This is a genomic window from Isoptericola chiayiensis, assembly GCF_013149805.1.
GTDB classification, from domain to species: Bacteria; Actinomycetota; Actinomycetes; order Actinomycetales; family Cellulomonadaceae; genus Isoptericola; species Isoptericola chiayiensis.
The window spans coordinates 57,672-114,316 of the sequence record NZ_JABEZT010000007.1; the positions used below are offsets into that span (position 1 = coordinate 57,672).

Annotated in this window: 52 protein-coding genes (2 of these 52 cut by a window edge); 23 read left to right on the top strand and 29 right to left on the bottom strand. The window is 74.0% G+C overall.

Annotation, left to right across the window (positions count from 1 at the left end; all coding sequences use genetic code 11):
• From purN to pcrA, 5 genes are all read right to left on the bottom strand, one after another.
• Positions 1–90, bottom strand: partial view of a phosphoribosylglycinamide formyltransferase gene (gene purN, locus HDG68_RS12770; protein ID WP_172152693.1) — the 5' end (the start) only. The gene continues 552 nt to the left of window position 1, outside the view; the window shows 90 of its 642 coding nt (coding positions 1–90); its start codon is at positions 88–90; the stop codon falls past the left edge of the window.
• 43 nt (positions 91–133) lie between these two features.
• Positions 134–1,375, bottom strand: a complete 1,242-nt coding sequence (locus HDG68_RS12775; protein ID WP_172152695.1) for a cell division protein PerM — start codon at positions 1,373–1,375, stop codon at positions 134–136.
• 111 nt (positions 1,376–1,486) lie between these two features.
• Positions 1,487–2,383, bottom strand: a complete 897-nt coding sequence (gene sucD, locus HDG68_RS12780) for a succinate--CoA ligase subunit alpha (RefSeq protein WP_172152697.1) — start codon at positions 2,381–2,383, stop codon at positions 1,487–1,489.
• Positions 2,384–2,410: 27 nt separating this feature from the next.
• Positions 2,411–3,577, bottom strand: coding sequence for an ADP-forming succinate--CoA ligase subunit beta (sucC, locus tag HDG68_RS12785; RefSeq protein ID WP_172152699.1), 1,167 nt, complete (start codon positions 3,575–3,577; stop codon positions 2,411–2,413).
• Between the two features lie 160 nt (positions 3,578–3,737).
• Positions 3,738–6,428, bottom strand: a complete 2,691-nt coding sequence (gene pcrA / locus HDG68_RS12790) for a DNA helicase PcrA (protein WP_172152701.1) — start codon at positions 6,426–6,428, stop codon at positions 3,738–3,740.
• A gap of 74 nt (positions 6,429–6,502) precedes the next feature.
• On the opposite strand from pcrA, the gene HDG68_RS12795 reads away from it, so the two are divergent.
• Positions 6,503–8,173: a TIGR00341 family protein gene (locus HDG68_RS12795; protein ID WP_172152703.1), complete on the top strand. Its 1,671-nt coding sequence runs from the start codon at positions 6,503–6,505 to the stop codon at positions 8,171–8,173.
• Here HDG68_RS12795 and HDG68_RS12800 read toward each other — a convergent pair.
• The 3 genes from HDG68_RS12800 to HDG68_RS12810 form a co-directional block, all read right to left on the bottom strand.
• Positions 8,144–8,605 (bottom strand): GNAT family N-acetyltransferase, encoded by a 462-nt coding sequence (locus HDG68_RS12800; protein ID WP_172152705.1) that lies wholly within the window; start codon positions 8,603–8,605, stop codon positions 8,144–8,146. The two genes, HDG68_RS12795 and HDG68_RS12800, sit on opposite strands and share 30 nt — an antisense overlap.
• 84 nt (positions 8,606–8,689) lie before the next feature.
• Positions 8,690–9,172 carry a DUF456 family protein gene (locus HDG68_RS12805; protein ID WP_172152707.1) on the bottom strand — a complete coding sequence of 161 codons (483 nt, stop codon included), beginning with the start codon at positions 9,170–9,172 and terminating at the stop codon, positions 8,690–8,692.
• 55 nt (positions 9,173–9,227) lie between these two features.
• Positions 9,228–9,599 (bottom strand): hypothetical protein, encoded by a 372-nt coding sequence (locus tag HDG68_RS12810; RefSeq protein ID WP_172152709.1) that lies wholly within the window; start codon positions 9,597–9,599, stop codon positions 9,228–9,230.
• A 372-nt stretch (positions 9,600–9,971) separates the two neighbouring features.
• Between HDG68_RS12810 and HDG68_RS12815 the strand changes: the two genes are divergently transcribed.
• The 4 genes from HDG68_RS12815 to HDG68_RS12830 are packed head-to-tail and all read left to right on the top strand — an operon-like array spanning position 9,972 to position 14,642.
• Positions 9,972–11,699 (top strand): nitrite/sulfite reductase, encoded by a 1,728-nt coding sequence (locus HDG68_RS12815; RefSeq protein ID WP_172152711.1) that lies wholly within the window; start codon positions 9,972–9,974, stop codon positions 11,697–11,699.
• Complete coding sequence (locus HDG68_RS12820; RefSeq protein ID WP_343037567.1) at positions 11,696–12,580, top strand: phosphoadenylyl-sulfate reductase; 885 nt, start codon at positions 11,696–11,698, stop codon at positions 12,578–12,580. Before HDG68_RS12815 ends, HDG68_RS12820 begins: the two co-directional genes overlap by 4 nt.
• A 23-nt stretch (positions 12,581–12,603) precedes the next feature.
• Complete coding sequence (gene cobA / locus HDG68_RS12825; protein ID WP_172152712.1) at positions 12,604–13,875, top strand: uroporphyrinogen-III C-methyltransferase; 1,272 nt, start codon at positions 12,604–12,606, stop codon at positions 13,873–13,875.
• 56 nt (positions 13,876–13,931) lie between these two features.
• The gene (locus tag HDG68_RS12830; protein WP_172152713.1) at positions 13,932–14,642 is read left to right on the top strand and encodes a sirohydrochlorin chelatase; all 711 of its coding nucleotides are present in this window, start codon (positions 13,932–13,934) and stop codon (positions 14,640–14,642) included.
• A gap of 57 nt (positions 14,643–14,699) precedes the next feature.
• On the opposite strand, the gene HDG68_RS12835 is transcribed toward HDG68_RS12830, so the two are convergent.
• On the bottom strand, positions 14,700–15,314 hold the full coding sequence (locus tag HDG68_RS12835) for a LuxR C-terminal-related transcriptional regulator (protein ID WP_246253918.1): 615 nt from the start codon (positions 15,312–15,314) through the stop codon (positions 14,700–14,702).
• Positions 15,315–15,385: 71 nt separating this feature from the next.
• Complete coding sequence (locus tag HDG68_RS12840) at positions 15,386–16,675, bottom strand: PspC domain-containing protein (protein WP_172152714.1); 1,290 nt, start codon at positions 16,673–16,675, stop codon at positions 15,386–15,388.
• A 125-nt stretch (positions 16,676–16,800) separates the two neighbouring features.
• On the opposite strand from HDG68_RS12840, the gene HDG68_RS12845 reads away from it, so the two are divergent.
• Positions 16,801–18,273 (top strand): PspC domain-containing protein, encoded by a 1,473-nt coding sequence (locus HDG68_RS12845; RefSeq protein WP_172152715.1) that lies wholly within the window; start codon positions 16,801–16,803, stop codon positions 18,271–18,273.
• Positions 18,270–18,725 carry a hypothetical protein gene (locus tag HDG68_RS12850; protein ID WP_172152716.1) on the top strand — a complete coding sequence of 152 codons (456 nt, stop codon included), beginning with the start codon at positions 18,270–18,272 and terminating at the stop codon, positions 18,723–18,725. Before HDG68_RS12845 ends, HDG68_RS12850 begins: the two co-directional genes overlap by 4 nt.
• Positions 18,726–18,799: 74 nt before the next feature.
• Here HDG68_RS12850 and HDG68_RS17590 read toward each other — a convergent pair whose 3' ends face one another.
• From HDG68_RS17590 to thiE, 6 genes are all read right to left on the bottom strand, one after another.
• Positions 18,800–19,516, bottom strand: coding sequence for a hypothetical protein (locus HDG68_RS17590; protein ID WP_343037568.1), 717 nt, complete (start codon positions 19,514–19,516; stop codon positions 18,800–18,802).
• Positions 19,517–19,607: 91 nt separating this feature from the next.
• On the bottom strand, positions 19,608–20,306 hold the full coding sequence (locus HDG68_RS12860) for a trimeric intracellular cation channel family protein (protein ID WP_246253928.1): 699 nt from the start codon (positions 20,304–20,306) through the stop codon (positions 19,608–19,610).
• Between the two features lie 31 nt (positions 20,307–20,337).
• On the bottom strand, positions 20,338–21,927 hold the full coding sequence (gene guaA, locus HDG68_RS12865; protein WP_172152718.1) for a glutamine-hydrolyzing GMP synthase: 1,590 nt from the start codon (positions 21,925–21,927) through the stop codon (positions 20,338–20,340).
• Positions 21,928–21,977: 50 nt separating this feature from the next.
• Positions 21,978–22,505: an OmpA family protein gene (locus HDG68_RS12870; RefSeq protein ID WP_172152719.1), complete on the bottom strand. Its 528-nt coding sequence runs from the start codon at positions 22,503–22,505 to the stop codon at positions 21,978–21,980.
• Between the two features lie 122 nt (positions 22,506–22,627).
• The gene (locus HDG68_RS12875) at positions 22,628–23,275 is read right to left on the bottom strand and encodes a hypothetical protein (RefSeq protein ID WP_172152720.1); all 648 of its coding nucleotides are present in this window, start codon (positions 23,273–23,275) and stop codon (positions 22,628–22,630) included.
• A 135-nt stretch (positions 23,276–23,410) separates the two neighbouring features.
• Positions 23,411–24,058: a thiamine phosphate synthase gene (gene thiE / locus HDG68_RS12880; RefSeq protein ID WP_172152722.1), complete on the bottom strand. Its 648-nt coding sequence runs from the start codon at positions 24,056–24,058 to the stop codon at positions 23,411–23,413.
• A 151-nt stretch (positions 24,059–24,209) separates the two neighbouring features.
• Between thiE and thiO the strand changes: the two genes are divergently transcribed.
• The 3 genes from thiO to HDG68_RS12895 are packed head-to-tail and all read left to right on the top strand — an operon-like array spanning position 24,210 to position 26,524.
• Positions 24,210–25,469 carry a glycine oxidase ThiO gene (gene thiO, locus HDG68_RS12885; RefSeq protein WP_343037569.1) on the top strand — a complete coding sequence of 420 codons (1,260 nt, stop codon included), beginning with the start codon at positions 24,210–24,212 and terminating at the stop codon, positions 25,467–25,469.
• Entirely contained in the window at positions 25,466–25,714 is a 249-nt protein-coding gene (thiS, locus tag HDG68_RS12890) for a sulfur carrier protein ThiS (protein WP_172152726.1), read from the top strand. Before thiO ends, thiS begins: the two co-directional genes overlap by 4 nt.
• A 9-nt stretch (positions 25,715–25,723) precedes the next feature.
• Positions 25,724–26,524, top strand: coding sequence for a thiazole synthase (locus HDG68_RS12895; RefSeq protein WP_172152728.1), 801 nt, complete (start codon positions 25,724–25,726; stop codon positions 26,522–26,524).
• A 10-nt stretch (positions 26,525–26,534) separates the two neighbouring features.
• On the opposite strand, the gene HDG68_RS12900 is transcribed toward HDG68_RS12895, so the two are convergent.
• Positions 26,535–27,800, bottom strand: coding sequence for a ThiF family adenylyltransferase (locus HDG68_RS12900; RefSeq protein WP_172152944.1), 1,266 nt, complete (start codon positions 27,798–27,800; stop codon positions 26,535–26,537).
• A gap of 2 nt (positions 27,801–27,802) precedes the next feature.
• A complete protein-coding gene (locus tag HDG68_RS12905; protein ID WP_172152730.1) occupies positions 27,803–28,198 on the bottom strand; it encodes a DUF3817 domain-containing protein in 396 nt (131 codons plus the stop codon).
• 66 nt (positions 28,199–28,264) lie between these two features.
• On the opposite strand from HDG68_RS12905, the gene HDG68_RS12910 reads away from it, so the two are divergent.
• The 3 genes from HDG68_RS12910 (at position 28,265) to HDG68_RS12920 (ending at position 32,939) form a co-directional block, all read left to right on the top strand.
• Positions 28,265–30,031, top strand: a complete 1,767-nt coding sequence (locus tag HDG68_RS12910; RefSeq protein WP_172152731.1) for an ABC transporter transmembrane domain-containing protein — start codon at positions 28,265–28,267, stop codon at positions 30,029–30,031.
• A complete protein-coding gene (locus HDG68_RS12915) occupies positions 30,028–31,800 on the top strand; it encodes an ABC transporter ATP-binding protein (protein WP_172152732.1) in 1,773 nt (590 codons plus the stop codon). Before HDG68_RS12910 ends, HDG68_RS12915 begins: the two co-directional genes overlap by 4 nt.
• 161 nt (positions 31,801–31,961) lie before the next feature.
• Positions 31,962–32,939: a hypothetical protein gene (locus HDG68_RS12920; RefSeq protein ID WP_172152733.1), complete on the top strand. Its 978-nt coding sequence runs from the start codon at positions 31,962–31,964 to the stop codon at positions 32,937–32,939.
• A 110-nt stretch (positions 32,940–33,049) separates the two neighbouring features.
• Here the strand turns inward: HDG68_RS12920 and HDG68_RS12925 are convergent, their stop codons facing one another.
• Entirely contained in the window at positions 33,050–33,994 is a 945-nt protein-coding gene (locus HDG68_RS12925; RefSeq protein ID WP_343037571.1) for an SURF1 family protein, read from the bottom strand.
• A 184-nt stretch (positions 33,995–34,178) separates the two neighbouring features.
• Here HDG68_RS12925 and HDG68_RS12930 point away from each other — a divergent pair, with 184 nt between their 5' ends.
• The 3 genes from HDG68_RS12930 to HDG68_RS12940 all read left to right on the top strand — a co-directional run bounded on the left by HDG68_RS12930 (position 34,179) and on the right by HDG68_RS12940 (position 40,233).
• Positions 34,179–36,662 carry a phosphoketolase family protein gene (locus HDG68_RS12930; protein WP_172152734.1) on the top strand — a complete coding sequence of 828 codons (2,484 nt, stop codon included), beginning with the start codon at positions 34,179–34,181 and terminating at the stop codon, positions 36,660–36,662.
• 113 nt (positions 36,663–36,775) lie between these two features.
• Positions 36,776–38,959: a phosphate acetyltransferase gene (gene pta / locus HDG68_RS12935; protein ID WP_172152735.1), complete on the top strand. Its 2,184-nt coding sequence runs from the start codon at positions 36,776–36,778 to the stop codon at positions 38,957–38,959.
• The gene (locus tag HDG68_RS12940) at positions 38,956–40,233 is read left to right on the top strand and encodes an acetate/propionate family kinase (protein ID WP_172152736.1); all 1,278 of its coding nucleotides are present in this window, start codon (positions 38,956–38,958) and stop codon (positions 40,231–40,233) included. Before pta ends, HDG68_RS12940 begins: the two co-directional genes overlap by 4 nt.
• 163 nt (positions 40,234–40,396) lie before the next feature.
• On the opposite strand, the gene HDG68_RS12945 is transcribed toward HDG68_RS12940, so the two are convergent.
• On the bottom strand, positions 40,397–41,779 hold the full coding sequence (locus tag HDG68_RS12945; RefSeq protein ID WP_172152737.1) for a GntP family permease: 1,383 nt from the start codon (positions 41,777–41,779) through the stop codon (positions 40,397–40,399).
• Between the two features lie 40 nt (positions 41,780–41,819).
• Complete coding sequence (locus HDG68_RS12950; protein ID WP_216648412.1) at positions 41,820–42,374, bottom strand: gluconokinase; 555 nt, start codon at positions 42,372–42,374, stop codon at positions 41,820–41,822.
• Between the two features lie 116 nt (positions 42,375–42,490).
• Here HDG68_RS12950 and HDG68_RS12955 point away from each other — a divergent pair, with 116 nt between their 5' ends.
• Together HDG68_RS12955 and HDG68_RS12960 are read left to right on the top strand one after the other, a co-directional pair.
• A complete protein-coding gene (locus HDG68_RS12955) occupies positions 42,491–43,210 on the top strand; it encodes a FadR/GntR family transcriptional regulator (RefSeq protein ID WP_172152738.1) in 720 nt (239 codons plus the stop codon).
• Entirely contained in the window at positions 43,207–44,118 is a 912-nt protein-coding gene (locus HDG68_RS12960) for a DUF4031 domain-containing protein (RefSeq protein WP_172152740.1), read from the top strand. Before HDG68_RS12955 ends, HDG68_RS12960 begins: the two co-directional genes overlap by 4 nt.
• On the opposite strand, the gene HDG68_RS12965 is transcribed toward HDG68_RS12960, so the two are convergent.
• The 3 genes from HDG68_RS12965 to HDG68_RS12975 all read right to left on the bottom strand — a co-directional run bounded on the left by HDG68_RS12965 (position 44,119) and on the right by HDG68_RS12975 (position 47,351).
• On the bottom strand, positions 44,119–45,741 hold the full coding sequence (locus HDG68_RS12965) for a succinic semialdehyde dehydrogenase (protein WP_172152742.1): 1,623 nt from the start codon (positions 45,739–45,741) through the stop codon (positions 44,119–44,121). It abuts the gene before it with no gap.
• A gap of 69 nt (positions 45,742–45,810) precedes the next feature.
• The gene (locus HDG68_RS12970; RefSeq protein ID WP_172152744.1) at positions 45,811–46,230 is read right to left on the bottom strand and encodes a GNAT family acetyltransferase; all 420 of its coding nucleotides are present in this window, start codon (positions 46,228–46,230) and stop codon (positions 45,811–45,813) included.
• Positions 46,227–47,351, bottom strand: a complete 1,125-nt coding sequence (locus tag HDG68_RS12975) for a GuaB3 family IMP dehydrogenase-related protein (protein WP_172152746.1) — start codon at positions 47,349–47,351, stop codon at positions 46,227–46,229. The genes HDG68_RS12970 and HDG68_RS12975 overlap by 4 nt, the downstream gene beginning before the upstream one ends.
• 130 nt (positions 47,352–47,481) lie before the next feature.
• On the opposite strand from HDG68_RS12975, the gene HDG68_RS12980 reads away from it, so the two are divergent.
• The gene (locus HDG68_RS12980) at positions 47,482–48,204 is read left to right on the top strand and encodes an exonuclease domain-containing protein (RefSeq protein ID WP_172152748.1); all 723 of its coding nucleotides are present in this window, start codon (positions 47,482–47,484) and stop codon (positions 48,202–48,204) included.
• 9 nt (positions 48,205–48,213) lie between these two features.
• Here the strand turns inward: HDG68_RS12980 and guaB are convergent, their stop codons facing one another.
• Together guaB and HDG68_RS12990 are read right to left on the bottom strand one after the other, a co-directional pair.
• Entirely contained in the window at positions 48,214–49,731 is a 1,518-nt protein-coding gene (gene guaB / locus HDG68_RS12985) for an IMP dehydrogenase (RefSeq protein WP_172152750.1), read from the bottom strand.
• A gap of 59 nt (positions 49,732–49,790) precedes the next feature.
• Positions 49,791–50,909 (bottom strand): MerR family transcriptional regulator, encoded by a 1,119-nt coding sequence (locus HDG68_RS12990; RefSeq protein WP_172152752.1) that lies wholly within the window; start codon positions 50,907–50,909, stop codon positions 49,791–49,793.
• A 201-nt stretch (positions 50,910–51,110) separates the two neighbouring features.
• Here HDG68_RS12990 and HDG68_RS12995 point away from each other — a divergent pair, with 201 nt between their 5' ends.
• Entirely contained in the window at positions 51,111–51,401 is a 291-nt protein-coding gene (locus HDG68_RS12995; RefSeq protein WP_172152754.1) for a WhiB family transcriptional regulator, read from the top strand.
• A gap of 131 nt (positions 51,402–51,532) precedes the next feature.
• Here the strand turns inward: HDG68_RS12995 and groES are convergent, their stop codons facing one another.
• A complete protein-coding gene (groES, locus tag HDG68_RS13000) occupies positions 51,533–51,829 on the bottom strand; it encodes a co-chaperone GroES (protein WP_172152756.1) in 297 nt (98 codons plus the stop codon).
• Between the two features lie 190 nt (positions 51,830–52,019).
• On the opposite strand from groES, the gene HDG68_RS13005 reads away from it, so the two are divergent.
• Positions 52,020–53,252 (top strand): class I SAM-dependent methyltransferase, encoded by a 1,233-nt coding sequence (locus HDG68_RS13005; RefSeq protein ID WP_172152758.1) that lies wholly within the window; start codon positions 52,020–52,022, stop codon positions 53,250–53,252.
• Positions 53,253–53,340: 88 nt separating this feature from the next.
• Positions 53,341–54,522: a glutamate--cysteine ligase gene (locus HDG68_RS13010; RefSeq protein ID WP_172152760.1), complete on the top strand. Its 1,182-nt coding sequence runs from the start codon at positions 53,341–53,343 to the stop codon at positions 54,520–54,522.
• Here the strand turns inward: HDG68_RS13010 and tsaD are convergent.
• Positions 54,519–55,562 (bottom strand): tRNA (adenosine(37)-N6)-threonylcarbamoyltransferase complex transferase subunit TsaD, encoded by a 1,044-nt coding sequence (gene tsaD, locus HDG68_RS13015; protein WP_172152762.1) that lies wholly within the window; start codon positions 55,560–55,562, stop codon positions 54,519–54,521. The genes HDG68_RS13010 and tsaD overlap by 4 nt on opposite strands.
• Before the next feature lie 86 nt (positions 55,563–55,648).
• Here tsaD and HDG68_RS13020 point away from each other — a divergent pair, with 86 nt between their 5' ends.
• Positions 55,649–56,269 (top strand): malonic semialdehyde reductase, encoded by a 621-nt coding sequence (locus HDG68_RS13020; protein WP_172152764.1) that lies wholly within the window; start codon positions 55,649–55,651, stop codon positions 56,267–56,269.
• A gap of 39 nt (positions 56,270–56,308) precedes the next feature.
• Here the strand turns inward: HDG68_RS13020 and HDG68_RS13025 are convergent, their stop codons facing one another.
• A protein-coding gene (locus HDG68_RS13025) for a rhodanese-like domain-containing protein (RefSeq protein ID WP_172152766.1) crosses the window boundary here: on the bottom strand, positions 56,309–56,645 show its 3' end. Its footprint extends 542 nt past the window's final position; only the last 337 of its 879 coding nucleotides appear in the window; the start codon falls outside the window, past its right edge — the gene reads right to left on this strand; the stop codon is at positions 56,309–56,311.

Below are 56,645 nucleotides of genomic sequence, written 5' to 3' on the forward strand. Positions count from 1 at the left end.
CGCCGCGAGGTTCGACCCGCCTCCGGAGGCGAGCACGACGAGGCGCGCGCCGCGCGCCGGATCCACGAGATGGCCGGAGGGAGTCTGCACGCACACACCCTACGTGGACCGGACGGCGCTGCGGTCCGGCCGGCTACCGCTCGCCCCACCGCCGGCGGCCGAGCGCGACGGCGAGCACCAGCGCCGCTCCCCCGCCGATCTCGGCGGCGACGAGCCCGGCGGTCACCCACGGGTCGGCCCCGACCGTGGCGAGGTGGTCCGCCCCGACGGCGCCCCCGGCCGACCACTGGAGCAGGGCCGTCGCGCCGCCGGCGGCGAGCGCCGTGCCGCCCGCGATCCACGCCAGGTCCAGGACCCGCACGAGCGCCGGTTCGAGCTGACGCCACGCGAACCATCCGGCGGCGGCACCGCACGCGACCACGAGCGCGGGGGCCCAGACGGCGTACGGCGTGCTCCAGTCCGGTCCGGGCAGCGCTCCCAGCAGCGGGAGCGCCGGGAGCGCGCCGGCCTCGGTCACCGCCGGCGAGAACACCGACTCCGTGCCGACGGCGAACCCGGGGCCGGCGAGCCAGGCCGTCGCCCAGACGACGAGGTTGGGCACCAGGACCGCCTGCGCGAGTCCGAGCACCACGGTGCCGACCCAGCCGGCCCCGAGGCCTGCGGCGACGTCGCCCGCGGCGGCGCTCCCGACGACCAGCCACACCGCGGTCAGCAGCCCGCCCAGGCCCACGAGCAGCGCCGCACCGACGACGCCGGCCCGCAGGCCGAGCCGCAGGGTGTCCGGCAGGTAGGGGTCGAGCCGGGGCGTCATGCCGGCGAGCAGCGGCCCGTCCGGCGCGGAGAACATCCCGAGGGCCAGACCGCCGCCACCGAGGAGCGCGCCGCCCGCCAGCGCGGCGGCCACCTGGAGGGCGATGTCCGACCATCCGCCGGTCGCGGCCGTTGCACCGAGGTCCAGGGCCACGGCGAGACCTGCGGTCGCGGCCGTGTAGGTGGTGGTCCCGCCGATCCAGGCGGCGAGCGTCGGCACGGCCGAGCGCTTGGCGGCGACGTGCAGGGTGAACAGCGCCAGCGCCGTGATCCCCAGGGGGACGACGGTGACCGTCGCGCCACCGGCGGACAGGGGCACGCCGTGCCCGAGCAGCCACAGGCCCGTCGCCACCGAGACGCCTGCGCTCAGACCGCCGTCGGACCCGGCCGCGTTGGGTGCGTCCAGCACTGCGGTGACCGCGAGCAGCGCGACGACCGCGTAGGACAGCCCGAACGCCTGCAACGCGGCCCACACCCCGGAGGACGCCAGGGCGAACCGTTCCCGGACCCGGCCGGGAGCGGTCGGCTCGACGACGCGGGGACTCGTCCGGGAGGAAGCACTCACGCGGTCATGGTCCCCCGCCGGACCGCCGCCGTCGGACGTGCCACGCCGGGGACGACGACGCCCGCCCCGCCGGCGGACCGGTGGGGCGGGCGTCTCGCGACGGATCGCGGATCAGGCGCTCTGCAGGATCTCCCGCATGAGCTGGGCGGTCTCGGACGGCGTCTTGCCGACCTTCACGCCCACGGCCTCGAGGGCCTCCTTCTTGGCCTGCGCGGTGCCGGACGAGCCGGACACGATGGCGCCGGCGTGGCCCATCGTCTTGCCCTCCGGGGCGGTGAAGCCCGCGACGTAGCCGACGACCGGCTTGGTCACGTGGTCCTTGATGTACGCCGCCGCACGCTCCTCGGCGTCGCCGCCGATCTCGCCGATCATGACGATCGCCTTCGTGTCGGGGTCGTTCTCGAACGCCTCGAGCGCGTCGATGTGCGTGGTGCCGATGACCGGGTCGCCGCCGATGCCGATGGCGGTGGAGAACCCGAAGTCCCGCAGCTCGTACATCATCTGGTAGGTCAGCGTGCCCGACTTGGACACCAGGCCGATGGGGCCGGAGTCGGTGATGGTGTGCGGGGTGATGCCGGCCAGCGACTCGCCCGGGGTGATGATGCCGGGGCAGTTCGGCCCGATCATCCGGGTGGACTTGCCCTCGAGGTAGGCGAACACCTCGGCGGTGTCCTGGACCGGCACGCCCTCGGTGATGACGACGAGCAGCTCGATGCCCGCGTCGATCGCCTCGATGCAGGCGTCCTTGGTGAACGCCGGCGGGACGAACACGACCGAGACGTTCGCGCCCGTCTCGGACATGGCCTCGGACACCGTGCCGAACACCGGCAGGATGACGGGGTTGCCCTCGTGGTCGGTGTGGTCGACCGTCTGGCCGGCCTTGCGCGCGTTGACGCCGCCGACGATGGTGGAGGCCGCGTCGAGCATGAGGGCGGTGTGCTTGGCACCCATCCCGCCGGTGATGCCCTGGACGATGATCTTGGAGTCGGAGTTCAGGTAGATCGACATGTCTGTGTCTCTTCGCTTTCCGGCGTCTCAGGCGTTGGCCAGCTCGGCTGCCTTGTCGGCGCCGCCGTCCATGGTCTCGGCAAGGGTCACGAGGGGGTGGTTCGCCTCCGCGAGGATCGCGCGACCCTTCTCGACGCTGTTGCCGTCCAGGCGGACGACCAGCGGCTTGGAGGCCTCGTCGCCGAGGATCTCCAGCGCGCCGACGATGCCCTTGGCGACCTCGTCGCAGGCGGTGATGCCGCCGAAGACGTTGACGAACACCGACTTGACCTGGTCGTCGTTCAGGATGACGTCGAGACCGGCGGCCATGACCTGGGCGTTGGCGCCGCCACCGATGTCGAGGAAGTTGGCGGGCTTGACGCCGCCGTGGTCCTCGCCGGCGTACGCGACGACGTCGAGCGTGGACATGACCAGGCCCGCACCGTTGCCGATAATGCCGACCTCGCCGTCGAGCTTGACGTAGTTGAGGTCGTGCTCCTTGGCCTTGGCCTCCAGCGGGTCGGTGGCCGCGGAGTCCTCGAGCTCGGCGTGCTCCGGGTGCCGGAAGTCCGCGTTGGCGTCGAGCGTGACCTTGCCGTCCAGGGCGATGATGTCGCCCTGCTCGGTCTTGACCAGCGGGTTGACCTCGACGAGGGTGGCGTCCTCCTCCGAGAACACCGTCCACAGCTTCTGGATGGCCTCGGCGACCTTGTCCTTGACGTCGGCCTCGAAGCCGGCGGCCTCGACGATCTCGGCGGCCTTGGCCGCGTCGATGCCCACGGCCGGGTCGACCGCGACCTTGGCCAGCGCCTCGGGACGCTCGACGGCGAGCTCCTCGATCTCGACACCGCCCTCGACGGAGCACATCGCCAGGTAGTTGCGGTTCGCGCGGTCCAGCAGCACCGAGAAGTAGTACTCCTCGGCGATCTGGGCGCCCGCGGCGATCATCACGCGGTGGACCGTGTGGCCCTTGATGTCCATGCCGAGGATCTCGGAGGCCTTCTGCGCGGCCTCCTCCGGCGAGTGCGCCAGCTTGACGCCTCCGGCCTTGCCGCGGCCGCCGATCTTGACCTGGGCCTTGACGACGACCGTTCCGCCGCCGAGCTTCTCTGCGCCTGCGCGAGCCTCCTCGGGCGTCGTCGCGACGACGCCCCCGAGCACGGGGACGCCGTGCTTCTCGAAGATGTCGCGAGCCTGGTATTCGAACAGGTCCACCCTGCTGCGTCCTTCCATCGGTTGTGCCCCTGGGTCGGCAGAGGCCGGCCGGAGGGATGTCTCGACGTCAAGACATCCGCGTTCCAGAGTAGTGCGCGCGCTCCGCGGCACCTACGCCCAGGGGCATTCTGCCCGCTGGACGTGACGGATTCCACAGGGGTCAGAGCTTGGTGACGGGGCTGAACCGCAGCAGCAGGCGCTTGGTGCCGTCCGCGCCGAAGTCGATCTTCGCCACCGCGTTGTGCCCGGCGCCCTCCACACCGATCACCGTGCCCATCCCGTAGGCGTCGTGGGTGACCTTGTCCCCGACCGCCAGCGACGGGATGTCGGTGTCCTGGCGCGGGGTGGCCGACCCGAAGGTCGCTCCCGTGCTTCCGCCCGACGACGGCGCCCGCGTGGCCGCACGGCCCCCGGTGCCGCGCCGCTCACCCGCGGCGCCACGGCGCTCGGCCCACGACGAGCCCCCCGAGCCGCCCCGGCCGGCCCGCGGCCCGCCGTACGCTCCCCAGGCCGACCCGCCGCGCCGCAGCGTCTGCGTCGAGGACTCGAGGCGGCGCCAGTCGAGGAGCTCGGCGGGGATCTCGTCGAGAAACCGCGACGGCGGGAACTCGTTGGCCATCCCGAACGCCGACCGGGTGCCGGCCCGCGACAGGTACAGCCGTTCGCGCGCCCGGGTGATCCCCACGTAGGCGAGCCGACGCTCCTCGGCGAGCTCGGCGTCGTCGTGCAGCGAACGCGTGTGCGGGAACGTGCCGTCCTCCATGCCGGTGAGGAACACGACGGGGAACTCGAGGCCCTTGGCGGTGTGCAGCGTCATCAGCGTGATGACGCCCGGGTCCTCGGCGGGCTCGTCCTCGTGCTCGTGCTCCGCGCCGCCGTCGGCGACGTCCTCGTCGGGGATCTGGTCGGCGTCCGCCACCAGGGACACCCGCTCCAGGAAGTCCGCCAGGTCGCCCTCGGGGTCGGCCTCGGTGAACTCGGCGGCCACGGCGTGCAGCTCGGCGAGGTTCTCGACCCGCGTGGCGTCCTGCGGGTCGTCGCTGGCGCGCAGCTCGGCGAGGTAGCCGGTGCGGTCGAGCACCGCGCCGAGGATCTCGGCCGGGGTGGCGCCGTCGTCGACCATCGCCTGCAGCTCGGACATCATCGCGGCGAAGGTGCGCAACGGCTTGAGGGTGCGCGTCGTCATGCCCGGGATCTCGTCGATCCGCTGCAGCGCGGCCCCGAAGGAGATCCGCTCGCCGTCGGCGAAACCGGCCACGAGCGACTCGGCCTTGTCGCCCAGCCCGCGCTTGGGCACGTTGAGCACCCGGCGCTGGGAGACGTCGTCGTCCGGGTTGGCCAGCGCGCGCAGGTAGGCGACGGCGTCCTTGATCTCCTTGCGCTCGTAGAAGCGGGTGCCGCCGACCACCTTGTACGGCAGCCCCACGCGGATCAGCACCTCCTCGAGCGCCCGGGACTGGGCGTTGGTGCGGTAGAAGATCGCGACGTCGCCCGGCCGGACTCCAGCCGTGTCGCCGAGACGGTCGACCTCCTCGGCGACGAACCGGGCCTCGTGGTGCTCGTCGTCGGCCACGTAGCCGACGATCTGCGCGCCGGCGCCCGCGTCGGTCCACAACCGCTTGGGCCGCCGCTCGGGGTTGCGCGCGATGACCGCGTTGGCCGCCGACAGGATGCTCTGGGTGGAGCGGTAGTTCTGCTCCAGCAGGATCGTCGTCGCGTCCGGGTAGTCCTGCTCGAACTCGACGATGTTGCGGATGGTGGCGCCGCGGAACGCATAGATGGACTGGTCGGCGTCGCCGACGACGGTCAGCTCGGCCGGGTCGAGGGCCACGTCACCCGGCGCGGATCCCTCTGGCGCCCGGACTGCGGGGCTCGCGAGCTCACTCCTCGCCGGGACGCCGACGAGCTCGCGCACCAGGACGTACTGCGCATGGTTGGTGTCCTGGTACTCGTCGACCAGCACGTGCCGGAACCGGCGGCGGTAGTGCTCGGCGACGTTCGGGAACGCCTGCAGCAGGTTGACGGTGGTCATGATGATGTCGTCGAAGTCCAGGGCGTTCGCCTGGGCGAGGCGCGCCTGGTAGCGCCGGTAGACGTCGGCCAGCACCGTGTCGAACGCCGGCACGGACGGGTCGGCGATGCCACCACCGGCCAGCGCGCGCTCCCGCCAGCCCTCCTCGGTGGCGTCCGCGCCGGAGGACTGCGCGTAGGCGTCGGGGTCGATCAGCTCGTTCTTCAGGTCGCTGATCTTGTGGGCCAGGGACCGCGCCGGGTACTTCTTGGTGTCCAGGTCCAGCTCGCGGCACACCAGCGTGATGAGGCGCTGGGAGTCCGCGGCGTCGTAGATCGAGAAGCTGGACCGCAGGCCGAGGGTCTTGGCCTCGCGCCGCAGGATGCGCACGCACGCGGAGTGGAACGTGGAGACCCACATGCGCTGGGCGGCCGGGCCGACGAGCTGCTCGACCCTCTCGCGCATCTCGGCCGCGGCCTTGTTGGTGAAGGTGATCGCCAGGATCTGGCCCGGCCGCGCCCGCCGGGTGGCGAGCAGGTGGGCGATCCGGTGGGTGAGCACCCGCGTCTTGCCCGACCCGGCGCCGGCCACGATGAGCAGCGGGGACCCCGCGTGCACGACGGCGTCCCGCTGCGGCGCGTTGAGCCCCTCCAGCAGCGCGTCCGCGGCCTCGTCCCGGCCGTCGTCGGGCGCGGCCTCCCGGCCGACCGCACGCCGCGGCACCCAGTCCGGCGCGCCGTCGTCGTCCCACCGCGGCGCCGTGGTCGGCAGGCGCGCCGTGTCGCCCGCCGGGGCGGGGTCGAGGCCGGGCAGGGACAGGCTGTCGAAGAGCGAAGTCATGGCGGACCAAGCCTAGGCGCTGGCGCCGACACCGACGGCGCGCCGGTGGTGACGTGGCCGGATATCGTCTGGCCATGAGTCGCACCGAGCCCGCCGCGGGTCCCGCAGCCCGCCCGGCGTCCGCGCGTGAGCTGCTCGCCCACCCCGCGCGGCTGGTCAACCCCTCCACGCTCGGCGGCGCCGTCGCGCTCGCGGTCGGCCTGGTGCTGGTGCTGGTGCCGGCCCTGTCGCACGGGCTCACGGAGACCGTGGTCGGTGTCGGCCTGCTGGCCTCCGGCGTCAACGACCTGTGGACCACCGCCCGACGCCGGCACGTGCGCACCTCGGGTCGCGTCACGGCGGCGGTGCGCGGCCTGGCGTCGGTCGCCCTGGCGCTGGTCTTCCTGCTCTCGGCCCGCGCGGCGCTGGCCGCGACGATCCTGCTGGGCGGCATCTACCTGCTGTTCCGCAGCCTGCTCACCCTGCTGCTCGCGGTGTTCAGCCGCGACCGGTCGCGGCGGGCGCCCCGGTTCGCGAGCGGGGGCGTCGGGCTGGCGTTCTCCGTGCTGATCCTCGCGGCGCCCGGCGCCTACGTCGACTGGATCGCCGCGGTGGTCGGTGCCGTGGCCATCTTCGGCGGCACGATCACGCTGGCCTACGGCTACCGGGTCGCCTCGGGCTCGATCCCCGCCCCGGACGGCCTGTACCCGTCGTTCACGGAGATCCTGTGGTCGTGGGTCGAGCACGTCGACGTGGGCCCGAAGCGTCGCACCCTGCTCGCCGACCAGCTCTACCTCGAGCGTCCCGAGATGGCGGCCAAGCAGGTCGCCTGGTGGACCATGCTGGTGCTCAGCGTGTGCATCGCCACCCTCGCGGTGCTGCAGGACTCCACCGCGGTGGTCATCGGCGCGATGCTCGTCGCACCCCTGATGACGCCGATCCTGGGGCTGTCGGCGGCGCTGGTCAGCGGCTGGGCGTACCGGGCGGTCCGGTCGCTGGCCCTCATCCTGGGCGGCACGGTGGTCGCCGTCGGCGTCGCGTTCGTCCTCGCCTCCTGGGTGCCGATCGTCGTGCCCTTCGACACGAACAGCCAGATCACCTCGCGCGTGGACCCCACCCTGCTGGACATGCTCATCGCGCTGGCCGCCGGTGCGGCGGGCGCGTTCGCGACGGTCGACCGCCGGGTGGCGGCCTCCCTCGGTGGCGTCGCGATCGCCGTCGCCCTCGTGCCCCCGTTGTCGGTGGTCGGGGTCGCGCTGAGCGACAACCGCCTGGAGGACGCGTTCGGGGCGCTGCTGCTGTTCGCCACCAACTTCGTCTCGATCGTGCTGGCGGCGGCGGTCGTGTTCGTCCTCGCGGGGGTCGCCGACCCCCGCAGCCTGCGCCGCGACGCCCGGCGCATCCTGTTCACCCTCACGCCGTTCGTCACGGCCGCCCTCTTCATCCTGCTGCCGCTGCTGCTGACGACGAACGGCCTGCTGACCACCTCGGCCCAGCAGCGCACCGCGCAGGACGTGGTGGACGACTGGCTGCCCGACGACTCCGCGCTGGAGCTCGGATCCGTCAGCGTGTCGGGCGACTCCGTGCGGGTCGAGCTGTCGGGCTCCCCCGACGACGTCCCCTCGACGTCCGACCTGCAGTCGGACCTGGACGACGCGCTCGGCGGCTCCTACGCCGTCGAGGTCGCGGTCACGCCCGTGCAGGTCGAGCAGGTGCCCGCGGTGTCGCCCTCGCCGTCACCGTCGCTGCGCATCGACCTCGGCTGACCGGCGCATCGGAGTGTGCGGGATGCCGTCCTCGAGGTACTCGGGGCCGTCCGGGACGAACCCGAAGCGGCCGTAGAAGTCGACGAGCGGCGACTGGGCACCGAGGACGACGTCGGCGGTCGGGTCGGCCGCCGCGGCGGCGTCGAGGGCCGCGCGCATCAGGTCGCCGGACGCGCCCGTGCCGCGCACGCGGGGGTGGCAGACCACGCGCCCGACGCGCTGGACGTCGTCGTCGTCGAGCACCCGCGCCGTGGCGGCCACCCCGTCGTCGTCGACGAGCACGACGTGCCGGGTACCGGGCTCGAGGTCGCGGTCGTCGAGGTCCGGGTAGGCGCAGTCCTGCTCGACGACGAACACGTCCTGGCGCAGGCGGCACAGGTCGAACACGGTGCGGGGGGCGAGCTCGTCGAGCCGGCGGGTCAGGATCTCCACGCCGACATCGTCACACGGCGGGCGTCTGATTCCCGCGGACGCTTCCGGTGGCTGCTTCCGGCGGACCGCCCGCCGTGCCCGACGTCAGGTCAGCCAGAGCCCGACGATCCACGTGGCGGTGGCGAGCAGCCCGCCGAGGAGCTGGATGCCGATGGTGATGGCGGTGGCCTGCAGGGCGGCGACGGTGGCCCGCCAGGCCGCCGCGCGGTCGCGGCGGCGCAGGTACTCCACGACCAGCACCGCGAGCGTGAAGAACAGGAACAGCCCCACGACAGGCACCACGAAGAAGCCCACGATGCCGGCGACGCCGCCCACGGCGAGGGTGGACCACGGCACCTCGGCCCGACGCATGTGCCGGCCGGCCACGAGCCAGTTGCCCGTCTCGGCCAGGGCGATCAGGAGCGCGGCGACGGCGAAGCACACCCAGGCGGTGGCGCCTCCGGTCGTCCAGGCCCACACCAGGATCGCGCCGAGGACCAGCGCGTTGCCCGGCAGGACCTGGACGACGATACCGACGAGCCCGACGGCGATCGCGAGGCCGACGAGCACCTCGGCCAGGACGCTCACGGGCGGCGCGCGGCCGCGGCGCGGCAGGTCGTGCGGCGGGGCGTGCGGAGGAGGTTCACCAGAAGACGGCGACGACGATGTTGACCAGCGTCAGGCCGCCGATCGTGTGCTTGAGGCCGGGGGTGACGGCGCCGGTGCCGTTGTCGCCCTTGCTGCCCTGGCGCTTGGCGACGAACGCCAGGACGCTGATGACCAGCGCGACGGCCAGCTTCACGCCGATCTTCGCCATGTCGGGGCCGCCGTCGTCCCACATCCCGCTCGCCTCGGCCACGCCGACCATGCCGATACCGCCGACCAGCGCCGACAGCGCGCCGTGGAAGACGCCGCGGTACAGGTCCGGGGAGCGCAGGGAGGCGAGGTACCCGCCGAGGACGATCGCCCAGCCGACGAAGTGCAGCACGGCGAGGACGTTGTAGAGGAACTCCATGGTCGTCAGCCTATCGAGATGACGCCGCTGTCAGAAACCGACGCCGGGGCAGCACTGCCGTCTCACCCCGTGGCATCTCGTCCCACGATGCGGACCGGGGGTTTCGCGAGGCGATCGGCCCGGGTTAGAATCACCCCCATGACCACGGCTGCGCCCCACCTCCGCACGACGACCCGTCGTGCCACGGCCGCACGCCCGATGCACATGCGCATGTGCAGCTGTCAGTGCTGCTGTCGCTGATCGCGCCCCACCTCAGCCCCCACCGCACCCCGCGGACCTGAGCACCGGCGCGCGCCGTCGGTCTCGGCCCACCCCCGCTGAGCCCCCGTCGTCGCGCGTCCCGCACCCGAGGACCCGAGGAACTCCCCCCAGATGACGACGCAGACCACCACCCCCGCGGCCCAGGACGCTCCCGCCCGTCCGGCCCGCCCCGCCCGCGCACCCAAGCCGAACGGCCAGTGGAAGATCGACGGCGACGCGCCGCTGAACCACAACGAGGTCTTCAAGCAGGAGGGCCCGCCGCTCGAGGTGCGCGAGCGCATCGAGAACGTCTACGCCCACGAGGGTTTCGACTCCATCACCGACGACGACCTGCACGGCCGTTTCCGCTGGTGGGGCCTGTACACCCAGCGCAAGCCCGGGATCGACGGCGGCCGCACCGCCACGCTCGAGCCGCACGAGCTCGAGGACCGCTACTTCATGCTCCGCGTCCGCACGGACGGCGCCGAGCTGACCCCCGCCGCGCTGCGCGTCCTCGGGGAGATCTCCGACGAGTTCGGCCGCGGCACCGCCGACATCACCGACCGCCAGAACATCCAGTACCACTGGATCGAGGTCGAGGCGATGCCCGAGATCTGGCGCCGCCTCGACACCGTGGGGCTGGAGACCACCACCGCCTGCGGCGACTCCCCCCGCGCGTTCCTCGGCAGCCCGGTCGCCGGGATCGCCTCCGACGAGATCATCGACGCCACGCCCGTCATCGACGAGATCAAGCGTCGCTACATCGGCGACCCCGCCCTGGCGAACCTGCCGCGCAAGTTCAAGACGGCCATCTCGGGCCACCCGAGCCTCGACGTCGTGCACGAGATCAACGACATCTCGCTCGTCGGGGTCGAGCACCCCGAGCTCGGCGCCGGCTTCGACCTGTGGGTCGGCGGCGGCCTGTCCACCGCCCCGCGGCTCGGCGAGCGTCTCGGCGTCTTCGTCACCGCCGAGCAGGCTCCCGACGTCTGGCACGGCGTCATCCGGATCTTCCGCGACTACGGCTACCGCCGGCTGCGCAACAAGGCCCGCCTGAAGTTCCTGCTCAAGGACTGGGGCGTCGACAAGTTCCGGGAAGTTCTCGAGTCCGAGTACCTCGGCCACACCCTGCCGGACGGCCCGCCCCCGGCACCGGCGACCCGACCGGGCGACCACGTGGGCGTCCACGAGCAGAAGGACGGCGACTTCTACGTCGGCGCGGCCCCGGTCGTCGGCAGGGTCGGCGGCGGCACCCTGACGGGGCTGGCCGAACTGATCGAGTCGGTCGGGGCCCGCTCGGCCCGGCTGACCGCCCACCAGAAGGTGGTGATCCTGGGCGTGCCCGCCGACCGCGTCGACGAGCTCGTCGACGGCCTCGAGCCCCTCGGCCTGACCGCCCGCCCGAGCCTGTTCCGCCGCAACACGATCGCGTGCACCGGCATCGAGTTCTGCAAGCTCGCCATCGTGGACACCAAGGACACCGCCGCCCGCGTCATCGGCGAGCTCGAGGAGCGCCTCGGCGAGGTGACCGAGCAGCTCGACCGCCCGATCTCGCTCAACGTCAACGGGTGCCCCAACTCGTGCGCCCGCATCCAGACGGCGGACATCGGCCTCAAGGGGCAGATCATCACGGTCGACGGCGAGCAGATGCCGGGCTTCCAGGTGCACCTGGGCGGCAGCCTGGCCGGCCGCGGGCAGGACGCCGGCGGGCTCGGCCGCACCGTGCGCGGCCTGAAGGTGCCGGCCACCGAGCTCGGCGACTACGTCGAGCGGGTCGTGCGCCGCTACTCCGACGCGCGTGCCGACGACGAGTCGTTCGCCGAGTGGGCGCACCGCGCCGACGAGGAGGCCTTGCAGTGACAGCCGTGTCCGTCTCCCTCGGCGTCGGGCCCACGTCGTCGGTGGCCTCCCCGGCCGGGGCGTCCCCGCTGGCCGGCACGGCCGCCGAGGCCCGCCGTCGGGCCGCGGAGCGCGAGATGTCCCGCGCGCGCCGCAACGCCCGTGTGGACGGCCGCGAGCGCCGCCGCCGCTCCGACGCCGAGCTGTCGCAGATCGCCGAGCGCGGCCGGCGCGAGCTGGGTGGTTCCGGCCCGGGCTCGGCGGACGAGGCGACGGCGCACGAGGTGATCGCCTGGGCCGTCGAGCAGTTCGGCGACTCGCTCGCGGTGGCCTCCTCGATGACCGACTCGGTGCTGTCCGCGCTGGTCGCCGAGCAGCTGCCGTGGGTGGACGTGCTGTTCGGCGAGACCGGCTACCACTTCGCCGAGACGCTGGGCACCCGCGACGCCGTCGCGCACTCCCTCGACGTGACGGTCGTGGACGTGCGTCCGCTGCTGTCCGTGGCCGAGCAGGACGAGGCCTACGGGCCGGACCTGTTCGCCCGCGACCCCGAGGCGTGCTGCCGCATGCGCAAGGTCGAACCGATGCGTCGGGTGCTGTCCGGGTACGAGGCGTGGGCCACGGGCGTGCGGCGCGCGGACTCGGGCTCCCGGGCGAAGGCGGAGCTGGTCTCCTGGGACGCGTCGAACAACCTGGTCAAGATCAACCCGATCGCGGCCTGGAGCGACGACGAGCTCGTCGGCTACGCCCTGCGCCACGGCCTGACCGTCAACCCGCTGCTCAACGACGGCTACCCGTCGATCGGCTGCGAGCCGTGCACCCGCCGCGTCAGCGCCGGGGAGGACGCCCGCGCCGGCCGCTGGTCCGGGGTGGACAAGTCCGAGTGCGGCCTGCACATCTGAGTCGTCCGCGCGAGGATCCGAGCATGAGTGACCTGTATCCGCTGGGCCTGCGCGTGCGCGGCCGGCTCGTCGTCGTGGTCGGCGGCGGGCCGGTCGCGTCCCGGCGTGCGGGCGGCCTGCTCGACGCCGGGGCCCGCGTGCGGGTGGTGGCCCCCGACGTCGTCGACGAGCTCGCCGACCGGGCGGCCGCGGGCGACCTCGAGCACGTGGCGCGCGAGTACGCCCCGGGCGACCTGGACGGCGCCTGGCTCGTGCACACCGCGACGGGGGTGCCCGCCGTGGACCGCGCGGTGGCCGCCGACGCCGAGGCGCGGCAGACGTTCTGCGTGGTCGCCTCGGACGCCGAGGCAGCCTCCGCCTGGGTCCCGGCCGTGGCCCGCACGGCGGCGCCCGACGGCTCCGGCGGTGAGCTCGTCACGGCGGTGCACGCCGGGCGGGACCCGCGCCGCGCCGTGCGCCTGCGCGACGGGATCGCCGCCGCGCTGGAGGCGGGCGAGCTGCCGCTGCGCCGGGGGCGCCCGACCGCTCCGGCGGCCGACGGCGGCACCCGGCCCGGGTGGGTCGCGCTCGTCGGCGGCGGCCCCGGCGCCACCGGGCTGGTCACCGGCCGGGGGCGCCGGCTCCTGGCGAGCGCCGACGTCGTCGTGGTGGACCGGCTCGGCCCCCGCGCGCTGCTCGACACGCTCGCCGACGACGTCGAGGTGATCGACGTCGGCAAGACCGCCGGCAACCATCCGGTGCCGCAGGAGCGCATCAACGAGCTGCTCGTCGAGCACGCGTCCGCCGGCCGGGACGTGGTCCGCCTCAAGGGCGGGGACCCGTACGTGTTCGGCCGGGGCGGCGAGGAGCTCGCGGCGTGCCGCGCCGCGGGCATCGAGGTGGAGGTGGTGCCCGGGGTGACGTCCGCCGTCTCCGTGCCCGCCGCCGTCGGCATCCCGGTCACGCACCGCGGGGTCGCGGCGGGATTCAGCGTGCTGACCGCGCACGAGGCGGTGGACTCCGTCCCGGGCGGGCCGCAGCACACCCTCGTGCTGCTCATGGGCGTGACGCGCCTCGCGGCGACGGCCGCGGCGCTGGTCGCGGCCGGTCGACCCGCCGACACCCCGGTCGCCGTCGTCGAGGACGGCTATGGCCCGCGTGAGCGGGCGACGGTCGGCACCTTGGCCGACATCGGCGACCGTGCCGCCGCGGCGGGCGTCCGCCCGCCGGCCGTGACGGTCGTCGGCGACGTGGTGCGCCTGGCGCCCGCCTGGGCGGCTCACGTCGCCGCGGGCGGCGCTGTGAGCACACCGTGACAGACCGACACGTCGGTGACACCCGCACGTACCACGCGCCGCGTAGCGTGGAGGGCATGCCCGCACCGACCCTGCTCGCCATCTCCCACGGCACGTCGTCCGCCACCGGGGCGGCCGCCGTCGCCGGACTGGTCGACGCCGTCGCCGCACGGCTCGACGACGAGGCGCCGGTGCGCGGCGGGTTCGTGGACGTCCAGCAGCCCGACGTGCCCGCCTGCCTCGACGAGCTGCGGGAGACCTCCACCGTGCTGGTCCCGCTGCTGCTGTCCGCCGGGTTCCACGTCCACGTCGACCTACGCGAGGACGTCGACGCCGCGCTCGCCGACGGGATCGCCGTCCGGCTCGGCGGGGCGCTCGGTCCCGACACCCGCCTCGTGGACCTGCTCACGCGGCGGCTCCACGAGGCCGGGCTCGCCGAGGGGGACGTGATCGTGCTCGCCGCCGCCGGGTCGTCGGACGCGCGGGCGGTGGCCGACTGCGAGCGCACCGGAGCCCTGCTCGCCGAGCGCACCGGACACCCGGTCCGTGTCGGCTACATCGCGAACGCCACCCCGCAGCTCGGCGACGTCGTCGGCTCGGTGCGCCTTGAGCACCCGGGCGCCCGCATCGTCACCGCGAGCTACCTCATCGCGCCCGGCTACTTCCAGACCCTGGCCGAGAAGGCGGGCGGCGACGTGACCACCGCTCCCCTGCTGCTGCCCGACGCCGCGGCCCCGGACGAGCTGGTCGGCATCGTGGTCGACCGCTACCGCGCCGCACTGCCGTAGCGCCCGGCGATACTCGCCGACGCCCTGGGATAGGCCACCCGGGAGACGGCGCCGCCGCTACAGCAACCGCCGTGCCGCCGCCCACCGCGTGAGCTCGTTGCGGTTCGAGAGCTGCAGCTTGCGCAGCACGGCGGACACGTGGGTCTCGACCGTCTTGACGGAGATGAACAGGTCGCTCGCGACCTCGCGGTAGGTGTAGCCGCGGGCGATGAGCCGCATGACCTCCTGCTCGCGCTTCGAGAGTCGGTCGAGCTCGTCGTCGGCCACGGCCACGTCGCCCGCGGCGGTGCCGAACGCGTCGAGCACGAACCCGGCCAGCCGCGGCGAGAACACCGCGTCCCCTCCGGCGACGCGCACCACGGCACCGGACAGGTCGGACGCCGAGATGTTCTTGGTGACGTAACCGCGGGCGCCGGCCCGGATCACCGCCACGACGTCCTCCGCGGCGTCGGACACGGACAGCGCGAGGAACCGCGTGGTGCCGTTCAGGTCGGCGCAGCGGCGCACCACCTCGGCGCCGCCGCCCCCGTTGCCGCCGGGCAGGTGCACGTCGAGCAGCACCACCGGCGGGCGCTCGGCGTGCACCACGGCGACCGCCTCCTCGACGTCGGCGGCCTCCCCGACGACGCGCACCCGCGCGTCGAGGCTGGCACGCACGCCGGTGCGGAACATGTGGTGGTCGTCGACCAGGACGACGGGCACAGGAACCGGCACGACAGGGTTCTCCGGCGCGGGGCTCTCGGTCACGGTCGGGCTCCTTCGGTCTCGGGCGCGGACCCGGCCGAGGCCGGCGACGCGCTGGTTGCTGCGGTCATCGGGACGCACAGGCGCACCTCGGTGCCCCACCCCGGCCGGCTGACGACCTCGGCGGTGCCGCCGCGCCGTCGGACCCGACCGAGGATGGACTCGCGCACCCCGAACCGGTCGGGGGCGATCGTCTCCGGGTCGAACCCGTCGCCCCGGTCGCGGACGAACACCTCGACGGTGTCCGTCACCTCCAGGTAGACGGTCACCGGCGGCGCCCCGTGCACGACGGCGTTCACGAGCGCCTCACGGGTCGCCTGCAGCAGCGCGGTGGTCGCCTCGGTCGGCGGGCAGTCGCCGACGACGACGTGCTCGATCTCGACCGCGCGGCCGTCCTCCACCTCCCCGACGAGGGTGCGCAGCTCGGCGGCCAGGGACGTGCCCGCCGCAGGGCGGTCGTCGTAGAGCCACTCGCGCAGCTCGCGCTCCTGGGCACGGGCCATGCGGGTCACCTCCGCGGCGTCCCCGGCGCGCGCCCGGATCAGGGACAGGGTCTGCAGCACCGAGTCGTGCAGGTGGGCGGCGATGTCGGCGCGCTCGGCCTCGCGCGCCCGCGCGGCCCGCTCGTCGCCCAGCTCGCGCACCAGCCGCAACCACCAGGGCGCCAGCACGAGCGCCACGCCCACGAGCACCGCCAGCGAGGCCAGGATGACGGTCAGCAGCTCGGCAGGGGGCGTGCCCTGGACGAACAGCAGCAGCACGCCCGCGGTGACCAGCACCAGCCCCCCGGCGAGCCGGAGCAGCATCCCCGAGCGGGACGTCGGCTCCCCCGACGCCCGGGCCCGCTGCACGGCGTCGAGCTGGCTCCACGCCAGCGCCGCGCCACCGGCGACGATGAGCAGCGGCAGCCATGTCGAGGGCAGGTCCCAGCCGGCCCGGACCGCGACCAGGAGCGCCGCGCCGACCAGCAGCGCGAGCCCGATCCCGACGTCGCGCCGCGAGAGGTCCTGCACGGCGCCGCTGCGCCGCAACCGGGGTGCGAGCCGCGCGACGGCGGCGGGCCGGGTCTCGGCGGCGGTGTCGTGGGGGTCCCCGGCCGGGATCGTCACCCACCAGAACACGTAGAGGACCGCCCCGGTGCCGCCGAGGAACGTCAGCACCACGATCGCCGCGCGCACCACCGCGACCGGCACGCCCAGGTGGGCCGCCAGGCCGGCACAGACCCCGCCCAACCACCGGCCCCGGCGGGGGCGGCGCAGCGGCAGGCGGAAGGGCGGGGACGGGCTCACCCCCTGATCGTGGCACGTCAGGGGCGCTGCCGCGCCGACCTGAGGGGCCGGCACCCCCGGTTTCAGGGTGCATCTCAGGGGACCACCCGATACCCCGCGGACCGGGCGACGACCAGGATGGTGGCATGACCACGAACGACACCCCTCCCCCGCAGGGGACCCACCCCGCGGGGGCGGCCGGCGACGCGCCGCCCCCGCCCCCGGCCGGCGACGGCTTCTTCGACTCGGTGCGCCGTATCGGCGTCACCCGGTCCGACGACCGCTGGATCGGCGGCGTCGCCGCCGGCGTGGCCGACCGGTTCGGCCTCGACCCCCTGCTGGTGCGCGGACTGCTGATCCTCAGTGTCTTCGTCGCCGGTGCGGGCCTGGTGCTGTACGGCATCGCCTGGGCGCTGCTGCCGGAACGCTCCGACGGTCGCATCCACCTGCAGGAGACCGTCCGGGGCACGTTCGACGTCGCGATCGTCGGCGCCGGCCTCGCCGTCCTCCTCGGGCTGGTCGGAGGCGGCGGGTTCTGGCCCTGGTGGGGCGGACCCGCCGAGTGGGTCGCCGCGCTGTTCTGGATCGCGTTCTGGGTCGCCGTCGTGTGGCTGATCGTCAAGCTGGTCCGCTCCCGCCGGAGCGACGCGCGCCCCGGCCCCGCTCCCGGAGCACCGGGCGCGGCACCGACGGCGGCGCCGACGGTCGAGCACACGTCCGACCCGTCGACGGGCTGGGACCCGGCCACCCACGCCGCCGAGGGATTCACCCCGGCGCCCCGCGTGCACTACGCCCCCGCACCGACGACGACGCCCGGCGCGACGCCGTCGTCCCCCGGACCCGCGGCCCCCACGGCGCACACCGCACCCACGGGCGGGTATGCGCCGCCGCCCCCGCCGGGACCGCGGCCGCGGCGCGCCGCCGGCGGCGGGACGGTCGGTGTCGTGCTCGGGATCGTGCTGCTGCTCGGCGCCGGCCTGCTGGCCGCCGACGTGGCGGGCGGTCTGGCCTGGCCGCTGTGGCCGCTCTGGCTCGCGATCGCCGTCGCGGTGCTCGGCGCGGCGATCGTCGTGACGGGCCTGCGCGGCCTGCGCGGCGGCTGGCTGACCGCCCTGGCGTGGCTCGGGATCGTCGCCGTGGCCGTGACCTGGCCGTTCGCCGACCGGGACGACGACTGGCCGTTCGACGGCTGGTCCTGGGACGACCGGGCGCAGATCACCACCCAGGCCGGGACCGTCCTGGGCTCCGGCGAGGTCGCCCCGCGCTCGACCGAGGCCGCCGAGGCCGGCTACCGGCTCCAGTTCGGCGACTCCCGCGTGGACCTGACCGAGCTCGACCTGGACGACGTGCCGCCCGGGAACCCGGTCGTCGTGCCCGTCGACGCCACCGCGGGCAACGCCGTCGTCACGATCCCCGAGGACACCGCCGTCGAGGCCGTCGTCGACGTGAACGCCGGCACCTTCGAGTGGTTCGTCGACGACGAGCACCTGCGGGTCGACGGCTTCACCGGCGGCCCGGCCACCTACACCACCGACGAGGTCGACGAGCTCGGCGGCGCGGTGCTGCGGCTCGACGTCGACAGCCGCGCCGGCCGCCTCGTCATCCAGGAGGAACGATGAACGACCAGCAGCGCCCCTGGGGCGAGGAGAGCTCGGACAGCACGGCCGCGGACGCCGTGCCCCCCACGCAGGAGCTCGGTCGGACGCCCGCGGGCGACGACGAGCCGGCGACCGGCACCCCGGCCGGGACCGACCCCGTCGTCGACACGTCCGCGGTCGACCGCGACCCGTCGGTGCCCGAACCGGACACCGCACCGGACGGCGGTGCCCGGCCGGGCACCGACCCGGCTGCCGGCGCGGCCGCCGTCGCCCCGCTGGTCCGGACCGGACCACGCGCCAGCACGATCGTCTGGGGACTGGTCGTGCTCGTCGTGGGTCTCGGCCTGCTCGCCCGGACCGCCGGTCTCGGCATCGACGGCCAGCTCACCGCGATCGTGCTGCTCGCGGCGGCCGGTGCCCTGCTGGTCGTCGCCTCCGTCGTGGGTGCCGTCCGGCGACGCGGACGCACCTGACCCGCTGCCCGCGGCAGGTCGCACGACGACGGCCGGCACCCCGTGCGGGGGTGCCGGCCGTCGTCGTACCCGGGTCAGGGACGGGTGTCGTCCGGCCGCTCGTCGGCCCGGTGCGTCGGGTGCTGCGTCGTCTCGCTGCCCGGACCGGTGGCCTCGGCCGACGTCGTCCCGGCGGTGGTCCCGCCGGTCGTGGGGGTCCCGGTGGACCGGCCCGGCGACGGCGCGGCCGCGGGCGGCGTTGCCGCGGGACGGTCCGCCGTGTGGGCGCCCGCCGGCTGCCGCACCGGCGCCTCACCGGTCGTGGTGTGGCCCGCGGACCCGGCGGGGGCGGCCGCGTGCGGGGTGTCGACGGCGACCGACGGGCCGCCGGCGAGCTTGCGCAACGCGATGCCGATGAGCAGGAACATCAGCCCCAGCCCGATCACCAGGGCGCAGACGCCGAACGCCACCACCGAGGTGAACAGCGAGGCCCGCAGGAACGACGCGTTCATCACGGTCGCCCGGGTCGGGTCCTCCTGGTCGAGCTCGGCGTACGTCATGCCGCCGGAGGCCTCGAGAGCGTGCTCGTTGATGACCTCCGCCTGCGCGTACGCGGAGAACGGCCCGTCCACCTCGTCACCGGCCAGGAAGCTCGCGTCCTCGGACACGGTGATCTGCTCGTCGGCCAGGGTCTGGGAGACGACCACCCAGACCACGGCACCGGCCACGATGAGGACGATGCCGACGATGATGGAGAACATCCCGATCCCGCCTGCTCCCTTGGCGGGCCGGACGGTGACTGTGCTCGACATGGCTGTGCCTTCCGTCAGTGGTGCTCACGTATGAGATACATCACTGTCAAGGTAGCCTCGCCGGCGGCCCGATGCACGGCGAATGCTCAGGTCACGACCGGTTCCGGGGCTCCCGGCCGTCCGGCACCGTGAACGTCGGCATCCCCCACCCGAGCCGCAGCGCCAGGAGTCGGATCGCGAGGATGATCACGATCGGCACCCAGAAGGCGACCTCGGCCGGCACGTCCGGCTGCAGTAGCCCGAGGTAGGCGGCGGCGCCCACGAGCGCCGCCGTGGCGTAGAACTGGGCGTTGCTGAGCACCTCGGGCAGCCGGTTGGCCAGCACGTCACGGATGACGCCGCCGCCCACGCCGGCCACGACGCCGACCACCGCGGCGGACACCCCGTCGGCACCCGAGTCGATCGCGACGTTGGTCCCGATCACCACGAACAGCGCCATGCCGGCCGCGTCGGAGACCTCGATGATGCGCAGACGCTGCAGCAGGTCCAGGGTCCGGGTGCGCGCCAACGGCACGACGGCGAGAGCCGTGGCCGCCCCGACCAGCAGGAACGTCGGCTCCGTCACCCAGAACACCGGCAGCTCGCCCAGGAGCAGGTCCCGCACGGTGCCGCCACCCACGGCCACCGCGCTGCCGAGCACGACCACCCCGACCAGGTCCATCTGCTTGCGACCGGCCGCGAAAGCGCCCGAGACGGCGAAGGCCACGGTGCCGAGGTACTCCAGCACGGTCTGCACCACGCCCAGCGTGGTGCTGACGGTGTCGCCCGCGGCCAGCACGGCCGACAGCATCGTCACGTCACCACCCCGACAGCCTCCCGGCTCACTCCCACTCGATGGTGCCCGGCGGCTTGCTCGTCACGTCGAGGACCACCCGGTTCACCTCGCTGACCTCGTTGGTGATGCGCGTCGAGATCGCCGAGAGCACGTCGTACGGCATCCGCGTCCAGTCCGCCGTCATGGCGTCCTCGCTGGAGACGGGCCGCAGCACGATCGGGTGCCCGTAGGTGCGGCCGTCGCCCTGGACGCCCACCGAGCGCACGTCCGCCAGCAGCACCACCGGGCACTGCCAGATCTCGGCGTCCAGACCGGCCCGGGTCAGCTCCTCGCGGGCGATCGCGTCGGCGCGCCGCAGGATCTCCAGCCGCTCGGCCGTGACCTCACCGATGATCCGGATGCCGAGCCCCGGCCCCGGGAACGGCTGGCGGGCCACGATCGGCTCGGGCACGCCCAGCTCGCGGCCCACGGCCCGCACCTCGTCCTTGAACAGGGTGCGCAGCGGCTCGACGAGCTCGAACTTCAGGTCGTCCGGCAGGCCCCCGACGTTGTGGTGGCTCTTGATGTTGGCCGCACCCTCACCGCCGCCGGACTCGACCACGTCCGGGTACAACGTGCCCTGGACCAGGAACTTCACCTGCTCACCGTGCTCGCCGGCGTCGGCGACGACGTCGCGCGCCGCGTCCTCGAACACCCGGATGAACTCCCGGCCGATGATCTTGCGCTTCGTCTCCGGGTCGGAGTGGCCCTCCAGGGCGTTCAGGAACCGCTTGCGCTCGTCGCGCACCACCAGGTTGACGCCCGTCGCGGCGACGAAGTCCCGCTCGACCTGCTCCACCTCGCCCTCGCGCAGCAGCCCGTGGTCCACGAACACGCACGTGAGCTGGTCCCCCACCGCGCGCTGCACCAGCGCCGCCGCGACCGAGGAGTCCACGCCGCCCGACAGCCCGCAGACCACCCGGGCGTCACCCACCTGCGCGCGGATCGCGGCGACCTGGTCGGCGATGACGTTGTCCGGGGTCCAGTCCGCGGCCAGGCCGGCACCGTCGTAGAGGAAGTGCTCCAGCACCGTCTGCCCGTGCGCCGAGTGCTTGACCTCCGGGTGCCACTGGACGCCGAAGAGGCGGCGCTCGCGGTCCTCGAACGCGGCGACCGGCGAACCGGAGGACGTGGCCAGCACCTCGAAGCCCTCGGGCGCCGCGTGCACGGAGTCGCCGTGGCTCATCCAGGTGGTCTGGGTCGCCGGGGTGCCGGCGAGCAGCGCCCCTGCCGAGCACACCTCGACCTCGGTGCCGCCGTACTCGCGCACGCCGGTCTGGGCGACCTTCCCGCCCAGGGCCTGCGCCATCGCCTGGAAGCCGTAGCAGATGCCCAGCACGGGCACGCCGGCGTCGAACAGGGCGGCGTCGACGAATGGCGCACCCGTGGCGTACACGGACGACGGACCGCCGGAGAGGATGATCGCTGCCGGGTCGCGGGCGAGCATCTGCTCCGGCGTCCACGTGTGCGGGACGATCTCGGAGTAGACGTTCGCCTCACGCACGCGGCGTGCGATGAGCTGGGCGTACTGGGCGCCGAAGTCCACCACGAGGACGGGACGGGGCGTGGGACCGGGAACGGCGGCGGGAGACGTCACCGTCCCAGGATAGGGGCCCGCCGACACGACGCCGGGCCCGTGTCCGCGGGTCAGGACGTCGGGTAGGTCACCTCGACCCGCCGGTTCTGCGCGCGACCGGACGGGTTGTCCTCGCCACCCACCCTGTTGTCGGCCACCGGGTCCGACTCGCCGTGGCCGGTGACCTGCAGGTCCAGGTCGTCCCGGGCGTCGGCGAGCACGTCGGCGACGGCCTGCGCACGCTGCTCGGACAGACGCCGGTTGTCGGCGTCCGAGCCGACCGCATCCGTGTGGCCGTCCACCCGGACGGCCACGCCCTGGGGGACGTCGTCGGCCAGCTCGGCGACGGCGTCACGGGCCCTGTCGGTCAGGTCTGCCGACCCGAACTCGAAAAGCAGGTCCGCGGTGAGCGTGACGACCGTGTCGTCCTCGACCTCCTCGGTCCGCTCCAGCGTCGTGGTGGCGTCGACGGTGTCGAGCACGAAGGTGGCGTCGGCGGCGTCGAGCACGAAGGTGGCGTCCGCGGCCTCCTCGGCGGTCGGTCGGAATCCGGCGGCGCGTTCGCGGTCATCGGCCAGCCGGGCCTCCACGTCGCTCATCAGTGCCGGATCCGGGCGGAGGACGGTCGGTGCGTGCGAAGGCTCGGTAGGGTCCGCCGTCGTGCTCACGGCCGGACCGCCACCGAGGACGAAGACGCCGAGGACGAGAGCCGCGCCTGCCCTCACTGCTCGCCGCCGTCGGCGTACGTGACGGTGGCGTCGGTGAACAGAGGCAGGCCCTCCATCGGCGTGACGGCCACCGTCTCGGGACGTCCTTCCGGCGCCGGCAGCATCGCCCACGACTCGACCGTCCCGTGGTTGGGGAAGGTGGCGGAACCGTTCGACGGCGACACGAGGACCGACGCCCGGCACCGGGCGAGCTCGGCCACGCCGCCCTGCCACGCACCCTCGGCGCAGTACGGCCGGTAGACCCGGAGGTTTTCCTGGTCGGTCACGGTGGTGATCGGCTGGATCCCCGTGTCCGCGAGGACGATCGAGGCGTCGGCCGCGGCATCGCCGTCGTCCCATCGCAGCGACCAGCGGACGGTCATCACGTCGTCGGCCACCTCGACCGACCTCAACGTGGTCGTGACCTGCCCGGGCTGTCCTCCCGGGGTGTCGATCGTCTGCTCGGCCATCACGACGTCGGTCCCGACCACCTGCGCCTCGCCCGGGTCGGACGGTGCGGCCGCGCCACCCTCGGCGCCCTCGGTGGCCTCGGCGGCGGGCGACCCGGTCGGGTCGTCGGTCTCGGGCTCGTCACCGGTGCACCCGGCGAGGAGCAACGCGGCACCCACCGCGACGCCGGCGACGCGACAGCGGACGGACATGACGGCTCCTGGGGTCTCGGCGAGCGGATCGCGCTCACTCTGCCACGGTGGCCCGCCAGGGGCGGAGAGCGTCTCAGCAGGAGGACCCGTCGCTCGCGCCGATCCGTCGCACGGGGGCGGCGACGGTAGCAGCTCTCAGGGCTCGAGCCGGTCCCGCAGCTGCCGTGCGGCACGCTCCGGGTCGGGCGCCTGCGTGATCGCGCGGACGACGACGACTCGCCGCGCTCCGGCGTCGAGCACGGCCTCCAGCCGCTCGACGTCGATGCCGCCGATCGCGAACCACGGGGTGCGCGGGTCCGAGGCGGCGACCTGTCGCAGCAGGTCGAGCCCGACCGCGGGGCGCCCGGGTTTGGTCGGGGTGGTCCAGAGGGGCCCCACGCAGAAGTAGTCGACGGCGTCGTCGGCGTCCGCGGTCGCGGCCTGCTCGGCCGAGTGCGTCGAGCGTCCCAGCACCGGTTCGGGTCCGAGCAGCGTCCGCACGGCGGGCACCGGCAGGTCGCCCTGACCCATGTGCACCGCCGGGGCGCCCGTGAGCCGGGCGACGTCGGCCCGGTCGTTCACCGCCCACAGGGCGCCGTGCTCGGCCGCGACACGGGCGACCAGGTCCTGCAGCTCGAGCTCGCGCGCGACGTCGAGGGTCTTGTCCCGCAGCTGGACCACGTCCACCCCGCCGCGCAGCGCCGCGTGCAGGAACTCCTCGAGGTCGCCGCGCTGCTCGCGGGCGTCGGTGCACAGGTAGAGGCGGGCGTCGGCCAGGCGGCGGCGGGCGGCGTCGGAGTTCACCCGGGCAGTGTAGGAGCGCGGCCCGGTCCGGGTGCTGTGCGGGTCCCGGGGCCGAGTAAGGTGGGCCGGGCACGGGAGCCCGCAGGGGCTGAGAGGGCGATGGCCGCCGACCGTCGACCTGATCTGGATCATGCCAGCGAAGGGAGCATCGGTGGACGCTGCCACCACACCGCCCGACGGCGGCCGCGACCTCGTCGTCGTCGGCGGCGGGATCATCGGTCTCGCCGTGGCCTGGCGCGCCCTCGTCGCCGGCCTGAGCGTCACCGTCCTGGACCCGGAGCCCGGGGACGGTTCCACCCACGCCGCCGCGGGCATGCTGGCGCCCGCCACCGAGGCCGAGTTCGCCGAGGACGCCGCCCTGCACCTGCACCTCGCCGGTGCCGCGCACTGGTTGTCGTTCGCCGCCGACCTGGAGGGCGCCACCGGGGTCGGGGTCGGTCTGCACGCGTCGGGGACGCTGACCGTCGCGCACGACCCCGACGACGCGGCGATGCTGCGGCGGGTGCTCGGCCTGCACACCCGCCACGGCGTCACCTCCCGCGAGCTCACGGTCGCCGAGGCACGGCGCGAGGAACCCCTGCTGGGCCCCCGCATCTCCGGTGCGGCCTGGGTCCCCGGCGACCACGCCGTCGACCCGCGGGCGGCCCATCGGGCGCTCGTGCGTGCGGTGACGTCGGACCCGCGCGGCGCGCTCGTCGCCCGCTCCGCGGTCCACCTGGAGCAGGACGCCGGCGGCCGGGTGACCGGAGTGGTCGACGACGCCGAGCACGTCCACGCCGCCGGTGCCGTCGTGGTCGCCGCCGGCTGGGCGTCGGGAGCCCTGCTGGCCGGCGTACGGGATGTCGCCGTCCCGACCCGCCCCGTCAAGGGGCAGACCCTGCGGCTGCAGACGGCGCCCGAGCTGGCGCCGCAGCACGTGATCCGCGGTCTGGTGCAGGGTCGCCCGGTGTACGTCGTGTCCCGTCCGCCCGCCGAGGACGGCCCGTGGGCCGGCACCAGCGAGCTCGTCGTCGGAGCCACCTCCGAGGAGAACCCGGACGACCGGCTCGCCACCGCGGGCGGGGTCTTCGCCCTGCTGCGGGACGCCCGCGCGCTCGTGCCGTCGCTGGACGAGGCGGCGCTCGTCGAGGTCACCCCCCGCGCCCGACCGGCCACCCCCGACAACCTGCCCCTCGTGGGCGCCACCGCCGTGCCCGGCCTGCACCTGGCGACCGGCCACCACCGCAACGGCGTGCTCCTGGCACCGCTGACCGCCGACCTCGTCGTCGCCGGGCTCACGGGCACCTGGTTCGACGTCGAGTCGGCGGCCGCGGACCCGGGCGCGACGCTGGCGGCGCTGCACGCCACGGACCCGCGGCGGTTCGTCCCCCCGGTCCAGGACCCCCGCACCCCCGACGGAGCACACGGATGAGCACGAGCACCCCGACCGGCACGACCGCCGTCGTCAACGGCGAGCCCTACGACCTCGGCACGACGGCCGGCACCGCGGTGTCCGACGTCGTCGCCCACGTCCTGCCCCGGCACGTCGCCGACGGCGTGCCTCGCGGTGTCGCGGTCGCGATCGACGACGCCGTGGTGCCCCGCGGCGCCTGGGGCGCGACCGTGGTGCGTCCCGGCGACCGGGTCGAGGTCGTCACGGCCGTGCAGGGCGGCTGAGGAGGAACGATGAGCACCACCGACCCGCTGACCGTCGCCGGCACCGCGCTCGGCTCCCGCCTGGTGATGGGCACCGGCGGCGCGCACAACCTGCTGACGCTCGAGGAGGCGCTGATCGCCTCGGGCACCGAGCTGACCACCGTCGCGATGCGTCGTGTCGCCCCGCGCGCCGGCGGGGAGGCCGGCCGCGACGCCGGCATCTGGGGGCTGCTCGACCGGCTCGGCATCCGTGCGCTGCCGAACACGGCCGGATGCTTCTCGGTGCGAGAGGCGGTCCTGACGGCGCAGCTCGCCCGGGAGGCCTGCGGGACGAGCTGGATCAAGCTCGAGGTGATCGCCGACGACGTCACCCTGCTGCCCGACCCCGTCGGCCTGGTCGAGGCCGCCGACGAGCTGGTCCGGGACGGCTTCGTCGTCCTGCCCTACACCAACGACGACCCCATCCTGGCGCGCCGCCTGCAGGACGTGGGCTGCGCCGCCGTCATGCCCCTCGGCGCACCGATCGGGTCGGGGCTGGGGATCCTCAACCCCCGCAACATCGAGGCGATCAGCGCCGAGGCCCGGGTCCCGGTGATCCTCGACGCCGGGGTCGGCACGGCCTCGGACGCCGCGCTCGCGATGGAGCTCGGCTGCGCCGGCGTCCTGCTGGCCACGGCCGTGACACGCGCCGAGGACCCCGTCCGCATGGCGCACGCGATGCGGCTCGGGGTCGAGGCGGGCCGGCTGGCGGCCGGTGCGGGCCGGATCCCCCGCCGCGAGGGTGCGCTGGCGAGCTCACCGACGGGCGGGCGCCTCGACCTGTCGCTCTAGGAGCGGGCCGTCAGCCGAGCAGCGCGGGGACGCCGCCGACGACGGAGCGTGCGTCGATTCCGGCCGCCCGGGCGACCTCGGCCACGCGGGTCGAGCGGGGACCGGCCGCGCAGACGAGCAGCACCGTCCGGTCGGTGGGCAGGTCGGCCAGCGCGGCCCGGGCGGCGTCGTCCGGGCCGCCGTCGACGCTGCCCAGGAACGCGGCGCTGGAGACCCGGCGGGCGCCCGCGACGGGCCGGACCTGCGCCTCCCACTCCTCACGCACGTCGACGAGCACAGCGTCCGCCCCGAGGAGGGCACGCGCCTCGGCGGCGGTGACCTCCGGGTCGTCCCCCGGCCCGCCGACGGACCCGGCAGCGGGGGCGGCGGGCGCGAGCCCGCAGAAGGCCGCGTACGCGTCGTGCCCGGCCAGCAGCCCGGTGACGGGTTCGCGGCCGGGGTCCGGGCGGACCGAGAGCTCGCGCCAGTCGGGCGCCAGGGCGTCGTAGACGGCGAGCCGCCCGAGCAGCGACCGTCCGACGCCGGTGACCAGCTTGACCGCCTCGGTCGCCATCACCGAGCCCACCGTGCCGCACATCGCGCCCAGCACACCCCCGGTCGCGCAGTCCGGGACGACGCCGGGCGGGGGCGGCTCGGGGAACACGTCCCGGTACGTGGCGCCCCGGCGCACCGTGATGCCGTCGGCCGTGCGGAACCGCGGGGCGCCCCAGAAGACGGCGACCTGGCCGTCGAACCGGTCGATCGAGCCCCACACGACCGGCAGCCCCAGGATCTCGGCGGCGTCGGAGACCAGGTACCGGGTCGGGAAGTTGTCGGCGCCGTCCAGCACCACGTCGTAGCCGCGCAGCACGTCCAGCACGTTGTCCGGGTCGAGCCGCACCCGGTGCTCCACCACCTCGACGTGGGGGTTGAGGTCCGCGATCGTGGCGCGCGCCGACGTCGTCTTGGGACGGCCCACGTCGGCCTCGCCGTGGGCGACCTGACGCTGCAGGTTCGTGACGTCCACGGCGTCGTCGTCGACGATCCCGATCGTCCCCACCCCGGCCGCCGCCAGGTAGAGCAGCGCCGGGCTGCCGAGCCCGCCGGCACCGACCACCAGCACGCGGGCGGCGGCCAGCCGTCGCTGACCCTCGGGGCCCAGCCCGGGCAGCGCCAGGTGCCGGGCGTACCGGTCGGCCTCGGCACCCGTCAGGTCCCGGCCCGGCTCGACGAGGGGGGCGAGCCGCTCGTCGTCCGCGCCCGCCGCTGCGTCCGCTCCCGTGCCGCCGTCGTGCACCGTCACGCCCCGTAGCGCTCCGCCAGGGCCGCCAGCTTCGCGTCGGCCTCCGCGTGCACCTTCTTCTCCAGGACGAAGGACATCACCGGCACCACGCCGGCGAACACCATGGTGGCCAGGCGCCCGAAGCCCCAGCGCATCTTCGCCCACAGGTCCAGGACGGTGACCAGGTAGACCACGTAGATCCAGCCGTGGGCGAAGGGGACCCACCCCATGTAGTCGATCACGGCGTCCACGGGGACGACATACTTGAAGAACATCTCGACGCACAGCACCAGCAGCATCACGCCGGTGATCAGGGCCATCACGCGGTACCGGGTCAGCGCCCCGCGTGCCTTGCGGATCGCGGTGGCCGCCTGCTCGGCGGTGGCGGTGGGGGTGTTCTGCTGGCTGCTCACGCCCTCCAGGATAGGGCGCGAAAATGCGGTGAACGACGCCCGTCCGGCCGCTTAGGCTGGACCCTCGTGCGACCCCTCCCGCTGCCCGACCCGGGCACCCCTCCGCTCTCCTCGGCCGCACGGCTGCTGACCTGGCAGGCGTGGCGGCAGCGCGACGTCCTGACCAAGGCGATCGTCGCCGGCAGCGTCTCGCTGATGGCCTCGGCCGCCTCCCCGCTGCTGCTGGGCGGCGCCGTCGACTCCGGCCTGGCCGCAGGGTTCGGCAGCGAGCTCCTCGTCTGGTGCGGGTGGATGCTCGTGGCGGCCGTCACCATCGTCGTCTCCGGCGTGTTCAGCCACACCTACGACGTCGAGAACTGGCTGCGCGCCTCGTTCTCCTTCACCACGCTCGTCGGCCAGAAGGCCACCCGGTCGGGTCACGCCGTCACCAAGAAGCTGCCCACCGGCGAGGTCGTCGCCGCCGTGGCCAACGACGCGCTGCGCGCCGGCGACATGTTCGCGATGACGGGACGGTTCGTCGGCGGCGTGCTCGCCTACGTCGCCGCCGCGGGCTACCTGCTGTGGCAGGACCTGACGCTCGGCCTCGTCGTCGCGCTCGGCATCCCCGTCGTGGGCGGCGTGCTCGCGCTGCTCGTGCGTCCGCTGCAGCGTCGCCAGCAGACCCACCGCGAGTCCGTCGGCCGGCTGACCGCGCTCGGCTCCGACACCGTCGCAGGCCTGCGGATCCTGCGCGGCATCGGCGGCGAGGACGTCTTCTCGGGCCGGTACGCCCGCCAGTCGCAGGAGGTGCGCCGCCGCGGCGTGCGGGTCGCCGGCGTGCAGTCCGTCCTCGACGGGCTCCAGGTGCTGCTGCCCGGCCTGCTCGGCGCCCTGGTGCTGTGGCTCGGGGCCCGCGCCGTCGTGCGCGGCGACCTGACCGCCGGCGAGCTCGTGACCTTCTACGGCTACACCGCGTTCCTGGCCTGGCCCGTGCAGATGGCCACCCAGATGCTGCAGATGACCACCAACGCGCTGGTCTCCGCGCGCAAGATCCTCGGGGTGCTGCGCGTGACCGAGGCGACGCCGCAGGCCGACGCACCCGCCGCGGCCCCGCCGTCGGGCAGCGACCTCGTCGACCACGCCTCCGGCCTGACCCTGCGTCCCGGACGCGTCGCGGCCCTCGTCTGCCCGGACCCCGACGTCGCGGCGGTCGTGGCCACGCGGCTCGGCCGGTTCGACGACGAGGCCGAGTCGGGCACGCCCGTCACCCTCGGCGGCGTGCCGCTGGCCGCCCTCGACAAGGAGGCCCTGCGGCACCGCGTCGTCGTCTCCGAGGCGACCGGGCACCTCTTCTCCGGGATCCTCGGCGAGGAGCTCGACGCCCGAGGCCGCGCCACCGAAGCCGAGCTCACCGCGGCGATCCTGGCCGCCGACGCCCAGGACGTGCTCGACTCCCTGCCCGGCGGCCTGGCCGGCGAGCTGCCCGAGAAGGGCCGGTCGCTGTCCGGCGGGCAGCGCCAGCGCGTCGCCCTGGCCCGCGCGCTGCTCACCGACCCCGAGATCCTCGTGCTCGTCGAGCCCACCAGCGCCGTGGACGCCCACACCGAGGCGCGGATCGCCGAACGCGTCGCCGCGGCCCGCCGGGGACGAACCACCCTGGTCGTCACCGCCAGCCCGCTCGTGCTCGACCACGTCGACGACGTCGTCCTGCTGTCCCCCGAGGGGAGCGTCGTCACCACGGGCACGCACGCCGACCTGCTCGCCCGCGGCGACGACGCCGGCACCCGCTACCGCGCCGTCGTCGGCCGCTCCCTGGCCGACGGCCACGACACCCTCGAAGGAGCCACGCGATGAGCGCCGCGACCGCCACCGCGCCGGGCACGACCGCGAAGCAGCTGCCGATCGCCGACCGGCACGAGGTGAAGCGCACCGTCGGCCGGCTGTTCCGCAGCCACCGCGCCCAGCTCGCCGGGATCGCCGTCCTGCACTCCGTCGCCGCCGTCGCCGGGCTCGCCGGACCGTTCCTCATGGGGCGGTTCATCGACGAGGTCACGGCCGGCACCACCCTGGCCCGAGTCAACCAGATCGCCCTGATCCTCGTGGGCGCCGTCGTCGTGCAGGCCGTCGTGACACGGTTCGCGCAGCGGCTGTCCATGGTGTTCGGCGAGCAGGTGTTCGCCGAGCTGCGCGAGGAGTTCATGCACACCGCCACCCGGCTACCGCTGTCGGTGGTGGAGAAGGCCGGGACCGGGGACCTGGTGGCCCGCACCACCAACGACGTCAACAAGCTGCAGCACGCCGTCCGCTTCGGCGTGCCGCGGGTGCTGGTGTGCGTCGTGACCATCGGGCTGACCCTCGTCGCGTCGTTCCTCACCGACCCGCTGGTGGCGCTCGCGCTCCTCGTCGGCGTCCCGCCGATCGTGGTCGCCGTGCGCTGGTACCTGCGACGCGCCACCCCCGGCTACCTGCGCGAGTCCGCCGCGTACGCCACCGTCAACGGCACCATCACCGAGGCCGTCGAGGGCGCGCGCACCACCGACGCGCTGTGGCTGGGCTCCCGGCTGCGACGCCGCCTGCGGGGCGACCTGTCCGAGGCGTTCGCCGCCGAGAGCTACACCCTCGGGCTGCGGCTGCGCCTCATCCCCGCGCTCGACACCGCGGTCGCGGTCGCGCCCGTCGCGGCGATCGTCTGGGGAGCCTGGCTCGTGTCCCAGGACGTCACCACGGTCGGGGCCGTCGCCACCATCGCCTTCTACGCCCACCAGATGGGCGGGCCCGTGTTCGACCTGGTGTTCTGGCTCGACGAGCTCCAGGTCGCCGCGGTGGCGCTGGCCCGCGTGGTCGGCGTCGGGCTGGTCGGCCCGGACCGGACCGCCTCCGGCGAGGTCCCGGCGTCGGACGAGGTCCGCGCCCACGAGGTGCGCTACGCCTACCGCGAGGGCCACGACGTGCTGCACGGCGTCTCCGTCGACCTACGCCCCGGGGAGCGGCTGGCCGTCGTCGGCCCGTCCGGGGCCGGCAAGTCGACGCTCGGGCGCATGCTCGCCGGCATCCACCCGCCCACCGGCGGGACGGTGACCGTCGGCGGCGTGCCGCTGGTCGACCTGCCGCTGGAGGAGCTGCGCGGCCAGGTGGCCCTGGTCACCCAGGAGCACCACGTGTTCGTCGGGACGCTGGCGGAGAACCTGCAGCTCGCGGACACCGGCGCCTCCGAGGAGGCGCTCTGGGAGGCGCTCGAGGCCGTCGACGCCCGCGGCTGGGCGGCGGCGCTGCCCTCGGGCCTGGCCACGGAGGTGGGCTCGGGCGGGCACCCGTTGTCCCCGGCGCAGGCTCAGCAGGTGGCCCTCGCCCGGCTCGTGCTGCTCGACCCGCACACCCTCGTGCTCGACGAGGCGACCTCGCTGCTCGATCCGCGGGCGGCCCGGCACCTGGAGCGGTCGCTCAACGCCGTGCTCACCGGACGCACCGTCGTGGCGATCGCCCACCGCCTGCACACGGCGCACGACGCCGACCGGGTGGCCGTCGTCGACGGCGGGCGGATCACAGAGATCGGCCCGCACGACGAGCTCGTGGCCGCCGGCGGCGAGTACGCCCGGCTGTGGCGGTCCTGGCAGGCCGGATAGCCGCCCGCTCGTCCGCTCGTCACGCCGAGATCGACGTACCCGTATCGAGATCGACTCACGGTACGTCGATCTCGATACGGGTACGTCGATCTCGGCGGCGGTTGTCCACAGATTCCGCGTGGGGGTCCCGCGGGCCCGGCCGCGCTGGCACGGTCGTGAGCATGACGACGACGTCCTCGGGACAGCCACGCCGCCGGAGCACGGTACGGCCGGGAGACCGCCGCGACCTGGAACGGGCGACCGTCCCCGTCCCGACACGGTTCAGCGAACGACGACGGGCCGCGATCCGGCGGCGCACCCGCGACGGCGTGCTGGAACGGGTCCGCAAAGGGGTGTACCTGCCACCGGCGCGGGGGGACGGCGTCGCCGTGCGGCGGCGTGCCGACCTGCTGCGACAGATTCGCGCCGTCGACGTCCGCCTCGACCTGGAGCACTGGTTCTCGCACACGAGCGCTGCGGTGCTGCACGGCTGCTGGACCTGGCGGCTGTCCGACGTCGTCCACCTGACCCAGCTCCGGCCTCCGAACCTGGAGCAGTCACGGGACCGGACGCTGCGGCGTCACTGGACCGATCTACCGGTGCGCGACCGCACCGAGGTGTCCGGGGTGCCGGCGACGACGCTGGAACGCACCGTCGTCGACTGCGCACGGATCCTGCGACCGGCCCGGGGCCTGGTCGTCGCCGACTCGGCGATCCGCGGCGGCGCCGACCCCACGGTGATCGGCATGATCCTCGAGGAGTGCGGGCGCCGGCGTGGCGTCGTGCAGGCTCGGGAGGTGCTCGAGCTGGCGGACCCGCGGTCGGAGTCACCGGGAGAGACGGTCCTGCGGTGGATCGCCCACGACGAGGGCCTGCCGACGCCGGTGCCCGGGTTCGACGTCGAGACCGACCGCGGCAGGTTCTGGCTCGACCTCGCGTGGCCGGAGTGGAAGGTCGCCGTCGAGTTCGACGGCGCCGTGAAGTACTCGGGCGGCGCCTACGGGGACCCGTCGGCACGGATCGTCGCGGAGAAGGCTCGCCAGGACGCCCTGGAGGAGGCCGGGTGGATCGTCATCCGCGTCGTCTGGCAGGACCTCGGCGACCCCGCGGGCACCGCCGAGCGGATCCGACGGGCACTGTGGAGCCGCGCTCGCCGGTGACTCGGCGACGCCCCCCCACCGCCGTCCCCGCCGAGATCGACGTACCCGTATCGAGATCGACTCACGGTACGTCGATCTCGATACGGGTACGTCGATCTCGGCGGGAGGGGTCAGGGGGCGGGCAGCCCGGCGATGCCGGTGCCGATCGGGTCGTCGTCGCGAGCGCCGTCGTCGCCATCGCCGTCATCGCCGCCCCGCCGGCGCCGGTCGCGCCGCGACTCCCGCCGCCCGCCGGCCATCTCGTCGCGCACCAGCCGCACCCACAGGGCGACGGCGAACAGCCCGAACACCCACCACTGCAGCGCGTAGAAGAAGTTCTGCAGGTCGACGTCGTCGCCGCCCTCCAGCTCCGGGCGCGGCAGCAGGGCCGGGCCGCCGTCCGACGCCGGAGCCTGCGCCGGGTCCGACGACGTCAGCACCGCGTAACCGGTGTAGATGGGCCCGTCCCAGGTGTTGGCGAGCGCCGACGAGGCGATGTCGCGTGTCAGGGGCGGGCCTCCGGGATTCTCCGGCAGCCCGCCGGCACGCGCCGTCGACTCCGAGGCCTGCAGCCAGCCGGTCACCCCGACCTCCCCGCCGGGGACCTCGAGGGCCTCGGCGCCCGGCGTCGGCGACTCCACCCAGCCGCGCACCACGGGCAGCACGGGGGCGCCGGACAGGTCGGCCCACGACGCCCCGCCGGTGCCGTCGTCGGACACCCGCAGCGGCGTGAGCACCAGGTAGCCCTCGACGCCGTCGAGCGCACGGCCGGCGACGAGCAGCTGCCCGTCGGGCTCGTAGACCCCGGTCACCGCGACCTCGCGTCCCACGAGCTCGCCGGGGAACGCCGACTGCGGGGCCAGCAGGTCGCCCAGGTCGGAGGCACCGGCGGCCGCGGCCTCGGCGGCCTCCTGCTCGGCGGCGAGGTTCGCCCGCTCGTAGGCCCGGTCGATCTGCCAGACACCGAGACGCCCGCACGCGAGAGCGGCGAGCAGCAGCAGCGCCAGGATCATCAGCATCCGCGGCTGGCGGGCGACCGCCCAGAACGAGCGTCGGGCGGGTGGGGCGTCGGGCACGGCACCACGGTAGCCGTGCCCACCTCACGCTCAGGAATCCGGTGACGGACCTCACGGCACGCGCAGGATCCGCACCGGATCGCGAGGGACGACCCACCGCCCGACCTGCACTCCGTCGCCGTCTGCGGTGGAATGAAGGCGCACCACCGATCGAACCGATCCCCACCCTGTGCAGGAGCGTGCGATGACCCAGACCGCTTCCACCGACCCGACGCCCCGGACCTGGCCCGCCACGGGTGTGGCCGAGCTGTCGGACACCGACGTCGAGCGCCTCGACCAGTGGTGGCGTGCCGCCAACTACCTGTCGATCGGCCAGATCTACCTGCTCGACAACCCGATGCTGCGCCGGACGCTCGAGCGCGACGACGTCAAGCCGCGCCTGCTCGGTCACTGGGGCACGACGCCGGGCCTGAACTTCCTGTACGCGCACCTGAACCGCGTCATCCGCGAGCGCGAGCAGTCCACGATCTACGTCGCCGGTCCCGGCCACGGCGGCCCCGGGCTCGTGGCGAACACCTACCTCGAGGGCACCTACTCGGAGATCTACACCGACGTCACCCAGGACGACGAGGGGCTGCGCCGCCTGTTCCGGCAGTTCTCGTTCCCGGGCGGCATCCCGAGCCACGTGGCACCCGAGACGCCGGGTTCGATCCACGAGGGCGGCGAGCTCGGCTACGCCCTGTCCCACGCCTACGGCGCGGCGTTCGACAACCCCGACCTGCTCGTCGCGGCGGTCGTCGGCGACGGCGAGGCGGAGACGGGTCCGCTGGCGACGAGCTGGCACTCGAACAAGTTCGTCAACGCCCGTACCGACGGCGTGGTGCTGCCGATCCTGCACCTGAACGGCTACAAGATCGCCAACCCGACCGTGCTGAGCCGCATCAGCGACGACGAGCTGCGCGACCTGATGATCGGCTACGGGCACACCCCGTACTTCTTCGTCGGCGGGTTCGACGGCGAGGACCACGCCGCGGTGCACCGCCGCTTCGCGAAGCTGCTCGACGAGGTGATGGAGCACATCGCCCGCATCAAGGCCGACGCGGCGGCCGGGAACGACGAACGGCCCGCCTGGCCGATGATTGTGTTCCGCACCCCGAAGGGCTGGACGTGCCCGCCCGAGATCGACGGGCACAAGACGGAGGACTCCTGGCGCGCCCACCAGGTGCCGCTCGCGAGCGCGCGCGACACCCCCGAGCACCTGCAGGTGCTGCGCGACTGGATGGAGTCATACCGCGCCCACGAGCTGTTCGACGACGGCGGACGCCTGCTGCCCGAGATCGCGGCGCAGGCGCCGGCCGGCGAGCTGCGCATGAGCGCCAACCCGCACGCCAACGGCGGGCTGCTGCTCAAAGACCTGCGGATGCCCGACTTCCGCGAGTTCGCCGTCGACGTGCCCGAGCACGGCGGCGCGGTGGCCGAGGCGACGCGCGTGCTGGGGACGTGGCTCAACGAGGTCGTGCGCCGCAACCCGGACAACTTCCGGATCTTCGGGCCGGACGAGACGGCGTCGAACCGGCTGCAGGCCGTGTACGAGACCACGGACAAGCAGTGGAACGCGGACTTCTACGGCCCGGACGTCGACGAGCACATGGCGCGGGCCGGCCGCGTCATGGAGATGCTGTCCGAGCACCAGTGCCAGGGCTGGCTCGAGGGATACCTGCTCACGGGGCGCCACGGCCTGTTCACCAGCTACGAGGCGTTCATCCACATCGTCGACTCGATGTTCAACCAGCACGCCAAGTGGCTCAAGGTCACCAACCACATCCCGTGGCGGCGTCCCCTCGCGAGCCTCAACTACCTGCTCTCGAGCCACGTGTGGCGCCAGGACCACAACGGGTTCAGCCACCAGGACCCGGGGTTCATCGACCACGTGGTCAACAAGAAGGCCGAGATCGTGCGGGTGTACCTGCCGCCGGACGCCAACACGCTGCTGAGCACGTACGACCACTGCCTGCGCAGCCGCCAGTACGTCAACGTCGTGGTGTCCGGCAAGCAGCCCGCACCGCAGTTCCTGTCGATGTCGGAGGCGATCGCCCACTGCACCCGCGGTCTGGGCATCTGGGAGTGGGCCGGGACGGAGACGCCGGGCGAGGACCCGGACGTCGTGCTCGCGAGCGCCGGCGACGTGCCGACCCTGGAGGTGCTGGCCGCGGTCGACATCCTGCGCAGCGAGCTGCCCGACCTGAAGGTGCGCGTGGTCAACGTCGTGGACCTCATGCGGCTGCAGGACGAGCACGAGCACCCGCACGGCATGTCCGACAAGGACTTCGACGGCCTGTTCACGCCGGACAAGCCGGTGATCTTCAACTACCACGGCTACCCGTGGCTGATCCACCGGCTCACCTACCGCCGCAGCAACCACGCCAACATCCACGTGCGGGGGTACAAGGAGGAGGGCACCACGACCACGCCCTTCGACATGGCGATGCTCAACGACATCGACCGCTACCACCTGGTGCTCGACGTCATCGACCGCGTGCCGGGTCTCGGCTCGAAGGTCGCGGGCTTCCGCCAGCGGATGGTCGACGCCCGCCTCGCGGCACGGCAGTACACGCGCGAGCACGGCGAGGACATCCCCGAGGTGCGCGACTGGGTGTGGCCGGGCGCCCGCGACGTCGTCGGCTCCGAGGCCTCCGGCATGGGCGACACGGGCGGCGACAACGACTGACCGCCGCCGGACGGGTGCCGGGCCGCCGTCGTCCCCGGGACGACGGCGGCCCGCCCGTGTCAGCACGATCGTGACGCACGCGACGCCCCGCACCCGGTGCGCCGGCGTCGTGCATGCGGTGGAATGGACGTGACCACCGCCCGGCACGGACGAACAGGCAGGCAGTGAGCACTCGGAGCATCTACATCGCCTCCCCCGAGGGGGACACCGGCAAGTCGACGGTCGCGCTGGGGGTGCTCGACCTCCTGGCCCGTCAGGTGCCGCGGGTCGGTGTCTTCCGCGCGGTGTCCCGCGTCCCGGAGCGTCCCGCGTCCGACGGCGGCACGGCGGTGCGCGACCACGTCCTGGAGCTGATGCTCGCGCACGACGGCGTGGACCTGTCGTACGGCGAGACCGTCGGCGTCACCTACGACGAGGTGCACGCCGACCCCGACGCGGCCCTGTCGCGCATCGTGGACCGGTACCACCGGGTGGCCGCGCAGTGCGACGCCGTGGTGGTGCTCGGCACCGACTACACGGACGTCTCGGGGGCCACCGAGCTGGCCTTCAACGCGCGGGTGGCCGCGAACCTCGACTCCCCCGTGCTGCTCGTGGTCTCCGGACGCGACCGCGGCATCGAGGACGTGACCACGCTGACGCGTCTCAGCCTCGCCGAGCTGCGCGCCAACCATGCCCAGCCGGTCGGCGTGATCGTCAACCGCGCCGAGGCCGGGGTGCACGACGCCGGTGCGGCGGCCCGGGCGGAGATCTCCGGCGACGACCTGCCCACCTGGGTGATCGCCGAGGAGCCGTTCCTCGGTGCGCCGACGGTCGCGCAGCTCGCCGACGTCGTCGACGGGACCCTCCTGCTCGGCGACCGCGACCTGATGTCGCGCGAGGCGCTCGACGTCATCGTCGGGGCCATGACGTTCGAGCACATGCTCGGCCGCCTCGCCGACGGCACCGTGGTCATCACCCCGGGCGACCGCACCGACGTCGTGCTGGGGCTGCTCGCCGTGCAGGCCGCCACCCGGTTCCCGTCGCTGGCGGGGATCATCCTGACCGGCGGGCACCGGCCTGCGGGCCGGTCCGGGCAGCTCGCCGCCGCGCTGCAGCCGCACGTGCCGATCATCGCCACGGCCATGGACACCTACGAGGTGGCCCGCGCGGCCTCGCGCACCCGCGGCATCATGTCCACCGACGCCCAGCGCAAGCACGACGTCGCGCGGGCCATGTTCGAGCAGAGCGTCGACGCCGACGAGCTGCTCGCCCGCCTCGACGTCGAACGCACCCCCGTGGTGACGCCGCTGATGTTCGAGCACGAGCTCGTCGAGCGGGCCCGCGGCGACCGGCGCCGTGTCGTGCTGCCCGAGGGGGACGACGACCGTATCCTGCGCGCCGCCTCCACGGTGCTGGCCCGCGGCATCGCCGACCTGGTGATCCTCGGCGACGAGACGGCGATCCGCACCCGTGCCACCGAGCTGGGCCTCGACATCTCCGCAGCCCGGGTGCTGTCCCCCACCGACCCCGAGCACGTGGAGCGGTTCGCCGCCGAGTACGCGCGGCTGCGCGCGCACAAGGGCGTCACGATCGAACGTGCGCGCGAGATCGTCACCGACGTGTCCTACTTCGGCACGATGATGGTCCACCTCGGCCTGGCCGACGGGATGGTCTCCGGCGCCGCGCACACCACGGCGCACACCATCCGCCCGTCGTTCGAGATCATCAAGACCCAGCCGGGCGTGTCCGTGGTGTCCTCGGTGTTCCTCATGTGCCTGCCCGACCGGGTCCTCGCGTACGGCGACTGCGCCGTCAACCCGGACCCGACGGCGGAGCAGCTCGCCGACATCGCGGCGTCGTCGGCCGCCACGGCGGCCCAGTTCGGCGTGGAGCCGCGCGTGGCGATGCTGTCCTACTCGACCGGCAGCTCCGGCTCGGGCGCCGACGTCGACAAGGTGCGGGCCGCGACCGAGCTCGTCCGGGACCGCGACCCGGCGCTGAGCGTCGAGGGACCGATCCAGTACGACGCCGCCGTCGACGCCTCGGTGGCGGCCTCCAAGCTGCCCGACTCGTCGGTGGCCGGCAAGGCGACGGTGTTCATCTTCCCGGACCTCAACACCGGCAACAACACCTACAAGGCCGTGCAGCGCTCGGCCGGGGCGGTGGCGATCGGCCCGGTGCTGCAGGGGCTGAACAAGCCCGTCAACGACCTCTCGCGCGGGGCGCTCGTGGCCGACATCGTCAACACCGTCGCCATCACCGCGATCCAGGCGCAGGGCGTCGCCACCCCCAGCACGTCGAACGGAGAGTCCGCATGAGCATCCTGCCCGCCGCCGAGCGTCCCAACCCGTACAGCGCCTACGGGGCGCACGGGTCCGTGCTGGTGCTGAACTCCGGGTCGTCCTCGTTGAAGTACCAGCTCGTCAACCCCGTCGGCGGCGAGGCGATCGCGGCCGGCACGGTCGAGCGGATCGGCGAGACGGGCGCGACCGGCATCGTCACGCACACGTACGCGGGCAACAAGACCCACCGCGAGCTCGAGGTCGCCGACCACGGAGCGGCGCTCAAGATCGCCCTCGGCATGTTCGACGAGGTCGGTCCGACGCTGGCCGACGCCGGGATCTACGCCGTCGGTCACCGGGTGGTGCACGGCGGGGCGGAGTTCTCCGGGCCGGTCGTCGTCGACGACGACATCGTCGACCGGATCGAGGCCCTGGTGCCGCTCGCCCCGCTGCACAACCCCGCGAACGTGCAGGGCATCCGGGTGGCGCGGGACCTGCTCGGCGACGTGCCCCACGTCGCGGTGTTCGACACGGCGTTCTTCCAGGCGCTGCCCGCCGAGGCGTACACCTACGCCATCGACCGCGACGTCGCGCGCGAGCACGACGTGCGCCGCTACGGGTTCCACGGCACCAGCCACCAGTACGTGACCGGCAAGGTGGCCCGCGTGCTGGGCCGCCGCGTCGAGGACCTCAACACGATCGTGCTGCACCTGGGCAACGGCGCGTCGGCGTCGGCGGTGCGCGGCGGCGTGCCGATCGACACCTCGATGGGCCTGACGCCGCTCGAGGGGCTCGTGATGGGCACCCGGTCCGGCGACGTCGACCCCGCGGTGGTGTTCCACCTCGCGCGCAACGCCGGCATGGACATCGACGAGCTCGACACGCTGCTGAACAAGCGCTCCGGCGTGCTCGGCCTGTCCGGGGTCAACGACTTCCGCGAGCTGCACCGGCTGGTCGAGGACGGCGACGAGGACGCCGCCCTGGCGTTCGACGTCTACATCCATCGGCTGCGCAAGTACGTCGGCGCGTACACGGCGCTGCTCGGCCGGGTGGACGTCATCGCGTTCACCGCGGGGGTCGGTGAGAACGACGCCGCCGTGCGTGCCGCCGTCTGCGCCGACCTGGAGGCCCTGGGCATCGCCGTCGACGACGAGCGCAACGCCGCCCGCGGCGCCGAGCGCATCATCTCCCCCGACTGGACCAAGACGCTCGTCATGGTGATCCCCACGATGGAGGAGCTCGCCATCGCCCGGCAGAGCGTCGAGGCGGTGGACGGGTTGCACCCGACCTCAGCGGTCACCTCCGGCTGAGCCGCAGCAGCGCAGGCTCAGGCGACTCCTTCGGTCGCCCGAGCCTGCGCCTCCGCTCCGCTGCAGCTCCGGCTCAGGCGAACCCTTCGGTCGCCCGAGCCTGCGCTTCCGCTCCACGCGCGCGCCTCGTTCCTCGGCCCCCACGCTCCGCTGCAGCTCCGGCTCAGGCGACGGCGAACACGAGGCAGGCGATCCCGAAGCCCATCACGCCGATCCCCGTCTCCATGACGGTCCAGGTGCGCAGCGTGGTGCGCACGTCCATGTCGAAGAACCGGCCGACCAGCCAGAAGCCGGAGTCGTTGACGTGGCTGAGCACCACGGACCCGGCGGCCACGGCGACGACGACGGCGGCGAGCTCCACGGCGCCGTAGCCACCGGCCGCGACGGCGGGCGCGATCAGCCCGGCGGCGGTGGTCAGGGCGACGGTGGCCGAGCCCTGGGCCACGCGCAGCACGGCGGCGATGAGGAACCCGGCCACGATGACCGGCAGCCCGAGGTCGCCGAGCACGTCGGCCAGGGCGTCGCCGATGCCGGTCGCGCGCAGCACGCCGCCGAACATGCCGCCCGCCCCGGTGATGAGGATGACGGAGGCCACGGGCCCGAGGGCGGAGTCGAGGGTCTTCTCCAGGGCGGTCCCCTCGATGCCGCGCCGCCGGCCCAGCACCCAGGCGGCCACCAGCACGGTGATCAGCAGGGCGACCGGCGTCGAGCCGAGCAGGCCGGCCACGGCCACGACCCCCGATTCGCCCTCGACCCAGCCGGCCGACGCCGCGGTCTCCAGGCCGGTGTTGGCGAAGATGAGCACCAGGGGCAGGAGCAGGATCCCGACGACGGCGCCGAAGCGCGGCGGGTTCGCGGTCTGGGCGTCGTCGGCGCGGCCGAGGATCTCGGGGACGGGCAGCTCGAAGCGGCGCCCGGCGAACCGGCCGAACAGGTAGGCGGTGACGTACCAGGTGGGCAGCGCGGCGACCAGCCCGACGAGCAGCACGATGCCGACGTTGGCGCCGAGGAACTCCGAGGCGGCCACGGGTCCGGGGTGCGGGGGCACGTAGATGTGCATGACGGAGAAGGCTCCGGCCACGGGCAGCCCGTAGAGCAGCACGGAGCCGCCGAGGCGGCGTGCGACGGCGAACACGATGGGCAGCATGACGACGAGCCCGGCGTCGAAGAAGATCGGGAAGCCGAACAGCAGCGAGGCGATGCCGAGGGCGAGGGGGGCGCGCCGTTCCCCGAAGCGGGAGATCAGCGCGTCGGTCAGGACGGCGGCGCCGCCGCTGGTCTCGACGAGCCGGCCCAGCATGGCACCGAGCCCGACGAGCAGCGCGACGGCGGCGAGCGTGGAGCCGAAGCCGTCGAGCAGCACGTCGACGATCCCGCCGGCGGGCAGCCCGGCGGCGACGGCGGTGAGCAGGCTGACCAGGATGAGCGCGACGAACGCGTGCAGCCGGACCTTGATGATGAGCAGGAGCAGCAGGGCGACGGCGGCGGCGGCGATGGCGAGCAGCGGGCCGGCCGTGAGGGTCTGGGTCCAGTCCTCGGGAGTCATGGGTGTCCTCGTCGACAGGTTCTCGGGGGTGGGGGCAGGGTCAGGCGGAGGCGAGGCGGGCGACGACCGTGTCGACGATCTCGCCGGGCTCGGAGGTGATGTCGAGGGTCAGGCCGTCCTCGTCGTCGGCCAGGGGTTCGAGGGTGGCGAGCTGTGACGGCAGCAGGGACGCCGGCATGAAGTGGCCGGACCGGCCCTGCATCCGTTCGGCGAGCAGCTCGGCGGGGCCGTCGAGGTGGACGAACCGGACGCGCCCGACGGCGGTGCGCAGCGCGTCGCGGTAGGCCCGCTTGAGCGCCGAGCAGGTGACGACGCCGGGGCGGCCCGCCTCGGCCTCGCCGCTGAGCCAGTCGCGGATCGCCGCCAGCCAGGGTTCGCGGTCGTCGTCGGTCAGGGCGTTCCCGGCGCTCATCTTGGCGATGTTCTCGGCCGAGTGGAACTGGTCCGCCTCGGCGTAGGTGACGCCGAGGCGTGCGGCCAGGAGGGTCGCGACGGTGGTCTTGCCGGAGCCGGCGACGCCCATGACGACGACGTGCGTGACGTCGTCAGGCGCGGCGCGCCCGCCGGGCGGGAGGGGGGTGACGTCGGTGTCCATGTCTCGACTTCCGTGTCGGTGGTGTGCTTCACCCGAGCATGAACCATTGATAGCACCTTTGGCAACCCATAGGTGCTACCAATTGCCGGTGGGTGGCACCTCGGTAGGCTCGGCACATGCCCTCCCCCGCCCTGCACAGCGCCGTTCTCGAGGCCGTCGGGCGCTCCATCACCAGCGGGGACGTCCCCGCCGGCACCTCGCTGACGCTGGAGGCGATCGGCGCGGAGCACGGCGTCTCGCGCACCGTCGCGCGCGAGGTCATGCGCCTCCTCGAAGGGCTCGGGCTGGTCCGCTCCCGCCGTCGGGTCGGGATCGTCGTGCTGCCGATGGCCGAGTGGAACGTGCTCGACCCCCATGTCATCCGGTGGCGGCTGGCCGGCCCCGGCCGGGACGCCCAGCTGCGGACCCTCACCGAGCTGCGGCACGCCGTCGAGCCCCTGGCCGCCGCCGGGGCGGCCCGCCACGCCTCGCCCGAGGCACGCGCCGAGCTCGTCGACCTCGCGGCACGCATGCGGGTGCTCGGCTCGGCGGGCGACCTCGAGGAGTTCCTCACGCTGGACATCCGCATGCACGAGCTGCTGCTGCGCGCCAGCGGCAACGAGATGTTCGGCGCGCTGGCCGACGTCGTCGCCGAGGTCCTGTCCGGGCGTACCCACCTCGGCCTCATGCCCGCCTCCCCCGAGCCGGAGGCCCTCGACCAGCACGAGGCCGTCGCCCGCGCGGTCCGCGACGGCGACGCACCCGCGGCCGAGCAGGCGATGGCGGCGCTGGTCGGCGAGGTCCGCCGCGCCCTCGGCGCCGCCGACACCGCCGACACCCCCGGGGCCGCGTCGTGACCGTCCTCGTCGACCCGCCGCTCTGGCCGGCGCACGACCGGCTCTGGTCGCACCTCGTCTCCGACGTCTCCCTGCACGAGCTGCGCACGTTCGCCCGCGCCGCCGACCTGCCCGACCGGGCGTTCGACGTCGACCACTACGACGTGCCGGCCGAGCGCATCGCCGACCTCGTGGCCGCGGGCGCCGTCCCGGTCGACGGCGGCGAGCTGAGCCGGCGGCTCGCCGCCTCCGGGCTGCGCGTCCCGGGACACGAACGGTCGCGTGCCAAGCGGCCGACGCTCCGGCAGCGCTGGGCCGGCCTGTGGTCCGACGGCGCCCTCGGCGCCGAGCAGGTCGCCGCCGTCGGGGAGGACCTGATCGACCGCTGGGCAGAACCCCACCGGGTCTACCACTCGCGCCTGCACCTGGCCGACACGCTCGACGCACTCGAGAAGCTCTCGCCCGCCGCCGGCACCGACGGGACGGCCCGGGTCGCCGCGCTGGCCCTGTGGTTCCACGACGCGGTGCACGACGGCGTCGCCGGCGACGACGAGGAACGTTCGGCCGCGCTGGCCCGCGAGCTGCTCCCGGCCGGCCCGCAGGCCGCCGAGGTCGCCCGGCTCGTCCTGCTGACCGCCGGCCACGACCCGGACCCTGACGACGTCACCGGATGCCTGGTCAGCGACGCCGATCTCGCGATCCTCGGCGGCACGCCCGCTCGGTACGCCCGCTACGTCGCACAGGTGCGCGCCGAGTACTCCCACGTCGGCGACGACGACTTCCGGGCCGGCCGGGCCGCCGTCCTCGCCCAGCTGCTCGCCCTGCACGCCGGCCCCGGCCTGTACCGGACACCGGCCGCCCGCGAACGCTGGGCGGACGCCGCCGAACGGAACCTGCGCCGCGAGCTCGCGAGCCTCACCGGACGGTGACTACGGCAGCCGCAGCCGACGCATGGCCGACAGCGCGCCGGTGAGCACCCTGCTGGGCAGCTCCCCGCCCAGCGCGTAGAGCGAGTCCACGCTCAGCCCGAACCGCTGGCCGCGCTGGGCCACGACGCTCTGCGTCTCGGTGACCGCCTCGACCGCCTCGCGGCCGTGCCGCCGGCCCAGGCCGGACGCCTTCATGCCGCCCATGGGTGCCGCCGTCGACCCCCACGCCTGCAGGTAGCCGTCGTTGATGGCGACGGTGCCGGCCTCGACGCGGGCGGCGAGGCGCCGCGCCCTAGCCACATCACCGGACCAGATCGAGGCGTTGAGCCCGAACTCGGAGTCGTTCATGACCCGCACGGCCTCGTCGTCGCCGGACACGCGCGTCACCGCCACGACGGGTCCGAAGGTCTCCTCGCGCAGACAGTCGGCGTCCGCGGGCACGTCGTCGAGCACCGTCGGGGCGTAGAAGTACGGGCCGACGTCCCCGCGGTGCACGGCACCGACCAGGGCGCGGGCGCCCTTGGCCAGCGCGTCGTCGACGTGCCGGGACACCTTCTCGAGCTGGTCGGCCGAGACGAGCGAGCCGATGTCGGCGGTGTAGTCCAGCTCGCCGCCGAGGCGCAGCCCTCGCACCGCCTCGACGAACCGCTCGAGGAACTCGTCCGCGATCCGCTCGTGCAGCACGAGCCGCTCGATCGACATGCACAGCTGGCCGGCGTTGGAGAAGCAGGCACGCACCACGCCGGGCACGGCCGCCTCGAGGTCGGCGTCGGCGGCCACGTACAGCGGGTTTTTGCCGCCGAGCTCGAGCGTGGCCCCGATGAGGCGCTCCCCCGCCCGCGCGGCGACCTTGCGGCCGGTGGCCGTCGACCCGGTGAAGGCGACGTGGTCGACGTGCTCGACGAGCGCGGCACCCACGTCCCCGCCGCCGGCGACGACGGTGAGGACGTCGTCGGGCAGCCCGGCCTCGGCGAGCAGCTCGGCGGCCCACAGCGCGGACAGCGTGGTCTGCGGGTCCGGCTTGAGCACGACGGCGTTGCCCGCGAGCAGGGCGGGGACCGCCTCGGACAGCGCGAGGGTCAGCGGGTAGTTCCACGGGGCGATGACGCCGACGACGCCGACGGGGCGCCGGTGGACCCGGGCACCCGTGAGCACCGACAGCGCGCCGGGCTCGCGCCGGTCGGCGAGGTAGCGCCGCCCGCGCACCACGTAGTGCCGGCACGTCTGGGCGATGTCGGCGACCTCCTCGAAGGCGCTGCGCCGCGACTTGCCGGACTCCATCTGGATCAGGTCGAGGATCTCCGACTGCCGCTGCAGCACCAGCGCCCCGAGCCGATCGACGACCCGGGCACGCTCGTCGAAGGACTGCTGGGACCAGTCGCGCTGCACGGCGCGGGCCCGCCCGGCCGCCGCGGCCACGTCGTCGGGCGACGAGAGCGGGATCGCGGCGAGCGGTGCGCCGGTGAAGGGCAGCGTGCTGCGATGGGTGCCCGCGTCCTGGGAGGTGGCGACGCGTCGGACCAGCGGGGCGACGACGTCGGGTTCGAGGACGTAGGTGGAGGCGGGCAGCTCGGGGTCCATGAGGTCGCCCAGAGCGCCGTCGCTCTCGTGCGCGGTTGCCATGAGCGACAGCGTACGTGCGCCCGGTGACATCCCGGTCAAACGAAGGTCAACTGCTCGTGACGTTCGCCGTCAGCGTGACGGCAGCGACCGGCCCAGCACGGTCGCCTCCCGGTCCGTGTACCCGAGACGGGCGTAGAACCCCAGCACCCGGGCGTTCGAGGTGCGCACCATAAGGCGCACCTCGGCGGCACCGGCATCCTGCAGCCAGGCCTCGGCCGCGGCCACGACACGGCGGCCCAGTCCGGTGCCCTGGAGGCCCGGCGCCACCGCCACGTAGTACAGCCACCCCCGGTGCCCCTCGTAGCCGGCCATGGCGGTGCCGACGACGGCGGAGCTCTCGTCGAGCGCGACCAGCACCGTGGACGTGGGGTTGCGCCGGGCCGCGGCGACGTCGGCGTGCGGGTCGTTCCACGGGCGCGTCAGCCCGCAGTCCCGCCACAGCGCGACGACCACCTCGACGTCGTCGTCCCCGACCTCGCGGATCGTCACCGGGGCTGGTAGGGCGAGATCACGACCTCGACCCGCTGGAACTCCTTGAGGTCGGAGTAGCCGGTCGTGGCCATCGCGCGGCGCAGCGCACCGACGAGGTTCGTGGTGCCGTCGGCGTGGTGGCCCGGGCCGAACAGGATCTCCTCGAGAGTCCCCCCGGTGCCGACCGAGACCCGCTCCCCGCGGGGCAGCTGGGAGTGGTGCGCCTCGGGGCCCCAGTGCCAGCCGCGTCCCGGGGCCTCGGCGGCGCGGGCGAGCGCGGCGCCGAGCATGACGGCGTCGGCCCCGCACGCGACCGCCTTGACGACGTCCCCCGAGTAGCCGACACCGCCGTCGGCGATGACGTGCACGTAGCGGCCGCCCGACTCGTCGAGGTAGTCGCGGCGCGCCGCGGCGACGTCTGACACGGCGGTGGCCATCGGCGCGTGGATGCCGAGGCTGACACGGGTGGTGTGGGCGGCACCGCCGCCGAAGCCGACCAGCACGCCCGCGGCACCGGTGCGCATGAGGTGCAGCGCCGCGGTGTAGGTGGAGGCACCGCCCACCACCACCGGGACGTCGAGCTCGTAGATGAACCGCTTGAGGTTCAGCGGCTCGGCGTTGCCGGAGACGTGCTCGGCGGAGACCGTGGTGCCGCGGATGACGAACAGGTCCACGCCCGCGTCGACCACCGTCTGGTAGTGCTCCTGCGTGCGCTGGGGCGACAGCGCGCCCGCCACGGTGACGCCGGCGGACCGGACCTCCTGGAGCCGCTGGGTGATGAGCTCGGGCTTGATCGGTTCGGAGTAGATCTCCTGCATGCGCCGCGTGGCCTCCTCGGCCGGCAGCTCACGGATCTCGGCGAGCAGCGGCTCCGGCGACTCGTAGCGCGTCCACAGGCCCTCGAGGTCCAGCACGCCGAGCCCGCCGAGGTTGCCGAGCGCGACGGCGGTGTCCGGGCTCATCACCGAGTCCATCGGCGCGGCCATGATCGGCAGGTCGAAGTGGTAGGCGTCGATCTGCCAGCCGGTCGACACGTCCTTCGGGTCACGGGTGCGGCGCGAGGGCACCACCGCGACGTCGTCGAAGGAGAAGGCGCGACGACCGCGCTTGCCACGTCCGATCTCGATCTCGTTGCTCACGCGGGTCAGCCTACCGGCCGGTGACCTGCGGGCCGCCCGGACGACGGCGCGCGCCCCGAGGGCCGTCCCGACCCCGGTGTCGGTGGCTCGTGGCATCGTCCGGGCCAGGACACCACGAGGAGGGATCCCCATGCAGGACACGGGCTGGTCGAGCGGGCCGCTGGTCGGCTTCGACACCGAGACCACCGGCGTGGACGTGCGCTCGGACCGCATCGTCACGGCGGCCGTCGTCCTGCGCACGGCACTGACGACCGAGGTGCGGACCTGGCTGATCGACCCGGGCGTCGAGATCCCCGCGGAGGCCGCCGCAATCCACGGCGTGACCACCGAGCACGCCCGGGCCCACGGCGTCGACCCGGCGGGCGCGCTGGAGGAGATCGCGGCGGAGCTGGTCACGCACCTGCGCGACGACGTCCCCGTGGTGGCGTACAACGCGGCGTTCGACCTCACGCTGCTGGACGCCGAGCTGAGCCGGCACGGGCTGCCCACCCTGCCGGAACGGCTGGGACGGCCCGTGTCCCCCGTGCTCGACCCGCTGGTCATCGACCGGTGGCAGGACCGCTACCGGCGCGGCAAGCGGCGTCTCGGCGACCTGTGCGACCTGTACGGCATCACCGGCGACGGCGACCTGCACAGCGCCGACGTCGACGTGCTGGCCACGCTCGACGTCCTCGACGCGCAGGTGCTGCGGTTCCCCGACCTGCGCTCCGTCGCCCTCGACGCCCTGCACTCGGCGCAGCGGGACGCCCACCGGGCGTGGGCGGAGAACTTCAACGCCTGGCGCGAGCGGCAGGGGCTGGAGGGCCCGGGGGCGTCGACGGCGTGGCCGGTCGAGCCCCGCCGGGCGGGCTGACCCGAAGCCTCAGCCGACGGTGTAGTTGGGCGCCTCGACCGTCATCTTGATGTCGTGCGGGTGCGACTCGGCCAGCGATGCCGACGTGATCCGCACGAACCGTCCCTGCTCCTGCAGCTCGGGCACGGTCCGCGCCCCGACGTAGAACATGGTCTGGTGCAGCCCGCCCACGAGCTGGTGCGCCACCGTGGACAGGGTGCCCTTGTACGGCACCTGGCCCTCGACGCCCTCGGGCACGATCATGTCGTCGCTGGTGACCTCGGCCTGAAAGTAGCGGTCCTTCGAGTAGGACTTCTTCCCGCGCGACGACATGGCGCCCATCGAGCCCATGCCCCGGTAGGCCTTGAACTGCTTGCCGTTGATGAGGATCGTGTCGCCGGGCGACTCCTCGGTCCCGGCGAGCATCGAGCCCAGCATGACCGCCTCGGCGCCCGCGACGATCGCCTTGCCGATCTCGCCGGAGTGCCGCATCCCGCCGTCGGCGATCACCGGGACGCCCGCCGGGCGTGCCGCCCGCGACGCCTCGTACACCGCGGTGATCTGCGGGACGCCGACACCGGTCACCACCCGCGTGGTGCAGATGGAGCCCGGTCCCACCCCCACCTTGATGCCGTCCGCGCCGGCGTCCACGAAGGCCTGCGCGCCCTCCTTGGTGGCGACGTTGCCGCCGATGACCTGCACGTGCCGCGTCGCCGGGTCGGTCTTGAGCTTGTGCACCATCTCGATGAGCATCCGCACGTTGCCGTGCGCGGTGTCGGCGACCAGGACGTCGACCCCCGCGTCGACGAGCGTCGTCGCGCGCTCCCAGGCGTCGCCGAAGTAGCCGATGGCGGCGCCGACGAGCAGCCGACCCTGGGAGTCCTTGGAGGCGTTGGGGAACTGCTCGGACTTCACGAAGTCCTTGACGGTGATGAGACCGGCGAGGTGACCCTCGTCGTCGACGAGCGGCAGCCGCTCCAGCTTGTGCTTGCGCAGCAGCGCCGTCGCGTCCTCGCGGGAGATGCCCGCGTGCCCGGTGATCAGGGGCTGCGGCGTCATCACGTCCGCGACCGTCGTGGAGGCCCACTCGGCGACCGGGGTGAACCGCAGGTCGCGGTTGGTGACGATACCGACGAGCTTGCCGGAGACGTCCAGCACCGGGAACCCGGAGACCCGGTACTCCCCCGCGCGCTGGTCGAGCTGCTCCAGGGTGGCGTCGGGCCCGATCGTGACCGGGTTGGAGATGATGCCGGTCTGGGTGCGCTTGACGAGGTCGACCTGGTAGGCCTGGTCCGCGATCGACAGGTTGCGGTGCAGCACCCCGAGGCCGCCCTGACGGGCCATCGCGATCGCCATGCGCGCCTCGGTGACCGTGTCCATCGCGGCGGAGACGAGCGGGACCTTCAGGGAGATCTCGCGGGTCAGCCGCGACGTGGTGTCGATGTCCGACGGAGCGAGGTCCGAGTACCCCGGCAGCAGCAGGACGTCGTCGTAGGTCAGGCCGAGAAAACCGAACGGGTCGTGCGCGGGCGAGGTCGTCTCCGTCATGGCACGAGTCTACGGTCCCGGGCGCGTGCCCGAGGGTGCCGTCGGTCACGCCCGACGGGTCAGGACACGATCGCGAGCACCTCGTGCAGCAGCCCCGTGAACGACCGGACGCGCTGGACCTGGGGGGCCAGCGGCAGGTCCGCGGCGGCGTCGTCGCGGCGCAGCCCGACGAAGATCGGCAGCTCGGGGAAGCCGTCGTGGACGGCCTGCACGAGGTCGAGGTCCGGGCGACGCTGGGTCGTGGCCAGGACCATCGCGGCCGGGCGCACCATGGTCACCAGCTCGAGCGAGCGGTGCGTGCTGGCCGGGCCGGTGACGATCCGTGCGGTCTTGCCCTTCGACGTCAACGCTGCGGCGAGCGTGTGCGCCGAGAGCGGGACGGCCTCGTCCGGGGCGGCGAAGATCAGCACGATGTTGCGCATGCGGCTGGGGTGGTTGGCCGGCGGTCCGCCGTTCTGCACGACGGCCTGCTCGAAGGCCTCGGTGAAGGACCGCAGCGCCTGCAGCGCGGCGGTCGCCAGCACGATCTCGGGCACGGCCCCCGGGCCGGCGAGCACCGTCCGCTCGGCGACGCGGCTCCAGGCCGGTTCCAGGAGCTGGGACCACCACGCGGCCGGGTCGCCCTGCGCGGGGATGCGCAGCAGGTCGTCGCAGCGGGCCTGGTCGTAGGACAGGGCGGCGTCGACGACGGCGGACACCTTGCCCGAGGTGGCCTTGCCCTGCCCCGGGGCCGGAGCCCCGGCGGCGGGGCGGCCGCCCTGGCCCCCGCCGGGCAGCGCGCGCAGGTGGGCGCGGCCGCCGCCCGGCTCCTCGGCCGGATCCTTCTCGCCGGCGGGGGGCTCGGGCTCGTCCTCCGGTGACGGCGGCACCGGGGTGCCGGCCCGCCGGGCGTCCTCGAGCTGCTCGAGGTCGGCCTCGAGAGCGGCCTCGGCCGCGTCCACGGGCGCCACGCCCTCGAGCGTGAGCCGGCGCATGACGAGCAGGCGCGCGACGTCCTCCGCCGTGTAGCGCCGGTGCGAACCCGCGGTGCGGTCGGACGGTCCGAGGCCGTAGCGCCGGTCCCAGGTCCGCAGCGTGGCGGGGGCGACGCCGAGACGTCGGGCGACCGCGGCGACCGCGAGTCCGGGGCCGGACAGGCGTGACCCGCCCGAGTCCTGGGCAGGTCGCGAGTTGGTCATGCGTCGATTCTGCCCAGGCGCGCGTGCCGCCGCCACCGGGCCTCCCGGCGCGTCCTGAACCGATGCGTGATCGCGGCCGGAAACCGGTCAGATGCCCCGGTAAGCGGTTCAACACCTGGTCAGCGCGCCGGACCGTGGCATCGGCGACCAACTTCGATCCGGACCTTGAACAACTTCTGCACAACTTGTAGGTTGTTCGCCATGACGGAGATCTCACGACTGCCCGGGCCGGTCATGGAACTGTGGGAGTGGCAGTACCAGGGTTCCTGCCGCGACGCCGACGACACGCTGTTCTTCCACCCCGAGGGTGAGCGGGGGTCCACCCGCCGACGACGTGCCGAGGCCGCCAAGGCGATCTGCCGCAGCTGCCCGGTGATGATGGAGTGCCGCGAGCAGTCCCTGCGGGTGCGCGAGCCCTACGGGGTGTGGGGCGGCCTCAGCGAGGACGAGCGGTCGGCCATCCTGGCCGGCCGGGAGCGCAAGGTCGGCTGACCGACGCACCGCCCCACCGCGAACAGCACGAGGCCCCGCATCGAAGACGATGCGGGGCCTCGGTGTCTCGGCAGGTCGGTGCCGAGACGCTGCGGCTCCGGAGAACCTCGTCAGCGGACGGTCAGGGACCGTCAGCCGACGACGACGGCGAGGATGTCGCGCGCCGAGAGGACCAGGTAGTCCTCACCGGCGTACTTGACCTCGGTGCCGCCGAACTTGCTGTAGATGACCTTGTCGCCGACCTTCACGTCGACCGGGACACGCTCGCCCTTGTCGTTGAAGCGGCCGTCGCCCACGGCGAGGACCTCGCCCTCCTGGGGCTTCTCCTTGGCGGTGTCCGGGATGACCAGGCCGGAAGCGGTCGTGGTCTCGGCCTCGACGGCCTTGACGACGATCCGGTCCTCGAGCGGCTTGATGGGGACCGACACGTCGGACCTCCTTGTTCGCGATGACTAGCTGGACTGGGACGCGCCGGAGCTGGCCGTCGTCGCGGGTGCCGGCACAGCGCGTGCGCTGGGACCAAATCTAGGCAGCCGTTAGCACTCTGACAAGTCGAGTGCCAGGATCCGGGCGCGGCGACCGGATCCGGGGCCTGCCGTCGGCTGAGACGATGGGTCGATGGACGTGGCCTCCCTGACCAAGCTGCTCAGCCCCGAGGGGTGGGCGCTGCTGAACGCCCTGCCGCCCTACGACGAGTCCCGGGCGATGGCGCTGGCCACACGGCTGCGGTCCGAGGGCGTCGACCCGGACCTCGCCGCCGCCGCCCTGACCCAGTCCCGGCTGCGTGCCAAGGCGGCCGCCAAGCTCGGTCCGTTCGCCGAGGGCATGCTCTTCACCCCCCACGGACTCGAGCAGGCCACCCGCCTGGTCGTGGCGGCCGTGCACGCCCGCCGCTACCTGAGTGCCGGTGTCGGCAAGGTCGCCGACCTGACCTGCGGGCTCGGCGCCGACGCCCTCGCCTTCGCCGGCGTCGGGCTCGACGTCCTGGCGGTCGACGTCGACGAGGCCACGGCCGCCCTGGCCACCGTGAACCTGCGGGCCTTCCCCGAGGCCGAGGTCCGGCACACCGACGGCCTCACCCTCGACCTGGTCGCCGAGGGGGTGGACGGCCTCTACGCGGACCCCGCAAGGCGCACCCGCGGCGGCAAGCGGGTCTTCGACCCGGCGGCCTACGCGCCCCCGCTCGACGCCGTGTGGGCGCTGCGGGACCAGGTCCCCGCGCTCGGCATCAAGGTCGGTCCGGGCATCCCCCATCAGGGGCTGCCGGCGGACGCCGAGACGCAGTGGGTCTCCGTCGACGGCGACGTCGTCGAGGCCGGCCTGTGGTTCGGGCCGCTGGCGCCCGAGGGGCCGGGTCGGTCCGCGCTGCTGCTGCAGACGCAGGACGACGGGCACCAGGCGGCGTCCTCCCGGGTGCTGCACGGCCGGCCCGGGGACGACCAGGTCCCCGACGTGGGCCCCGTGGGCTCCTACCTCTACGAGCCGGACGGCGCCGTGATCCGCGCCGGGCTGGTCGCGCCGGCCGCGGCCGAGCTCGGTGGGCGGCTCGTGGACCGCACCATCGCCTACGTCACCACCGACTCCCCCGCCCCGGCACCGCCGTCGGGCACCGCCCCGCTGGCCACGGGGTACCGCGTGCTGGACGTCATGCCGTTCGGCCTCAAGAAGCTCAAGGCCTACCTGCGCGAGCGGGACGTCGGCCGGGTGACGATCAAGAAGCGGGGGACGGCCGTCACGCCCGAGCAGCTGCGTGCCCAGCTCTCCCTGCGCGGGGACGCCGAGGCGACGCTCGTGCTCACCCGGGTGGCGGGACGCCAGCACGTGCTGGTGGTCGACCCCTTGCCGAGGTAGGCAACTTCCGCGCGAGGTAGGCAGGAATCTCGCCAGGTAGGCACTCTTCCGGGCGCGCACCGCGGCCCGGCCGTGGAAGCATGGCGCCATGGTGCTGGAGTTCGAGACCTCCCGACGGTCGAGCGTCGGCCTGGAGTGGGAGCTCGCCCTGGTCGACGCCGACTCGGGCATCCTGCGCCAGGTGGCGCCCGCGGTGATGACCGAGCTCGGTCCAGACTCGCGGGCCCGGCACGTCAAACCCGAGTTCCTGCGCAACACCGTCGAGATCGTCTCCGACGTCAACGACACCGTCGCCGGCGCCATCGCCGACCTGGAGAACGGCGTCGCGCGCGTCCAGGAGGTCATCCGGCCCATGCGCGCCGAGCTCATGGGCGCCGGCACCCACCCGTTCGCCCCCTGGTCCCAGCAGCAGGTGACCGACAAGGAGCGGTACGCCACCGTCGTCGACCGCGCCCAGGTGTGGGGCCGCCAGCAGGTGGTCTACGGCGTGCACATGCACGTGGGCATCGAGGACCGCGACAAGGTGCTGCCGATCGTGCGCTCCCTGCTGGTCTACGTGGCCCACCTGCAGGCCCTGTCGGCGTCGTCGCCCTACTGGGACGCGGCCGACACGGGATACGCCTCGATGCGGGCGCTGATCTTCCAGCAGCTGCCGACGGCGGGCCTGCCCTACCAGTTCACGGCCTGGGACGAGCTGGAGCGCTACGTGGCCGACATGCTCAAGACGGGCGTGATCGACGACTTCACGGAGGTGCGCTGGGACATCCGGCCCGCCCCGCACTTCGGCACCGTCGAGGTGCGCATCTGCGACGGCACCTCCAACGTCGCCGAGCTGGCCGCCCTCGGCGCCCTGGTGCACTGCCTCGTCGAGCACTTCTCCACCCTGCTCGACGAGGGCCGCCCGCTCCCCGTCATGCCGCGCTGGTACGTCCACGAGAACAAGTGGCGGGCCGCCCGCTACGGGATGGACGCCATCATCATCCTCGACGCCGACGGCAACGAGGAGCTCATCACCGACGCGCTGCCCCGGCTGCTCGACGACCTGGCGCCGGTGGCCGAACGGCTCGGCTGCGCGGCCGAGCTCGACGGGATCCGCGACATCGTGCGCCTCGGCGCCTCCTACCAGCGACAGCGGGCGGTGGCGGCCGCGCACGGCGGCGGGCAGCGCGGCCTGGAGGCCGTGGTCGGGGCGCTGGTGGCCGAGCTGCACGCGGGTCGGCCGCTCGACCCGGCCGTGCTGGGCCGGGGCGCGGCCGGCGCGGCGACCTAGACCGTGACGGTGGTCAGCGGCATCGAGGAGTCCACCCCGATGTCCAGGTCCGACGGCGGCAGCCCGGCGCGGACGACGGCGGAGCCGAGCGCGGCGATCATGGCCCCGTTGTCGGTGCAGTAGCGGATCGGCGGGATGCGCAGGTCGATGCCGGCCTCGGCGCACCGGGCGGCGGCCAGCTCGCGCAGCTGGCTGTTGGCGGAGAACCCGCCGCCGATCACGAGCGTCTCGACGTCGTGCGCCCGGCAGGCGGCGATCGTCTTGGCGGTGAGGACGTCGACGACGGCGGCCGCGAAGGAGGCGGCGACGTCGGCGACGGGCACCTCCTTGCCGGAGTCCTCGCACGCCTCGACCCAGCGGGCCACCGCGGTCTTGAGCCCGGAGAAGCTGAAGTCGTAGGCGTGCTTCTCCTGGTCCTTGCGGGCGGTCAGGCCACGCGGGAAGCGGATCGCCTCGGGGTCGCCCTCGCGCGCGAGGCGGTCGATGTGGGGGCCGCCCGGGTAGGGCAGCCCGAGCAGGCGGCCGACCTTGTCGAACGCCTCGCCCGCGGCGTCGTCGAGCGTGGAGCCGAGCTCGGTGACGTCCGTCGCGATGTCGTCCACGAGCAGCAGCGAGCTGTGCCCGCCGGAGACGACCAGCGCCATGGACCGTTCGGTGAAGGGGCCGTCCACGAGCTGGTTGACCGCGGCGTGCCCGATGATGTGGTTGACCCCGTACAGCGGCTTGTCCAGGCCGATCGACAGGGCCTTGGCGGCGCTGGCGCCGATCGTCAGCGGGCCGACGAGCCCCGGTCCGGCGGTGACGGCGATCGCGTCGACCTCGGACAGGTCGACGTCGGCCTCGCCGAGGGCGCGGCGGATGGTGGGGACCATGGCCTCGAGGTGGGCGCGGCTGGCGACCTCGGGGATGATCCCGCCGTACCGGGCGTGCTCGTCCATGGAGCTGGCCACGGCGTCGAACAGGAGGGTGTCGCCGCGCACGAGGGCGACGCCGGTCTCGTCGCAGGAGGTCTCGATACCGAGCACGAGGGGGTCTGGCATGGCCCACATTCTGTCACCAGCGGGCGGTGAGCGACGTCACGCCGGCCGCCGGAATCATCCGTTCGCATCGAACTGTTGGGGCAGGCATGACCGACACCCTTCTCGAGACCGCGCCCCTCGCCATCGACGACGCGGCCGCGGACCGCATCTTCCGCCACGCCCGTTCCACCTCGCTGTGGACCACCGACGAGGTCACCGACGCCCGTCTCGAGGCGGCCTGGGACCTGGCCAAGCTCGGTCCGACGGCGATGAACACGCTGCCCCTGCGTCTGCTGGTGGTCCGCTCCCCCGAGGCGAAGCAGCGCCTGTCGGCGCACATGGCGGAGGGCAACAAGCCGAAGGTCGAGGCGGCCCCGGTCTCCCTGGTGCTGGCAGCCGACCCGGCGTTCCACGAGCACCTGGACGAGCTCTTCCCGGTCTATCCCGGCATTCGCGAGCAACTGGCGCCGGCCACCGATGTGCGCGAGCAGATGGCCCGCAAGAACGCGTTGCTGCAGGCCGGCTACCTGATCGTGGCGCTGCGGGCGGTCGGCCTGGCCACCGGCCCGATGGACGGCATGGACGCCGACGGCATCGACGGCGAGTTCTTCGCCGACTCCGGCTGGAAGTCGCTGCTGGTGGTCAACGTCGGTATCGCCGACGGCGAGGGGTCCTCGCACCCGCGCGGCAAGCGACTCGGCTTCGAGCAGGTCGCCGAGATCCTCTGACCGCGGCGTCGCGGCCCGTCCGCGCTGCGGGCGGGCGGGTCAGCCGGTCGCCGCGGGCCGCGACGGGTCGTTCGACCACTGCGACCACGACCCGGGGTACAGCGCCGCCTCGACGCCGATCGAGGCCAGCGCCGCGACCTCGTGGGCGGCGGTGACCCCGGACCCGCAGTAGACGCCGACCGGCGCCCGTCCGGTCGCACCGAGCTCCGCGAAGCGTCGCGTCAGCTCCTCGGCGGACCGGAACGTGCCGTCGTCGGACAGGTTCGCGGTGGTCGGCGCGCTGACCGCACCCGGCACGTGGCCCGCACGGGGGTCGACCGGCTCGACCTCGCCGCGGTAGCGCTCCGCGGCCCGGGCGTCCAGCAGGACACCGCCG

Excerpts from the sequence above, each read along its gene's own strand:
- sucD (WP_172152697.1), bottom strand. The coding sequence starts at position 2,383 with ATGTCGATCTACCTGAACTCCGACTCCAAGATCATCGTCCAGGGCATC.
- pcrA (WP_172152701.1), bottom strand. The coding sequence starts at position 6,428 with ATGACTTCGCTCTTCGACAGCCTGTCCCTGCCCGGCCTCGACCCCGCC.
- HDG68_RS12795 (WP_172152703.1), top strand. The coding sequence starts at position 6,503 with ATGAGTCGCACCGAGCCCGCCGCGGGTCCCGCAGCCCGCCCGGCGTCC.
- HDG68_RS12810 (WP_172152709.1), bottom strand. The coding sequence starts at position 9,599 with ATGGAGTTCCTCTACAACGTCCTCGCCGTGCTGCACTTCGTCGGCTGG.
- HDG68_RS12815 (WP_172152711.1), top strand. The coding sequence starts at position 9,972 with ATGACGACGCAGACCACCACCCCCGCGGCCCAGGACGCTCCCGCCCGT.
- cobA (WP_172152712.1), top strand. The coding sequence starts at position 12,604 with ATGAGTGACCTGTATCCGCTGGGCCTGCGCGTGCGCGGCCGGCTCGTC.
- HDG68_RS12830 (WP_172152713.1), top strand. The coding sequence starts at position 13,932 with ATGCCCGCACCGACCCTGCTCGCCATCTCCCACGGCACGTCGTCCGCC.
- HDG68_RS12835 (WP_246253918.1), bottom strand. The coding sequence starts at position 15,314 with ATGTTCCGCACCGGCGTGCGTGCCAGCCTCGACGCGCGGGTGCGCGTC.
- HDG68_RS12845 (WP_172152715.1), top strand. The coding sequence starts at position 16,801 with ATGACCACGAACGACACCCCTCCCCCGCAGGGGACCCACCCCGCGGGG.
- HDG68_RS12850 (WP_172152716.1), top strand. The coding sequence starts at position 18,270 with ATGAACGACCAGCAGCGCCCCTGGGGCGAGGAGAGCTCGGACAGCACG.
- HDG68_RS17590 (WP_343037568.1), bottom strand. The coding sequence starts at position 19,516 with ATGTCGAGCACAGTCACCGTCCGGCCCGCCAAGGGAGCAGGCGGGATC.
- HDG68_RS12860 (WP_246253928.1), bottom strand. The coding sequence starts at position 20,306 with ATGCTGTCGGCCGTGCTGGCCGCGGGCGACACCGTCAGCACCACGCTG.
- HDG68_RS12870 (WP_172152719.1), bottom strand. The coding sequence starts at position 22,505 with ATGAGCGACGTGGAGGCCCGGCTGGCCGATGACCGCGAACGCGCCGCC.
- HDG68_RS12875 (WP_172152720.1), bottom strand. The coding sequence starts at position 23,275 with ATGTCCGTCCGCTGTCGCGTCGCCGGCGTCGCGGTGGGTGCCGCGTTG.
- thiS (WP_172152726.1), top strand. The coding sequence starts at position 25,466 with ATGAGCACGAGCACCCCGACCGGCACGACCGCCGTCGTCAACGGCGAG.
- HDG68_RS12895 (WP_172152728.1), top strand. The coding sequence starts at position 25,724 with ATGAGCACCACCGACCCGCTGACCGTCGCCGGCACCGCGCTCGGCTCC.
- HDG68_RS12915 (WP_172152732.1), top strand. The coding sequence starts at position 30,028 with ATGAGCGCCGCGACCGCCACCGCGCCGGGCACGACCGCGAAGCAGCTG.
- HDG68_RS12920 (WP_172152733.1), top strand. The coding sequence starts at position 31,962 with ATGACGACGACGTCCTCGGGACAGCCACGCCGCCGGAGCACGGTACGG.
- HDG68_RS12930 (WP_172152734.1), top strand. The coding sequence starts at position 34,179 with ATGACCCAGACCGCTTCCACCGACCCGACGCCCCGGACCTGGCCCGCC.
- pta (WP_172152735.1), top strand. The coding sequence starts at position 36,776 with ATGCGGTGGAATGGACGTGACCACCGCCCGGCACGGACGAACAGGCAG.
- HDG68_RS12940 (WP_172152736.1), top strand. The coding sequence starts at position 38,956 with ATGAGCATCCTGCCCGCCGCCGAGCGTCCCAACCCGTACAGCGCCTAC.
- HDG68_RS12945 (WP_172152737.1), bottom strand. The coding sequence starts at position 41,779 with ATGACTCCCGAGGACTGGACCCAGACCCTCACGGCCGGCCCGCTGCTC.
- HDG68_RS12950 (WP_216648412.1), bottom strand. The coding sequence starts at position 42,374 with ATGGACACCGACGTCACCCCCCTCCCGCCCGGCGGGCGCGCCGCGCCT.
- HDG68_RS12955 (WP_172152738.1), top strand. The coding sequence starts at position 42,491 with ATGCCCTCCCCCGCCCTGCACAGCGCCGTTCTCGAGGCCGTCGGGCGC.
- HDG68_RS12965 (WP_172152742.1), bottom strand. The coding sequence starts at position 45,741 with ATGGCAACCGCGCACGAGAGCGACGGCGCTCTGGGCGACCTCATGGAC.
- HDG68_RS12980 (WP_172152748.1), top strand. The coding sequence starts at position 47,482 with ATGCAGGACACGGGCTGGTCGAGCGGGCCGCTGGTCGGCTTCGACACC.
- guaB (WP_172152750.1), bottom strand. The coding sequence starts at position 49,731 with ATGACGGAGACGACCTCGCCCGCGCACGACCCGTTCGGTTTTCTCGGC.
- HDG68_RS12990 (WP_172152752.1), bottom strand. The coding sequence starts at position 50,909 with ATGACCAACTCGCGACCTGCCCAGGACTCGGGCGGGTCACGCCTGTCC.
- HDG68_RS12995 (WP_172152754.1), top strand. The coding sequence starts at position 51,111 with ATGACGGAGATCTCACGACTGCCCGGGCCGGTCATGGAACTGTGGGAG.
- HDG68_RS13005 (WP_172152758.1), top strand. The coding sequence starts at position 52,020 with ATGGACGTGGCCTCCCTGACCAAGCTGCTCAGCCCCGAGGGGTGGGCG.
- HDG68_RS13010 (WP_172152760.1), top strand. The coding sequence starts at position 53,341 with ATGGTGCTGGAGTTCGAGACCTCCCGACGGTCGAGCGTCGGCCTGGAG.
- tsaD (WP_172152762.1), bottom strand. The coding sequence starts at position 55,562 with ATGCCAGACCCCCTCGTGCTCGGTATCGAGACCTCCTGCGACGAGACC.
- HDG68_RS13020 (WP_172152764.1), top strand. The coding sequence starts at position 55,649 with ATGACCGACACCCTTCTCGAGACCGCGCCCCTCGCCATCGACGACGCG.